The sequence below is a fragment of the Pseudomonas sp. TH34 genome, from assembly GCF_016650865.1.
In the GTDB taxonomy this organism is placed as follows: domain Bacteria; phylum Pseudomonadota; class Gammaproteobacteria; order Pseudomonadales; family Pseudomonadaceae; genus Aquipseudomonas; species Aquipseudomonas yamanorum.
Genome location: NZ_JAEKFB010000010.1, coordinates 115057 through 169676, shown reverse-complemented (window position 1 = coordinate 169676; position 54620 = coordinate 115057). Strand labels below are relative to the sequence as shown.

At 60.2% G+C, this 54620-nt stretch carries 58 protein-coding genes and 2 tRNA genes (2 of these 60 only partly in view); 38 read left to right on the top strand and 22 right to left on the bottom strand.

Going from position 1 to position 54620, the window contains the following annotated elements; all coding sequences use genetic code 11:
• The 23 genes from JFU58_RS05660 to recX all read left to right on the top strand — a co-directional run.
• On the top strand, window positions 1-80 hold the 3' end of the coding sequence (locus JFU58_RS05660) for a phage tail protein (RefSeq protein ID WP_093205545.1). The gene continues 304 nt to the left of window position 1, outside the view; only the last 80 of its 384 coding nucleotides appear in the window; its start codon lies beyond the left edge, outside the window; the stop codon is at window positions 78-80.
• The gene (locus tag JFU58_RS05655) at window positions 73-285 is read left to right on the top strand and encodes a tail protein X (RefSeq protein WP_093205547.1); all 213 of its coding nucleotides are present in this window, start codon (window positions 73-75) and stop codon (window positions 283-285) included. The genes JFU58_RS05660 and JFU58_RS05655 overlap by 8 nt, the downstream gene beginning before the upstream one ends.
• Window positions 286-294: 9 nt before the next feature.
• Window positions 295-1305, top strand: coding sequence for a contractile injection system protein, VgrG/Pvc8 family (locus tag JFU58_RS05650; protein ID WP_201140036.1), 1011 nt, complete (start codon window positions 295-297; stop codon window positions 1303-1305).
• Window positions 1306-1364: 59 nt separating this feature from the next.
• Window positions 1365-1949, top strand: coding sequence for a phage tail terminator protein (locus JFU58_RS05645; protein WP_201140035.1), 585 nt, complete (start codon window positions 1365-1367; stop codon window positions 1947-1949).
• Window positions 1946-2128 (top strand): DUF2635 domain-containing protein, encoded by a 183-nt coding sequence (locus JFU58_RS05640; protein WP_010170093.1) that lies wholly within the window; start codon window positions 1946-1948, stop codon window positions 2126-2128. The genes JFU58_RS05645 and JFU58_RS05640 overlap by 4 nt, the downstream gene beginning before the upstream one ends.
• Window positions 2128-3624, top strand: a complete 1497-nt coding sequence (locus JFU58_RS05635; RefSeq protein ID WP_201140034.1) for a phage tail sheath subtilisin-like domain-containing protein — start codon at window positions 2128-2130, stop codon at window positions 3622-3624. The genes JFU58_RS05640 and JFU58_RS05635 overlap by 1 nt, the downstream gene beginning before the upstream one ends.
• 64 nt (window positions 3625-3688) lie before the next feature.
• Window positions 3689-4036: a phage tail tube protein gene (locus JFU58_RS05630; RefSeq protein WP_010170089.1), complete on the top strand. Its 348-nt coding sequence runs from the start codon at window positions 3689-3691 to the stop codon at window positions 4034-4036.
• Window positions 4033-4329, top strand: coding sequence for a phage tail assembly protein (locus tag JFU58_RS05625; protein WP_201140033.1), 297 nt, complete (start codon window positions 4033-4035; stop codon window positions 4327-4329). Before JFU58_RS05630 ends, JFU58_RS05625 begins: the two co-directional genes overlap by 4 nt.
• Window positions 4330-4334: 5 nt before the next feature.
• Window positions 4335-4460, top strand: a complete 126-nt coding sequence (locus tag JFU58_RS32400) for a hypothetical protein (protein ID WP_010170085.1) — start codon at window positions 4335-4337, stop codon at window positions 4458-4460.
• Entirely contained in the window at window positions 4460-6076 is a 1617-nt protein-coding gene (locus JFU58_RS05620; RefSeq protein ID WP_201140031.1) for a hypothetical protein, read from the top strand. The genes JFU58_RS32400 and JFU58_RS05620 overlap by 1 nt, the downstream gene beginning before the upstream one ends.
• Window positions 6063-7301 carry a DNA circularization protein gene (locus tag JFU58_RS05615; RefSeq protein ID WP_201140029.1) on the top strand — a complete coding sequence of 413 codons (1239 nt, stop codon included), beginning with the start codon at window positions 6063-6065 and terminating at the stop codon, window positions 7299-7301. The genes JFU58_RS05620 and JFU58_RS05615 overlap by 14 nt, the downstream gene beginning before the upstream one ends.
• 3 nt (window positions 7302-7304) lie before the next feature.
• The gene (locus JFU58_RS05610) at window positions 7305-8342 is read left to right on the top strand and encodes a phage baseplate assembly protein (protein ID WP_201140027.1); all 1038 of its coding nucleotides are present in this window, start codon (window positions 7305-7307) and stop codon (window positions 8340-8342) included.
• A gap of 16 nt (window positions 8343-8358) precedes the next feature.
• Window positions 8359-8868, top strand: a complete 510-nt coding sequence (locus JFU58_RS05605; RefSeq protein ID WP_201140025.1) for a phage baseplate assembly protein V — start codon at window positions 8359-8361, stop codon at window positions 8866-8868.
• Window positions 8868-9266: a phage GP46 family protein gene (locus JFU58_RS05600; protein ID WP_010170074.1), complete on the top strand. Its 399-nt coding sequence runs from the start codon at window positions 8868-8870 to the stop codon at window positions 9264-9266. Before JFU58_RS05605 ends, JFU58_RS05600 begins: the two co-directional genes overlap by 1 nt.
• Window positions 9256-10296, top strand: coding sequence for a baseplate J/gp47 family protein (locus JFU58_RS05595; RefSeq protein WP_201140023.1), 1041 nt, complete (start codon window positions 9256-9258; stop codon window positions 10294-10296). Before JFU58_RS05600 ends, JFU58_RS05595 begins: the two co-directional genes overlap by 11 nt.
• Entirely contained in the window at window positions 10284-10883 is a 600-nt protein-coding gene (locus JFU58_RS05590; RefSeq protein ID WP_201140021.1) for a YmfQ family protein, read from the top strand. The genes JFU58_RS05595 and JFU58_RS05590 overlap by 13 nt, the downstream gene beginning before the upstream one ends.
• 11 nt (window positions 10884-10894) lie before the next feature.
• Window positions 10895-11992 (top strand): hypothetical protein, encoded by a 1098-nt coding sequence (locus JFU58_RS32190; protein WP_231988829.1) that lies wholly within the window; start codon window positions 10895-10897, stop codon window positions 11990-11992.
• Complete coding sequence (locus JFU58_RS05580; RefSeq protein WP_157721310.1) at window positions 11992-12429, top strand: phage tail assembly chaperone; 438 nt, start codon at window positions 11992-11994, stop codon at window positions 12427-12429. The genes JFU58_RS32190 and JFU58_RS05580 overlap by 1 nt, the downstream gene beginning before the upstream one ends.
• A 28-nt stretch (window positions 12430-12457) precedes the next feature.
• The gene (locus tag JFU58_RS05575; protein ID WP_201140019.1) at window positions 12458-13015 is read left to right on the top strand and encodes a glycoside hydrolase family 19 protein; all 558 of its coding nucleotides are present in this window, start codon (window positions 12458-12460) and stop codon (window positions 13013-13015) included.
• Entirely contained in the window at window positions 13003-13515 is a 513-nt protein-coding gene (locus tag JFU58_RS05570) for a lysis system i-spanin subunit Rz (protein ID WP_177070520.1), read from the top strand. Before JFU58_RS05575 ends, JFU58_RS05570 begins: the two co-directional genes overlap by 13 nt.
• Window positions 13516-13586: 71 nt before the next feature.
• Window positions 13587-14087, top strand: a complete 501-nt coding sequence (locus JFU58_RS05565; RefSeq protein ID WP_063033904.1) for a CinA family protein — start codon at window positions 13587-13589, stop codon at window positions 14085-14087.
• Between the two features lie 83 nt (window positions 14088-14170).
• The gene (recA, locus tag JFU58_RS05560) at window positions 14171-15229 is read left to right on the top strand and encodes a recombinase RecA (RefSeq protein ID WP_003208645.1); all 1059 of its coding nucleotides are present in this window, start codon (window positions 14171-14173) and stop codon (window positions 15227-15229) included.
• 8 nt (window positions 15230-15237) lie between these two features.
• On the top strand, window positions 15238-15705 hold the full coding sequence (recX, locus tag JFU58_RS05555; RefSeq protein WP_201140017.1) for a recombination regulator RecX: 468 nt from the start codon (window positions 15238-15240) through the stop codon (window positions 15703-15705).
• A 167-nt stretch (window positions 15706-15872) separates the two neighbouring features.
• On the opposite strand, the gene JFU58_RS05550 is transcribed toward recX, so the two are convergent.
• Together JFU58_RS05550 and JFU58_RS05545 are read right to left on the bottom strand one after the other, a co-directional pair.
• Complete coding sequence (locus tag JFU58_RS05550; protein WP_201140015.1) at window positions 15873-16982, bottom strand: LOG family protein; 1110 nt, start codon at window positions 16980-16982, stop codon at window positions 15873-15875.
• Between the two features lie 375 nt (window positions 16983-17357).
• Window positions 17358-17798, bottom strand: coding sequence for a PA3611 family quorum-sensing-regulated virulence factor (locus JFU58_RS05545; protein ID WP_017480169.1), 441 nt, complete (start codon window positions 17796-17798; stop codon window positions 17358-17360).
• Window positions 17799-18007: 209 nt separating this feature from the next.
• Between JFU58_RS05545 and JFU58_RS05540 the strand changes: the two genes are divergently transcribed.
• From JFU58_RS05540 to JFU58_RS05530, 3 genes are all read left to right on the top strand, one after another.
• Window positions 18008-18718, top strand: a complete 711-nt coding sequence (locus JFU58_RS05540; protein ID WP_177027011.1) for a tRNA-uridine aminocarboxypropyltransferase — start codon at window positions 18008-18010, stop codon at window positions 18716-18718.
• Window positions 18719-18972: 254 nt separating this feature from the next.
• On the top strand, window positions 18973-19623 hold the full coding sequence (erdR, locus tag JFU58_RS05535; RefSeq protein WP_003208636.1) for a response regulator transcription factor ErdR: 651 nt from the start codon (window positions 18973-18975) through the stop codon (window positions 19621-19623).
• Between the two features lie 75 nt (window positions 19624-19698).
• Complete coding sequence (locus JFU58_RS05530; RefSeq protein WP_063027508.1) at window positions 19699-20061, top strand: diacylglycerol kinase; 363 nt, start codon at window positions 19699-19701, stop codon at window positions 20059-20061.
• Here the strand turns inward: JFU58_RS05530 and JFU58_RS05525 are convergent.
• Window positions 20058-20984 carry a LysR family transcriptional regulator gene (locus JFU58_RS05525; protein WP_003208633.1) on the bottom strand — a complete coding sequence of 309 codons (927 nt, stop codon included), beginning with the start codon at window positions 20982-20984 and terminating at the stop codon, window positions 20058-20060. The two genes, JFU58_RS05530 and JFU58_RS05525, sit on opposite strands and share 4 nt — an antisense overlap.
• A 124-nt stretch (window positions 20985-21108) precedes the next feature.
• Here JFU58_RS05525 and fpr point away from each other — a divergent pair, with 124 nt between their 5' ends.
• Complete coding sequence (gene fpr, locus JFU58_RS05520) at window positions 21109-21888, top strand: ferredoxin-NADP reductase (protein ID WP_003189055.1); 780 nt, start codon at window positions 21109-21111, stop codon at window positions 21886-21888.
• Window positions 21889-22005: 117 nt separating this feature from the next.
• Here fpr and tsaA read toward each other — a convergent pair whose 3' ends face one another.
• The 5 genes from tsaA to rimO all read right to left on the bottom strand — a co-directional run bounded on the left by tsaA (window position 22006) and on the right by rimO (window position 25944).
• Entirely contained in the window at window positions 22006-22701 is a 696-nt protein-coding gene (gene tsaA / locus JFU58_RS05515; RefSeq protein WP_063027510.1) for a tRNA (N6-threonylcarbamoyladenosine(37)-N6)-methyltransferase TrmO, read from the bottom strand.
• A gap of 4 nt (window positions 22702-22705) precedes the next feature.
• The gene (locus JFU58_RS05510) at window positions 22706-23167 is read right to left on the bottom strand and encodes a DUF1456 family protein (RefSeq protein ID WP_063027512.1); all 462 of its coding nucleotides are present in this window, start codon (window positions 23165-23167) and stop codon (window positions 22706-22708) included.
• 77 nt (window positions 23168-23244) lie between these two features.
• Window positions 23245-23955 (bottom strand): rRNA pseudouridine synthase, encoded by a 711-nt coding sequence (locus tag JFU58_RS05505; protein ID WP_003208627.1) that lies wholly within the window; start codon window positions 23953-23955, stop codon window positions 23245-23247.
• Window positions 23956-24026: 71 nt separating this feature from the next.
• Window positions 24027-24500, bottom strand: a complete 474-nt coding sequence (locus JFU58_RS05500) for a GNAT family N-acetyltransferase (protein WP_201140013.1) — start codon at window positions 24498-24500, stop codon at window positions 24027-24029.
• A gap of 103 nt (window positions 24501-24603) precedes the next feature.
• On the bottom strand, window positions 24604-25944 hold the full coding sequence (rimO, locus tag JFU58_RS05495) for a 30S ribosomal protein S12 methylthiotransferase RimO (RefSeq protein WP_003208624.1): 1341 nt from the start codon (window positions 25942-25944) through the stop codon (window positions 24604-24606).
• Between the two features lie 301 nt (window positions 25945-26245).
• Here rimO and JFU58_RS05490 point away from each other — a divergent pair, with 301 nt between their 5' ends.
• Window positions 26246-28147 (top strand): potassium transporter Kup, encoded by a 1902-nt coding sequence (locus tag JFU58_RS05490; protein ID WP_063027516.1) that lies wholly within the window; start codon window positions 26246-26248, stop codon window positions 28145-28147.
• 54 nt (window positions 28148-28201) lie between these two features.
• Here JFU58_RS05490 and JFU58_RS05485 read toward each other — a convergent pair whose 3' ends face one another.
• The 4 genes from JFU58_RS05485 to JFU58_RS05470 all read right to left on the bottom strand — a co-directional run bounded on the left by JFU58_RS05485 (window position 28202) and on the right by JFU58_RS05470 (window position 32771).
• Entirely contained in the window at window positions 28202-29488 is a 1287-nt protein-coding gene (locus JFU58_RS05485) for a virulence factor family protein (protein ID WP_017480176.1), read from the bottom strand.
• Window positions 29488-32130, bottom strand: coding sequence for a bifunctional lysylphosphatidylglycerol flippase/synthetase MprF (gene mprF / locus JFU58_RS05480; RefSeq protein ID WP_063027519.1), 2643 nt, complete (start codon window positions 32128-32130; stop codon window positions 29488-29490). Before mprF ends, JFU58_RS05485 begins: the two co-directional genes overlap by 1 nt.
• A gap of 280 nt (window positions 32131-32410) precedes the next feature.
• Window positions 32411-32487 (bottom strand) — tRNA-Met (locus JFU58_RS05475).
• A 207-nt stretch (window positions 32488-32694) separates the two neighbouring features.
• Window positions 32695-32771 (bottom strand) — tRNA-Met (locus tag JFU58_RS05470).
• A gap of 291 nt (window positions 32772-33062) precedes the next feature.
• Here JFU58_RS05470 and dinB point away from each other — a divergent pair.
• Window positions 33063-34121: a DNA polymerase IV gene (gene dinB, locus JFU58_RS05465; RefSeq protein ID WP_076015374.1), complete on the top strand. Its 1059-nt coding sequence runs from the start codon at window positions 33063-33065 to the stop codon at window positions 34119-34121.
• Between the two features lie 113 nt (window positions 34122-34234).
• Here dinB and JFU58_RS05460 read toward each other — a convergent pair whose 3' ends face one another.
• The 4 genes from JFU58_RS05460 to JFU58_RS05445 form a co-directional block, all read right to left on the bottom strand.
• A complete protein-coding gene (locus tag JFU58_RS05460; RefSeq protein WP_201140011.1) occupies window positions 34235-35188 on the bottom strand; it encodes a hypothetical protein in 954 nt (317 codons plus the stop codon).
• A gap of 20 nt (window positions 35189-35208) precedes the next feature.
• On the bottom strand, window positions 35209-36924 hold the full coding sequence (locus JFU58_RS05455) for a proline--tRNA ligase (protein ID WP_201125214.1): 1716 nt from the start codon (window positions 36922-36924) through the stop codon (window positions 35209-35211).
• 198 nt (window positions 36925-37122) lie between these two features.
• Window positions 37123-38655 (bottom strand): AmpG family muropeptide MFS transporter, encoded by a 1533-nt coding sequence (locus JFU58_RS05450; protein ID WP_063027527.1) that lies wholly within the window; start codon window positions 38653-38655, stop codon window positions 37123-37125.
• A gap of 43 nt (window positions 38656-38698) precedes the next feature.
• On the bottom strand, window positions 38699-39061 hold the full coding sequence (locus JFU58_RS05445) for an MGMT family protein (protein WP_063027529.1): 363 nt from the start codon (window positions 39059-39061) through the stop codon (window positions 38699-38701).
• A 154-nt stretch (window positions 39062-39215) separates the two neighbouring features.
• Here JFU58_RS05445 and JFU58_RS05440 point away from each other — a divergent pair, with 154 nt between their 5' ends.
• Window positions 39216-40223 (top strand): DUF481 domain-containing protein, encoded by a 1008-nt coding sequence (locus JFU58_RS05440; protein WP_063027531.1) that lies wholly within the window; start codon window positions 39216-39218, stop codon window positions 40221-40223.
• A gap of 30 nt (window positions 40224-40253) precedes the next feature.
• On the opposite strand, the gene JFU58_RS05435 is transcribed toward JFU58_RS05440, so the two are convergent.
• The gene (locus tag JFU58_RS05435) at window positions 40254-41018 is read right to left on the bottom strand and encodes an SDR family oxidoreductase (protein ID WP_201140009.1); all 765 of its coding nucleotides are present in this window, start codon (window positions 41016-41018) and stop codon (window positions 40254-40256) included.
• 69 nt (window positions 41019-41087) lie between these two features.
• Between JFU58_RS05435 and JFU58_RS05430 the strand changes: the two genes are divergently transcribed.
• From JFU58_RS05430 to groL, 4 genes are all read left to right on the top strand, one after another.
• Window positions 41088-41819, top strand: coding sequence for a HugZ family pyridoxamine 5'-phosphate oxidase (locus JFU58_RS05430; RefSeq protein ID WP_063027535.1), 732 nt, complete (start codon window positions 41088-41090; stop codon window positions 41817-41819).
• 66 nt (window positions 41820-41885) lie between these two features.
• The gene (locus JFU58_RS05425) at window positions 41886-42362 is read left to right on the top strand and encodes an FxsA family protein (RefSeq protein ID WP_008433587.1); all 477 of its coding nucleotides are present in this window, start codon (window positions 41886-41888) and stop codon (window positions 42360-42362) included.
• Between the two features lie 248 nt (window positions 42363-42610).
• Window positions 42611-42907 carry a co-chaperone GroES gene (locus tag JFU58_RS05420; protein WP_003208599.1) on the top strand — a complete coding sequence of 99 codons (297 nt, stop codon included), beginning with the start codon at window positions 42611-42613 and terminating at the stop codon, window positions 42905-42907.
• A gap of 50 nt (window positions 42908-42957) precedes the next feature.
• On the top strand, window positions 42958-44601 hold the full coding sequence (gene groL / locus JFU58_RS05415) for a chaperonin GroEL (protein WP_003208597.1): 1644 nt from the start codon (window positions 42958-42960) through the stop codon (window positions 44599-44601).
• A 141-nt stretch (window positions 44602-44742) separates the two neighbouring features.
• Here groL and JFU58_RS05410 read toward each other — a convergent pair whose 3' ends face one another.
• From JFU58_RS05410 to JFU58_RS05390, 5 genes are all read right to left on the bottom strand, one after another.
• Entirely contained in the window at window positions 44743-46170 is a 1428-nt protein-coding gene (locus JFU58_RS05410; RefSeq protein ID WP_201140007.1) for a glycosyl hydrolase family 8, read from the bottom strand.
• Window positions 46171-46255: 85 nt separating this feature from the next.
• A complete protein-coding gene (locus JFU58_RS05405) occupies window positions 46256-47551 on the bottom strand; it encodes a sensor histidine kinase (RefSeq protein ID WP_201140005.1) in 1296 nt (431 codons plus the stop codon).
• Window positions 47541-48239, bottom strand: coding sequence for a response regulator transcription factor (locus tag JFU58_RS05400; RefSeq protein ID WP_063027542.1), 699 nt, complete (start codon window positions 48237-48239; stop codon window positions 47541-47543). Before JFU58_RS05400 ends, JFU58_RS05405 begins: the two co-directional genes overlap by 11 nt.
• 74 nt (window positions 48240-48313) lie before the next feature.
• Entirely contained in the window at window positions 48314-49057 is a 744-nt protein-coding gene (locus tag JFU58_RS05395; protein ID WP_201140003.1) for a phosphatase PAP2 family protein, read from the bottom strand.
• Between the two features lie 54 nt (window positions 49058-49111).
• On the bottom strand, window positions 49112-51061 hold the full coding sequence (locus JFU58_RS05390) for an LTA synthase family protein (protein WP_201140001.1): 1950 nt from the start codon (window positions 51059-51061) through the stop codon (window positions 49112-49114).
• A 201-nt stretch (window positions 51062-51262) separates the two neighbouring features.
• Here JFU58_RS05390 and colR point away from each other — a divergent pair, with 201 nt between their 5' ends.
• The 4 genes from colR to JFU58_RS05370 form a co-directional block, all read left to right on the top strand.
• The gene (gene colR / locus JFU58_RS05385; protein WP_017480190.1) at window positions 51263-51946 is read left to right on the top strand and encodes a two-component system response regulator ColR; all 684 of its coding nucleotides are present in this window, start codon (window positions 51263-51265) and stop codon (window positions 51944-51946) included.
• Window positions 51936-53216 (top strand): sensor histidine kinase, encoded by a 1281-nt coding sequence (locus tag JFU58_RS05380; protein WP_063027547.1) that lies wholly within the window; start codon window positions 51936-51938, stop codon window positions 53214-53216. The genes colR and JFU58_RS05380 overlap by 11 nt, the downstream gene beginning before the upstream one ends.
• 188 nt (window positions 53217-53404) lie before the next feature.
• Window positions 53405-54085, top strand: coding sequence for a class I SAM-dependent methyltransferase (locus tag JFU58_RS05375; RefSeq protein WP_017480192.1), 681 nt, complete (start codon window positions 53405-53407; stop codon window positions 54083-54085).
• A 4-nt stretch (window positions 54086-54089) separates the two neighbouring features.
• A protein-coding gene (locus tag JFU58_RS05370; protein WP_023659223.1) for a lipopolysaccharide kinase InaA family protein crosses the window boundary here: on the top strand, window positions 54090-54620 show its 5' portion. Its footprint extends 186 nt past the window's final position; only the first 531 of its 717 coding nucleotides appear in the window; its start codon is at window positions 54090-54092; its stop codon lies off the right edge, out of view.

Sequence of the window (54620 nt, the reverse complement as noted above, 5' to 3'; positions counted from 1 at the left end):
AACAGTCCTGTGTAATCGATGACGGCACCGCTCTGGTGATCGGCTGGACACTGGTGCTGGAGGAGTTCGTCAATGCGTAGAGTGCGAAGTATTGCCGGTGACTCGGTCAACCTGCTGCTCTACCGCGAGCTTGGCCGCTGCGATGACATGGCTGAAGAAAACCTCTGGCGCTTGAATCCCGACCTTGCCGAGCAGGGCCCGGTCTTGCCGGCGGGTGTTTGGGTAATCGTGCCCGAAGTGGAGTCGCGCCCGGTTGCGGTGCGCCCGGTGTCGGCCTGGGATTAAGGAGGTTTCATGGCAATGGGATTTACCCCGATCGTCGAGTTCTACGGCGCCAACGCGGCCCTGCTCAACGAGCGAATCATGCAGTGGAGCCATACGGATACCACCGGTATTGAATCTGACCAGTTGGAACTCACCCTCAACATCGAAGGCCTGGAAGGCTTGCCGAGCCTGAGCGGGAAGATCGGTTTTCGGGCGGGCTACCTGGAGACGGGGCTGATGGAAAAGGGCGAGTTTGTGGTTACCCATCTAACGCCGTTCCTGTTTCCCATGCGCCTGGTGGTGGGAGCCACCGCAGCTCCGTTCAGTGTGCAGGATCAAACCGGCTATCGGCAGCGTCGTTCCGCCAGTTACGGGCCGACGACCCTGGGGGCGCTGTTCCGCCAACTGGTGACCCGCCACGGCTTTTCACCCCGTGTTGCGCCGAGCCTGGAGGGTATTTTCATTCCCCATATCGATCAGTCCAATGAAAGCGACATGGCCTTTATCACCCGTCTTGCCGGGAAGTACGGTGGGGTCAGCAAGCCCTTCAACGAGCTGTATGTACTGGCTGACAGCGGGCAGGTCAAAACGCTTTCTGGGCAGATGCTGCCGGAGGTAAAACTCTCCGTGACCCTGAACAACCGCCCCGGCGACCAGGCATTTATCAGCGCCAAGTTTGAGGAGAAAGCCCGCGCTAAATACGCCGGCTGCCAAACCAGTTGGTGGGATGCGGCGGCAGGCAAGCTGCGAGTAGTCCAGGTCGGAGTTGCCCCGTTCACGGTCCTGCGCCAGCGCTATCAGAGCGAAAATGAAGCCCGGGTGGTGGCGGAGCGCGAGTTGGGCCGGGCCAGCCTTAAAGGACGAACGCTGACCATTGATTGCCCAGGTAACCCATTGCTGGCGGCCGAAGGTCTTTTGCTGCTGGACGAGACTTGGCCGACGTACATGCAAGGACGGTGGTCGATCAAAACGGTGACGCATACCGGGGTGCCGAAGACGGGCTATCGCAGTTCGATTGTCGCCAGTGGTTTGACGGTCTAGCCGCTCCCCCTTTAACCAAGCCCGCTCCCGAGCGGGTTTTTTATTGCCCGGTGACCCCCATGAAGATCACCCCGTTACTGACTCACCTGCGTGATCACTGCCCCGGTTTCAACCAACAGGTGCACGCTGGCCTCGATCTCGATGCCCTGCAAACCCTGCCCGGTGCACCCACTGCGGTCGTTACGCCGATCACTGACGCAGCCACCGCGAACAGTTCGCAAAACACCACCCGGCAAACTATCCGCGAGCATTTTGGCGTGGTGCTGGTACTCGACCTGGTGGACGGCCAACAAGCCCTGGCCATGGACCAACTCCACGCCCTGCGCGCCGAAGTCTGGCGCGCCCTGGTGGGATTCAAGCCCGAGCGCTTCTACGAGCCCATTCAGTACGAAGGCGGCGACTGGCTGCTGCTGACGAAGACCCGTGGGCTCTACCGGCTGTGCTTTTTCGCCGAGTTCCAACTGGGACGCAACCTCAGCACACAGCCAGCCGAAACCTGGCTCGAGCTTGAGCTGGACGCTCTGCCGTCCTTCAACGGGGTGACGGTGCGGGTCGATGCCATCGACCCGGCCGACCCCAATCTGCAACGCCCAGGCCCCGACGGGCGCCTGGAAATGACGTTTTCTGCCGAGGTAAAACCATGAGCAAACGCATCACCGTACTGCCGGTTTCCGGCCGTGCCGTACCTGATCCGGAGGCGGGCGATCTGTTGCCCGCCGAAGGCCGCGAAGTCCCGGACAACGCCTGGTGGCGTCGACGTCTGGCCGATGGCGACATCACAACCAAAGCCGTCAAGGCGGCAAAACCACAGGGAGCCAAATAATGGCGATTGGATTCAGTCATATTCCGGCGGACATTCGTGTGCCGCTGTTCTACGCCGAGATGGACAATTCGGCGGCCAATAGTGCGTCGTCCGCCTTGCGCCGGCTGATCGTGGCCCAGGTCAACGACAACGTCACCAGCCTGGAAATCGGCAGCCTGGTGCTGGTGTCTAGCGTGGCCATGGCCAAGCGTATCGGTGGCCAGGGTTCGATGCTGGCGTCGATGTACGAGACGTTCCGCAAGAGTGACCCGGTGGGCGAGATCTGGTGCCTGCCGCTGCACAGTACCGAAGGCAGCGCGGCCAAGGCCGATCTCAAACTGACCGGCGCCGCGACCCAAGGTGGCATCCTCAGCCTGTACGTCGGTGGCACCCGTGTTCAAGCCACCGTGATCAATGGCGCGACTGCTGCCGTTGCCGCCACCGCCCTGGCGCTGAAAATCAACGCCAGTGCCGACCTGCCGGTCAGTGCGGTAGCCGTCGATGGCACCGTCACCCTGACCGCCAAATGGACCGGTGACAGTGGCAACGACATCAGCCTGCAACTCAACCGCCTGGGCCAGAGCAACGGTGAACAACTCCCTGACGGCCTGACCGCTGTCCTCGGCAAAATGGCGGCGGGCGCCGGTGTACCGGACCAACTCGCGGCGCTGGCTGCGCTGGGTGACGAGCCGTTTGAATTCATCTGCATGCCGTGGGCCGACACCACCAGCCTTAACGCCTGGCAAGCGGTGATGGATGACAACAGCGGTCGCTGGTCCTGGGCCAAGCAACTGTTCGGTCACGTGTACACCGCCAAGCGCGGCACCATCGGCACCCTGGTGGCGGCCGGGCAAGGGCGTAACGACCAGCACGTGACCATCCAGGCCATGGAGCCGGGCGTACCACAACCGTTCTGGGTCCAGGCAGCCGCCTTGGCCGCACGCACGGCGGTATTTATCTCCGCCGATGCCAGCCGTCCGACCCAAAGCGGCAGCCTGCCAGGCCTCGACCCGGCGGACGCCAGCGAGCGCTTCACCCTGACCGAGCGCCAATCGCTGCTCAACTACGGCATCGCCACCGCCTACTACGAAGGCGGTTACGTGCGCATCCAGCGGGCGATCACCACCTACCAGAAGAACGCTTTCGGCCAGGCGGACAACTCCTACCTGGACAGCGAAACCCTGCACCAGTCGGCCTTTATCGTGCGCCGTCTGCAAAGCGTGATCACCAGCAAGTATGGGCGCCACAAACTCGCCGTAGACGGCACGCGTTTTGGCGCCGGCCAGCCGATCGTCACCCCGAGCACTATCCGCGGTGAGCTGATCGCCCAGTACGCCAAGCTGGAACTGGAAGGCCATGTGGAAAACGCCGAGCTGTTCGCCGAGCACCTGATCGTCGAGCGCGACAGCCAGGACCCGAGCCGGATCAACGTGCTGTTCCCGCCGGATTACGTCAACGGGCTGCGGGTGTTTGCGCTGCTCAACCAGTTCCGTTTGCAGTACGACGCGGCGGTGTAAGCCCCGCGCTTTTCGCAACTGATTCCAGCCCGCCGAGTGCGGGCTTATTTTTGGGAGAAACATCATGGGTCAACTGATTGCGGGCACCTGCTACGTCAAAGTGGACGGCGCTCAACTGACCATCAACGGCGGCTGCGAAGCACCGTTGATGGCCGTCAAGCGGGAAACCGTGGTGCCGGGTTTCTACAAGGAAACCGACATCACCCCGTCCTTCAAAGTCACCGCGCTGCACACGCCGGACTTTCCATTGAAGCAACTGATCGCCGGCACGGACATGACCGTCACCTGCGAATTCAACAACGGCAAGGTCTATGTGCTGGCCGGTGCCTACCTGGTGGAAGAGCCGGTGGCCAAGGGCGACGACGCCGTGATCGAGCTGAAATTCGAAGGCATCAAGGGGACCTGGCAATGACCGACACGGTGAAGCTGCAAGTGGCCATCGAGGCCCACGGCGAGCCACTGACCGAACTCATCCTGCGCCGCCCGACGGTGCAGGAGGTACGGGCGATCAAGGCGCTGCCGTACAAGATCGACAAGGGTGAAGACGTGAGTCTGGACCTCGACGTCGCCGCCAAGTACATCGCGGTGTGCGCGGGTATTCCGCCGTCGTCGGTCAACCAACTCGACCTGGTGGACTTCAACGCGCTGAGCTGGGCCGTCGCCGGTTTTTTCATGAGTGCGGCGCAGGCTCCGTCGCGGAGCTGATTGCGGTGGCCTACGACCTGGCCTGGTTCTGGAAGGTTGACCCCGAACAGATGCTGGCCAGGCCTTTGGATACGCTCCGGGAGTCCCTGGAGCATGCGCAACGGATCAATGCGATGCAGCAGGTGCAGTGATGGCAGAAGCTCAGAAAGTAGAAAGTACCGCCGTGCGCCTGACCGGGATCGACCAGCTGTCGCCCAAGCTCGCTGCGCTGCAGGCCACGGTCGGGCGCTTCAGGCAGAACCTGGAACAGACCGGTCTCGGCAAGCTGGATATCGCCGGTTTGGTGAAGGGCGGCGGGCTGGCGGCACCGTTTGTCAGCGGCATCAAATCGGCGTTGGCGTTCAAGGCTGAGGTCGGCGAAGTGAATACCGCCGTGGGGCAGGGCGTTACCGAAACGGCGGCGCAGGGCCTGAAGGATTTCAACGCCTCGCTGGACAAGGTATCAGTGGCTTTCGGTACCGCGCTGTTGCCAGCCGTCACGGCGGTGGTGGTCGGGCTGGAGCCGTTGCTGACCTCGGTGGCCCAAGTGCTTACCGAGAATCCGCAACTGGTGCAGGGCCTCGCAGCGGGTGCGGTGGCGTTTACCGCCATTCAAACGGCTGTCACCGGCGTGTCCCAGGCGCTGGGGCTGATGCAACTGGTGCTCAGCGCCAACCCGATAGTGTTGGTGGCTGTGGGCATTGCCGTGGCGGCGGGATTGATCGTTGCCAACTGGAAGCCGATTTCGGCGTTTTTTGTCGGGCTCGGCGAACGGGTGATGTCGGCGATTGGAACGATGGGCGAGTTTTTTCAGACGGTCTTTGCGTTTCGTCCGCTGGAACAGGTGATGCGCTTGTGGGGGCCGATCACAGGCTTTTTTGCAGGGTTGTGGACGTCGCTGAAGGTGATGGCGCAGCCCCTGGTCGGCTTTTTCACCACACTGTTTTCCTGGTCGCCAATGGGTTTGATCGTCAACAACTGGACGCCGTTGAGCGGCTTTTTTGCGGCCCTCTGGGACTTGCTCAAAGCACTGAGCGTGCCAGTAGTCGAGTTCATGAAAAGCCTGTTCAGTTGGTCACCCGAAGGGCAAATCATTGCCAACTGGGGTGTGATCAGTGAGATGTTTGCGGCGATCTGGAGTGACTTCAAACTCACCGCGCTCGCGGCTTTTACCATCGTCAGCAGTTACTTCGATTGGTCGCCTCTGGACAAGATCTCTGCCGTCTGGGGTAGCGTCAGCGGCGCATTTGCCTCGATCTGGAGCGATCTCAAGTTGCAGGCCCAGGACGCCTTTGTGGTGCTGAGTGGTCTGTTCGACGATTGGCATCCGATGGAGCAACTTGAAGTCATGTGGGCCCCGGTGCTGAGTTGGTTCACCGCGCTGTCGGAGAAGCTTGCGGTGATCACCGCGCCGATTCGCAAGTTGTTCAACGGTGGGCTGGGTGAAGTGATCAACCAGGCGACCGGCAGTGTGGTGGAGTTGACCACCGAGCAACAGGAACGCAATGCCGAAAGCGCGCGTAATCCATCCTGGTTCCGCAAGGGGCCTGGCTTGGTATCACCCCTGGCGTCCAGCTCCAGTTCGCTGCTGCAACAAACCGCTGCCAACAACCGCACGCAGCTCAATGGCGACTTGCGGGTGAGCTTCGACAATGCACCAGCCGGCCTGCGGGTCGACCAGCCCAGAACCAACCAGCCCGGCCTGAGCGTCACCCCACGTGTCGGCTACCGTTCCCTGTCCCTTGGAGGCTCCAATGAGCTGGCGTGATCGTTTGTTGCCGGCGTCGTTTCGTGGCGTCGGGTTTTGGGTCGACCAGGCAAAAGTCCCGGTCGGCAAGAAGGGCCAGTTGCACGAATACCCTCAGCGCGACCTGCCGTTTTTTGAAGGGCTGGGCCAACAGTCCAGGGTGCATGAGCTGACGGCATTTGTAGTGGGCGAGGACTGCCTTGAGCAACGTGACAAGTTGCTCAAGGCCCTGGAGGAGGGCGCCGGCGAGCTGGTGCACCCGTGGCTTGGACGGTTGCAGGTCAAAGTCGGCGAATGCGAGATGACCCAAACCCGCCAGGACGGCGGGCTGGTGACCTTTGCCCTGAAGTTCTATCCCGACGAACCTTTGAAGTTTCCCACTACGGCGGTCAATACCCGCCAGCTGTTGCTGGTGTCAGCCGAAAGTTTGCTGGGGTCGGCGGTGCTGCGTTTTGAGCAGGCCGTCGCACTGGTGAAGCAGGCGCGGGTGGGCATCCAGGCGTTGCGCAATGGACTGGCAGAGGTTTACCAGGTGATTGAGCAGCAGTTTGCTCCACTGATTCAGTTGTATGGCGACCTGAATGCCTTGGTCAAAGCCATCAAGGAAGTGCCCAAGGAGCTGAGCGCCGAGTTCAAGGGCTTGCTCGGTGATGTGAAGGAGTTGAAGGCATTTGCCCGCAGCGGTTATCGCGGCATGCTGGCCAACCTCTCGCAGCAGGTGGAAGCGGCTCGGAATATCGACGTGCCAAAGCTGACCACCGGCAAGGACAGCGTGGCCGCCGTGCAGGCCACTGCCAACCTGGTACAGGACGCGTTGTGGGTGAAGATCGCCCATTGGCTGGCGGACGTACCGGTGGCGACCAAGGCGGTGACCCTAAGCACCACGCCGTCCCTGGCGCAACAGGCGGCACAGCCGGTGCAGCGCCGCGAAGTGCCGGTGGCTGACGATGTGCTGGTGCTGCGTGACCTTCTGAACGAAGCCATGTGGCAAGCCGCATTGAAGGCTGACGCCGGGCACTATGTTGCGTTGAATGACCTGCGCCAACAGATGTTCACGCATCTGACGGCGGTGGCATCGTCTGGTGTACGGCTGGTCAACCTGACGCCAATGCGCAGCATGCCCGCCTTGCTGTTGGCGTATCAGCGTTTCGGTGACGCGACGCGAGTGGGCGAGGTGGTGCAGCGCAATCGGGTGGCCCATCCGGGCTTCCTGCCGCCGGCGGACCTGCAAGTGGTCAGGGAGTAACCCATGAACGAGCTGGACAATGCCGTCACCCTGACCGTGGACGGCCTGGATTATGGCGGATGGAAAAGCGTGGAAATCAGCGCCGACCTGGAGCGTCAATTTCGCACCTTCACCCTCAACATCACCTGGCAATGGCCCGGGCAAACCCTGACAGCGCCGATCAAGCCCGGCGCCCGTTGCCAGGTGCGCATCGGTTGCGATCTGGTGCTCACCGGCTTTGTGTTCAAGGCGCCCATCAGTTACGACGGCCAGCAGATCAGCCTGAGTATTCAGGGCGGTTCAGTGACGCAGGACCTGGTGGACTGCGCAGCGATAAACCAGCCCGGCCAGTGGCGCGGGCAAAGTGTGCTGAGCATCGTCCGTGCGCTGACGGCCGCCTATGGCGTCGAGGTGCACAGCGAGATTGCCGAGACCACACGTTTGCAGACCCACAGCATCGTGCCCGGGGAGACGGTATTCCAGTCGATCGACCGCTTGCTGACGCTGTATCGGGTGTTCTCCACCGACGATGCGGACGGACGCCTGGTGCTGGCATTGCCCGGTAGTGCAGGGCGTGCGAATGACAGCCTGGAGCTGGGCAAGAACATCCTTTCGGCTAACGCACCGATGGACTTTGGCTCGGTGTTTTCCGAGTACCGCGTCCTCGGCCAGCACAAGGGCGATGATCAGAAAAGTGCAGCGGCGGTCAGTGAGGTTTCAGGGATTTCCCGGGATGAAAAAGCCGCGCGAAAACGCGTCACGGTGATCAGCGAACCGACGCAGTTGACCCCCGAGCTGGCCCAGCAACGCGCCGACTGGGAACGCGCCACCCGTACCGGAAAAGCCCTGACCACCACCTACACCGTGCAAGGCTGGCGGCAGTCCAACGGCGATTTGTGGCGCCACAACCTGTTGGTGCGGGTGATCGATCCGGTGCTGGGATTTGACCAGGACATGCTGATCTCCAAGGTCACCTGGTCGCTCTCTGACCAAGGTTCGATCACCACCCTGCAGGTGGCGCCGCCGTCCACCTTTGATGCCAATCCGTTGCCATCCGCTTAACCATCAAGGAATTTCCATGAGCCTACTGACTCGCCTGCTGGCGCGCGGCACTGTCGTGCTCGCCCACTCGGCCACCAAGCTGCAAACGCTGCAAATGCGCCTGACCGCAGGCGAAGTGAACGACGACATGGAGCACTTCGAACCCTACGGTTTTACCAGCAACCCGCTGGCCGGTGCTGAAGGCATCGCCACGTTCTTGGGCGGGGACCGCTCTCATGCCATCGTGCTGGTGGTGGCTGACCGTCGCTATCGGTTGCAGTCCCTGGCGCCGGGCGAAGTAGCGATCTACACCGACGAAGGCGACAAGGTTCACTTCAAGCGCGGGCGGGTGATCGACATTGAAACCGGCACCCTGAATATCCGCGCCAGCCAGGCGGTGAACATTGATACGCCGACCCTGACCCAGAGCGGCAAGATCATCTCCCAGGGCGATCAGATTGCCGGCGGCATCAGCCAGATCCGGCACGTGCATGTGGGCGTACAGCCCGGCAGCGGCCAGACCGGCGTGCCGGCGGGAGGCCAGTGATGTTTGTCTCCGACAACCTGAAAAATGCCCTGACCCGCTCGGTGCTGATCAGCCTGTTCACCTGGCGCCGTGCCGCGCCGGACGACGCAGTAGACGATGACGAGCGCTTTGGCTGGTGGGGCGACAGTTTCCCCAGCGTGGCCGACGACCGTATCGGCTCACGGCTGTGGCTGCTGCGCCGGGTCAAGCTGACCCGCCAGACGCAACTGGATGCCGAATTCTATGCCCGCGAGGCCCTGCAATGGCTGATCGACGACGGGCATTGCAGCGCCATCGAAGTCCTCAGTGAACGCCTCGACGCCCAGCGGCTCAACCTGCGCACGCAGCTGACTCTGGCCGATGGCGAGCGCCTGGACATCAACCCTGATAACAGTTGGCAGGTGATCTATGCCGTTTGAAACCCCTTCGCTGCCGGTGCTGATCAAACGCACCCAAAGCGACCTGGCCAGCGATTCGCTGCGCCAGTCCGATGCCCAGGTCCTGGCGCGCACACTCAGTGGTGCGGCGTTCGGCCTGTACGGTTACCTCGATTGGATCGCTGAGCAGATCCTGCCGGATACCGCGGATGAGTCCACCCTGGAGCGCATCGCCGCGCTGCGGTTGAATCAGGCGCGCAAGGCGGCGGTGGCCGCCAGTGGCAGCGTGAGTTTTACCGCGGCGGCGGGCGCGGTACTGGATGTGGATACGGTGCTGCAAAGCAGTGATGGGCGGAGCTTCAAAGTCACCGCTGCCGCCACGACCCATGCGGGCCTCAACACTGCCACCGTGCAAGCGATTGATGCCGGCACCCTGGGCAACGCTGACGCCGGGCTGAGCCTGATTGCGGTACAGCCGCTGCAAGGTATTGTTTCGACCTTTACCGTGCTGGCGCCGGGGCTGACCGGCGGCGTGGCGCGAGAAACCCTGGAGTCGCTGCGGGCGCGGGTGATTCGCTCCTATCGCGTTATCCCCCAGGGCGGTTCGGCACAGGATTACGAGACCTGGTCCCTCGAAGTGCCCGGCATTACCCGCGCATGGTGTCGCGGCAATTACCTGGGGCCGGGGACGGTGGGGGTGTTCGTGATGCGTGACGACGACCCGCAGCCGATCCCCAATGCCGCGCAGCTGGCGCAGGTTCAAGCCCATATCGAGCCGCTGCGGCCCGTCACCGCTGATGTGTATGTGTTAGCGCCAGTGATGAAACCGGTGGCTTACCAACTGCGCCTGACCCCTGACACCAGCGCCGTGCGCGCGGCTGTCGAGGCCCAACTGCGTGACCTGCACAACCGCGAGGCCGGCTTGGGCGACACCTTGTTGCTGACCCATATCGCCGAAGCCATCAGCACGGCGACCGGCGAGACCGATCACACCCTCGCAAACCCGTTGGCGGACGTTACAGCGGCGACGAATCAGTTGCTGGTGTTCGGAGGTATCACATGGCTGGAGTAAGAACTGCCGGCCAGTATCAAGAACAACTGACCGCCTTGTTGCCCAGCGGTCCGGCCTGGGATCTGGAAACCGTGCCGCAGTTGGAGACGGTGCTCAAAGGCATCGCCGAAGAACTCACACGCATCGACGCCCGGGCCTGCGACCTGCAAAACGAAATGGACCCCGCGACCGTCAGCGAATTGGTGCCGGAGTGGGAAAGGGTGATGCAACTGCCCGATCCCTGCCTGGGCTTGAGCCCGCTGTACGACGACCGTCGCCTGGCGGTGCGTAGACGCCTGTTGGCGGTGGGCAGCCAGCGCGCCGCGTACTACATCGAAATCGCCCGCAGCCAGGGCTACCCCGACGCCAGTGTCACAGAGCTCCGCGCCCCGCGCATGGGCCGCTCACGGTTCGGCGCTGCGCATTTTGGCACCTGGCAGGCGCACTTCATGTGGACGCTCAACACCGGCGGCCGCCAGCACCTGGGGCGGCGGTTTGGGGCGAGTTATTGGGGAGAGCGGTTTGGCGTCAATCCGGGGAACGCCCTGGAGTGCCTGATTCATCGCAGCGCACCTGCTCATACGCAGGTGCACATCAATTATGACTAGAGGGTAGAAGCGTGGATTATCCAAAGAGTGTGCCCAGCGTTGGGCTGGTGAATGGCAAGTTTGTGGATGAAAACCCGGTGACTGGGACGCCGGGGAGTTTGATTCCGGCGGCTTGGGGGAATGGGGTTACGCAGGAGATTTTGAATGTGCTGGCGGCGGCGGGGATCGCGCCGGACGAGACGAAGACCGATCAGTTGGCGCAGGCGTTGAGCGTTTTGAGTGATTGGTTGAGGTTGAGGAATAAACCGACGACGTTGGCGGGGTATGGGATTACCGATGCACTGCTGGTTGGACGTACAACAGACCAACGGCCTAGCTTGTCCGCCAGTGATTTGACTGATACCGGTAATGGTCTTGGTGGTGCGCTGGAAATTCGTGAGGCTCAACAGGTAGAAAGCAAAAAGCTGACGTTCGAGTACGCCCCGAAAATCATGTTTCATTGGAAGGACCGCTGGGCGAAAGCGTTGGCGATGGATGCTAACGGAGAGATGGTATGGGGGGGGCAGAAAGTTTGGACTGCTTCCAATTTGGATCTGACAAACAAGGCGGATAAGGCAACCACGCTGGCGGGATATGGGATTACCGATGGCCTTGTAGTGGGCCGCACCAGCCGTCAGCGGGTTAGTTTATCTGCAGAAACACCGGGGGATTGGAGTAATGGGCTGGGTGGCGCCATTGAAATTCGAGAAGCCCAAGAAGTTACTAATACCCAAAGCGGATTTGAATATGCACCCAGAGTGCTCTTTCACTGGGGGGGGATAATTGCCAGGTCTTTGGCGATGAACTCTGCAGGCGAACTCATGTGGGGATCACAGACAGCTTGGACTTCCGGGAATTTTGACCCCGCGCGTAAAGCGAACGTGGCTACTACGCTGGCGGGTTACGGGATTACCGATGCGCTCTCAGCTTCCAGCTTTCTCAAACCTGTAGCTGGGCAATGGATCTTGATAGGGGGGAGCGGTGTGCTTCCAGCAGGCGGAACGTGGGCCTTTTTCTGTGCCAATTACAACGGTAACGGGGCTGCGCTTGGTGGCAACGCCGGAGTGGCAGCTGGTGGCACTGCGGTAGGTAATGGAAACTGTGTCGGTTTTGCATGGAGGATTCAGTAATGGATAACGAACAACGTCCTGAGCAGTACAACATAGAGGACATTTATCTTAAAAAGGACGGTAGCTACTTAGTCACCTTGGATGGCTATCCCTACCATGTGACTGAAGCAGAAACTCCGGACGTTTATCGTGCAGTGCGTTTACTGATTGATTCGGGTGAGCAGTGCCAGGAGTACATCGATCCCGTCATTTCCGATGCTGAAGCCCAGGCAAATGAGCGCATGTGGCGTGATTCAGAAATACAGCGCATCAGTTGGGTAAGTGATCGTCATCGTGATCAGTTGGACATGGGATTGAAAACGACGCTTTCCACTGAGCAGTTCAAAGAGTTGCTCAAATACACTCAAGCATTGCGTGACTGGCCCCAGGCTGAGAGCTTCCCCTTGATTGCCAAACGGCCCGTTGTATTGCCTTGGTTGGATGCTGTTACTCAGTAAACGTGTCGGCGTGAGAGAGTAGAAATCAATGGAGATAACCCTTCCCCAACTTATCCAAGTAATGCCTGGAGCCCGCCTTAGAGCGGGCCTTTTTTTAGCTTCTTTAAATGCGGCTACCGCAGCTCACCAAATCACCACCCCCAAACGCATCGCCGCCTTCCTCGCCCATATCGGCCACGAATCCGGCGAACTGCGCTACGTACGTGAACTGGGCAGTGATCAATACCTGAGCAAATACGACACCGGCACCCTGGCCGCCCGCCTCGGCAACACCCCCGAAGCCGATGGCGATGGCCAGAAATACCGTGGCCGTGGCCTGATCCAGATCACCGGCCGGCGCAACTACCTGGCATGCAGCCAGGCGTTGTTCGGCGATGAGCGTTTGTTGCAGCAACCGGAGTTGCTGGAGCAACCGCAATGGGCCTGCGAATCCGCCGCGTGGTTCTGGCAGAGCAATGGCTTGAACGAACTGGCTGACAAGGACCAGTTCACCACCATCACCCGGCGTATCAATGGCGGCCTCAATGGCTTGGAAAACCGTATGCAGTTGTGGGCTCGGGCGAAGGCGGTTCTATGGGCTTCCTGACGTCATATCGCCTGCTTGGCTTTTTCCTGTTGGCGGCGGTCTCGGCGGGTATTGCCTGGCAGGTACAGGCTTGGCGGTATGGCATCCAACTTGAGCGCCTGGAGGTGCTGCACGCCGAAGCGCTGAGCCAACAAAGCCTGTCGGCTCAGCGTCAACAACGGTTGGAACAGGACAAACGGCTGGCACTGGAGCAACAACTCAGCGCCCGCGACCAACAACACACCCGGGAGCTTTCCGATGCACAGCGTGATCAGGCTCACCTGCGGGATCGTCTGGCCACTGCTGATGTGCGGTTGTCAGTCCTTCTCGACGCCAGCGACTCAGCCAGCGGCTGCCCAATGCCAGCCACCGCCACCCCCGGCAGCGTGGTTCATGGCGCCCCGCGAGCCCGACTTGACCCGGCGCATGCTCAACGAATTATCGGCATCACCGACGACGGCGATAACGCAATGATTGCCTTGCGCGCCTGCCAGGCGTATGTCCGGGCCGTCGCGCGTTAGTCTCTTGTAACTTGCATGGCTCATGGGCTCCTGTAGGGTAGGCAAATGCCCGTCCACTCCAGGAGATGACCGTGAAGGAAATTACTCAACTCGCCGCTGAACTTGGTCGACGCTTGCAGGTTCTCAATGCCCACGTCACAACGGCCGAGTCGTGCACCGGCGGCGGTATCGCCGAGGCGATCACGCGGATTCCCGGGAGTTCGGCCTGGTTCGAGGCGGGCTACGTCACTTATTCCAATCGCCAGAAGACCCGACAGCTGAATGTGTCGGAAGCGCTGTTCCCCAAAGTCGGCGCTGTCAGTCGCGAAGTGGTGGAGGCGATGGTGCGAGGTGCCCAGGAGAAAAGCCTGGCGCGTTTTGCCGTAGCGGTCAGCGGTGTGGCCGGCCCCGATGGCGGTTCGCCGGACAAACCGGTGGGCACCGTATGGCTGGCCTGGGGCGTGGGCGATGAGGTCACCACCGAGCTTGAACACTTCCCTGGGAACCGTGACGAGGTCCGCCGACAAACGGTAAAGGCCGCGCTAGAGGGCTTGTTGCGACGAGCTGCAGCAGAAATAGAAAAACAGGGGTAGGCGATCACGGATCTTTGTGGAACAATACTGTCTACTTATACAGGTGTTGGCCGCCAGGCCTTATTGATTACGTGAGGACTTTAATGGACGACAACAAGAAGAAAGCCTTGGCTGCGGCCCTGGGTCAGATCGAACGTCAATTCGGCAAGGGTGCCGTAATGCGTATGGGCGATCACGACCGTCAGGCGATCCCGGCTATCTCTACTGGCTCTCTGGGTCTGGACATCGCGCTCGGCATTGGCGGCCTGCCAAAAGGCCGTATCGTTGAAATCTACGGTCCTGAATCTTCCGGTAAAACCACCCTGACCCTGTCGGTGATTGCCCAGGCACAAAAGATGGGCGCCACTTGTGCGTTCGTCGATGCCGAGCACGCCCTGGATCCTGAGTACGCTGGCAAGCTGGGCGTCAACGTTGACGACCTGCTGGTTTCGCAACCGGACACCGGTGAGCAAGCGCTGGAAATCACCGACATGCTGGTGCGCTCCAACGCCATCGACGTGATCGTGGTCGACTCCGTGGCAGCCCTGGTACCGAAGGCTGAAATCGAAGGCGAAATGGGCGACATGCACGTGGGCCTGCAAGCCCGCCTGATGTCCCAGGCCCTGCGTAAAATCACCGGTAATATCAAGAACGCCAACTGCCTGGTGATCTTCATCAACCAGATCCGGATGAAGATCGGCGTGATGTTCGGCAGCCCGGAAACCACCACCGGTGGTAACGCGCTGAAGTTCTACGCTTCGGTCCGTCTGGACATCCGCCGTACTGGCGCGGTGAAGGAAGGTGACGAGGTTGTCGGTAGCGAAACCCGCGTTAAAGTCGTGAAGAACAAGGTGGCCCCGCCGTTCCGTCAGGCCGAGTTCCAGATTCTCTACGGTAAGGGTATCTACCTGAACGGCGAGATGATCGACCTGGGCGTGCTGCACGGTTTCGTCGAGAAGTCCGGTGCCTGGTATGCCTACAACGGCAGCAAGATCGGCCAGGGCAAGGCCAACTCGGCCAAGTTCCTTGCGGATAACCCGGATGTTGCCGCTACGCTCGAGAAGCAGATCCGCGACAAGCTGTTGACCCCGGCACCTGACGTCAAGGCCGCCGCCAACCGCGAGCCGGTTGAAGAAGTAGAAGAAGTCGACACTGACATCTGAAGCAAACGATGAGCGTTGTCCTCGATACACCCGTCGCCGTAAGGCGCACTGCAATGGACCTGCTCGCACGACGCGAGCATGGTCGAGTCGAGCTGACGCGTAAACTGCGTCAGCGCGGCGCAGATCCTGAGATGATCGACGCAGCCCTTGACCGTTTGACGGAAGAAGGGCTGCTGTCGGAATCCCGTTACCTCGAAAGTTTTGTCTCCTACCGAGCCCGATCCGGCTATGGCCCTGCGCGAATTCGTGAAGAGCTAAGCCAGCGTGGCCTGCAACGTGCTGATATCGAACTCGCCTTACGTGAGTCCGGCATCAACTGGCAGGCACAATTGGAAGATACCTGGCGTCGCAAGTTTGCCGGTCATCTGCCTATTGATGCGCGGGAGCGGGCGAAGCAAGGTCGCTTTTTGAGCTATCGCGGGTTTTCGATGGAGATGATCAGCCGCTTGTTGAACGGTCGGGATATGGATGACTGAAGGCTGCGTCTGGTAAATGGTTGCTCTGATTATTGCGGGGCTTGGTGTGGCGAGGGAGCTTGCTCCCGCTGGGCTGCGCAGCTGCCCCAACCTGCGCATCGTTCTACCTGACACAACCCAAAAGGCCCGCTATGAAAATAGCGGGCTTTTTGCGTTTCAGGGGCAAATCACGCCGTCTCCGTCACCCGCTGCTGCGTTTTTCCCTGAGCCTGAGCCCAGTTTTCCGGCAAGTTGATGTAGTCCACCAACTCCCGCAACCGTCCCAGGTCACGCCCGTTGAAGTTGAATACCAGGCGTGTCAGATGGCTGAAGCTTGGTTCGTCATGCTCCTCGCCGGTGTACGCAATTTGTTGGAAGTCGCCACTGAGGCGAAGACTGGCAAATGCCTCCTGCAGGTGGGCCAGTGCACGGTCACTCAATGGATGATTCATGCGAATCACAAATTGGCGCTTCAGCCAGCGGGTGGAGTGGAAGTTGGCGTAGAACTGATTGATCTCTTCCACCGCCTCCTCAGCGCTGTACACCAGGCGCACCAGCTTGAGGTCAGTGGGCAAGATGTAGCGATTGGCTTCAAGCTGGCTGCGGATAAAGTCCAGGGCACCCTGCCAGAAGCTGCCACCCGGTGCATCCAGCAGTACCACTGGAACCAGCGGGCTTTTGCCGGTCTGGATCAGGGTCAGCACTTCCAACGCTTCATCCAGGGTGCCGAAACCGCCTGGGCACAGGATCAAGGCGTCGGCCTCCTTGACGAAGAACAGCTTGCGGGTAAAGAAGAAGTGGAAGGACAGCAGGTTCTCGGTGCCATCGATGGTCGGGTTGGCATGCTGTTCAAACGGCAGGGTGATGTTGAACCCCAGGCTGTGTTGCAACCCCGCCCCTTCGTGGGCCGCCGCCATGATGCCGCCGCCACCGCCGGTAATCACCATAAGGTCCGAGCGGGCCAGGACCGCGCCCACTTCCCGGGCCAAGGCATACAGCGGGCTTTCCACTGGCGTGCGCGCCGAACCGAACACCGTGACTTTGCGTCGGCCTTTGAACTGTTCGAGCACCCGGAAGGCGTGGTCCAGTTCGTGGATTGCCTGCAGGGTGATCTTGGCGTTCCAGCGGCTGCGGTCGTCCTGGGCCATGCGCAACACGGTGAAGATCATGTCGCGATAAAGGGGGATGTTCGGGCTGCTGGGCGCAATCAGGTGGAGTTGTGCGTCGACCTGCTGCGTGAGGTCGGTGCCGTTTTCTTGAAATTGACGGATCAGGAGTTCATTCGGTTCGTAAGGCATTCAACTTCTCCTTCTTCACAGAACCCTGGGTGCCGGCGAGAAATTCGTCGGGACCACGACACTGCATGTGTCGTTGCCTCTGATTAACGAGGTGGGCGAAACCGGTTCTGTATATTCCTTATGTTTAAAAACCTTTGCACTGCACGCTCAGGAGGGCAACCCTCTTTTGCCCTGAAAATGTTACAGAACTGTGTGAAAACCCGATGCTCCAGGCTTTCAGGATGAATTGATCATGAGCCTATAAAGTCTTGGCTGGCAATCGCTTATTGATCACTTGTGAGGGAGTTTAGACGGTGCCGCGGGCGGGCAATGGCGCAGAGTGCAGAGGGGCGTATTGCGCGCCGCTGATCAGCGGCGCGCGACAGGGGGCATCGCTTACTTTTTCTTCTTCGCCGCCGCAGGCGCCGGGCAGTCTGCTTCCTGGAACTTCACCGACGCCACCGGGCGGTTGGTTTTGTTCTCGGTGATTTCGTAACGCATGATCGCGCCCTTGGCCATCAGCTCGCGATAACCCGTGTTCAGGCACACGCTTTGACCCAGCTGGAAGTACACCGCCTTGGGATTGGCACGCATTTGCTCGGCGCGGTCTGGCAGTACGCTGAGATGATCAATCAGTTGCAGGCCTTCAACGGTGTAGGCCACTTCCAGGGTTTTATCGTCAATTTCCCGAGGCAAGTTCTTGTTGCTTTCCTCTGCGACGCTTTGCAGCTTCCTGTTCAGTTGAGCCTCCAGCAGCGAGGCCGCTTGGGCACCCAGGGGCAACACCAACGCAAGGGCGACGGACGGAACTACAAGGCGTGGCATAAGACGCAGCATGAAACTCTCCTGATTCGGTTACTGGTGCATAGACCAGCCACTGCGCTGTGCGTTCAGTGGCGCGGGATTATAGGTGACCGCCTGCCACTACGGCCAGCCTATTGCCGGGAAGTGCAGGTAGGCGAGGGCGCCTCTGGTAAACTGCGGTAACTTTTGCCTTCCCGAGTTCTATCCGTGTCGATTTCCACGTTCATGCAGCGGCGCACCCGATGAGCCATGCCGTCTCCCGTTTGCGCACCCAGCGCCTGGCCCGCGCCGTTAAACCGTTTGTTGCGCGAGGCTCCCGTGCCGAGCGCTGCCCCGACTGCCGGGTGATTCCTGAGTATTGCCTGTGTGCCTGGCGGCCCAAGGTCCAGGCCAAATCCGGTATGTGCTTGCTGATGCATGACGTAGAGCCGATGAAGCCCAGCAACACCGGCTGGCTGATTGCCGATGTGATCAACGACACCACCGCATTCCCCTGGTCACGGACTGAAGTCGAGCCTGAGTTGCTCGCCTTGTTGGCCGACCCGCAGTGGCAGCCTTATATCGTCTTTCCCGGCGAATTCGTGGCGCCGGAGCGGGTGGTCAACCAGGTCAGTCTGGAAGAGGGCAAGCGCCCGCTGTTCATTCTGCTGGACGGTACCTGGAGTGAGGCGCGCAAGATGTTCCGCAAGAGCCCATACCTGGAGCACTTGCCGGTGCTGAGCCTGGCCCCCGAGCAACTCTCGCGCTACAAACTGCGCCGCTCCAAGCGTGATGATCATTTCTGCACCGCCGAAGTGGCGGCCCTGTGCCTGGAGCTCGCTGAGGATCAGGCGGCCAGCGAAGTGCTCGACGCCTATCTGGACGTGTTCAGCACCCACTACCTGGCCGCCAAGTTTCAGTTGGCGCTGGACCCGGCCGATGTCGTCCATACTCGCCTTGCACCTCATCTATAGGTGTCATGGCCAGCCGACCTTTGCATGATGGCCGCGCAAATGCGCGGCCCGCTAGAATGGCCACGGGCGTAGCGCTTGACCACCCAGGCTACGCTGGGCATGCTTGGCGCCGATTGGGGCGTTGTCACAGATTGGATACGTCGTCTTTTGACGTTGAGCGCGCCCTTTGGTGACTGCTGGCCTGGCAGCCACCTTGCGTGTTGGCGAGCACTGAACCCATCAGTGCCCCCATAAAAAACAGGATCATTTAATCAATGGCCACATACGAAATCCTGATTGCCGATGACCACCCGCTGTTTCGCAGCGCGCTGCACCAGGCGGTCACGCTGGGCCTGGGGCCGGATGTACGCCTCGTCGAAGTCGCCAGCATTGCCGAGTTGGAAACCCGCCTCACCGAAAAATCCGACTGGGACCTGGTCCTGCTGGACCTGAACATGCCGGGTGCCTACGGTTTTTCCGGGCTGGTGCTGCTGCGCGGGCAATACCCGCAAATTCCGGTGGTGATGGTCTCGGCGCAGGAAGAGGCTTCGGTGGTGGTGCGCTCCAAGGAGTTCGGTGCCAGCGGTTTCATTCCCAAGTCCAGCTCCATGGAAGATATCCAGAAAGCCGTGCGCACGGTGTTGGATGGCGATGTCTCCTGGCCGCCCCAAGCCTTTGAAGAGATCAATGTCTCCGACGAAGCCAAGGCCGCCCGTGATGGCCTGGCCAGCCTGACGCCCCAGCAGTTCCGCGTGCTGACAATGGTCTGCGAAGGCCTGTTGAACAAGCAGATTGCCTACGAGTTGAGCGTGTCGGAAGCGACCATCAAAGCCCACGTCACGGCGATTTTCCGCAAACTGGGCGTGCGAACGCGAACCCAGGCTGCATTGCTCCTGCAACAACTTGAGTCAATTTCGCAGCATTAAGACGCTGTTCATTCACGTTTTTTTGACTTTGCTTGCTCTAGTTTCCCCACACCTTTTTGCTCAGTTGCCTACTCTATGTCGCCTTTCAAAGGTCAAACCGGTATCAAACGTATCTTCAACGCGGGGGGCTATTCCCTGGATGGCCTGCGTGCGGCTTTCACCGGCGAGGCGGCTTTTCGTCAGTTGGTGTTGCTCAATGCAATCCTGATCCCGCTGAGTTTCTTCCTGAACGTCAGCCGGGTAGAGCGGGCGCTGCTGATTGCCGTGTGCCTGCTGGCGTTGATCGTCGAATTGCTCAACTCCGCCGTCGAAGCGGCGATTGACCGGATTTCCCTGGACCTGCATCCGTTGTCAAAAAACGCCAAGGACATGGGCAGCGCCGCGCAGTTTGTCGCACTGACCATGATTACCCTGGTCTGGGCCGTGATCCTGATCTAGGCAATGGTCGGCAGCACAATCTCGTCGCTGCGCTGTACCCCGGCGGTGAAGGAACGGCACAGCTCGAGGAATTCGCGCATGGCCGAGGTTTGGTACTTTTGCTTGTGCCAGATGAAGTAGAACTGCCGGGCCAGGTCTAGGTCCGGGGTTTCCACCGGTACCAGGCTGCCGCGCCGGAAGGCGTCGCGCAGCGCCAGCCGGGAAATGCAGCCAATCCCCAATCCTGATTCCACCGCGCGTTTGATCGCCTCGGTGTGTTCCAGCTCCAGGCGAATGTTCAGCGCGCTGCGGTGATGCCGCATGGCCTGGTCAAAGGTCAGGCGCGTACCGGAGCCTTGTTCCCGCAGGATCCACGCTTCATGGGTCAACTCTTCCATGGTGGCCTGGCCGCGCTTGGCCAGATGATGCTGGGGCGCACAAAACACCACCAACTCGTCTTCCACCCAGGTTTGCACCTCGATGTCCGGGTGGCTGCAGTCGCCTTCAATTAGACCCAGATCAATTTCGTAGTGCGCCACCTGATGCACGATATGCGCAGTGTTCTGAACATGCAGCTTCACCTGGCTCTCGGGATGTTGTTGCATGAAGCTGCCGATCAGCAGCGTGGCCAGGTAATTGCCAATGGTCAGGGTGGCGCCGACGGCCAGGGAGCCGAAGCCCGACTTGCCGTTGAGCAGGTCCTCGATCTCCTTGGCCTGGTCCAGCAGTGCCACCGCCTGGGGCAATAGCTGGTGGCCCAGGGCGTTGAGGCTCAGGCGTTTACCCGCGCGGTCGAACAATTGGCAGCTGGATTGACGCTCCAGCTCGGTAATCGAGGTGCTGGCGGCGGACTGAGATAAGGCCAGAAGGCCAGCAGCGCGCGAGACGCTTTCCTGCTGGGCGACGGCGACGAAGACTTGCAGTTGACGTAGAGTAAATCGCATATCGATATAACCGATAACCCTTATCTTAATAATCCAGTTAACAGATATTGTCGCCGCCATTAGAATGCTGTGCAATTGCGCATCCATCATTTGGCGCAGACCCATTTCCAGGAGTCCCCCGTACATGAGCAACATGAACCACGAGCGTGTCCTCAGTGTTCATCACTGGAACGACACTCTGTTCAGCTTCAAGTGCACCCGTGATCCGGGCCTGCGCTTCGAGAACGGTCAGTTCGTGATGATCGGCCTGCAACAGCCTAATGGCCGCCCGCTCATGCGCGCTTACTCCATTGCCAGCCCGAACTGGGAAGAGCATCTGGAGTTCTTCAGCATCAAGGTGCCTGATGGCCCGCTGACTTCCCAATTGCAGCACTTGAAGGAAGGCGACGAGATCATCATCAGCAAAAAACCGACGGGCACCCTGGTGCTCGACGATTTGAAGCCGGGCAAGCACCTCTATTTGCTCAGCACCGGTACCGGCCTGGCGCCGTTCATGAGCGTGATCCAGGACCCGGAAACCTACGAGCGTTTCGAAAAAGTGATCCTGTGCCACGGCGTGCGTTACGTCAACGAAGTCGCCTACCGCGAATTCATCACCGAGCACCTGCCGCAGAACGAGTTCTTCGGCGAGGCCCTGCGTGACAAGTTGATCTACTACCCGACCGTGACCCGCGAGCCGTTCGAAAACGAAGGCCGCCTGACCGACCTGATGCGCAGCGGCAAGCTGTTCAGTGACATCGGCCTGCCTCCGATCAATCCTGAAGACGACCGCGCCATGCTGTGCGGCAGCCCGAGCATGCTGGATGAAACCAGCGAAGTGCTGAACAGCTTCGGTTTGAAGGTCTCCCCGCGTATGCGTGAGCCGGGTGACTACTTGATCGAGCGTGCGTTCGTCGAGAAATAAGCGAACCGCAAAAAATTTGGGAACGGGCTTGCTCGCGAAGGCGGTGTAACAGTCACCAGATGTATTGACTGATCTACCGCCTTCGCGAGCAAGCCCGCTCCCACATTTGTTTCCGGTTTATCCAGCCGACACCACTTCCAGCACACAAATCATCCCGGCTTCGGGATAGTGCCACCGCACATCCACGTCCCAGAACTGCGCCCCGTATTCCCGCTCTGGCCCCGGCGTCTGGTACGCCGGCCGTGGATCTTGCGCCAGACACTGCTCGATCAACGCCACCAATGGCTCGTCAAGGCGCTGAGCGTGGCCCTGCGCCTGTTGCAGCGCAGTCTTCAGCCACTGCACGGGAATCAGCTGTGGCGCAGCGCTGGCGATGCTGTTGGTCGCGGTGTCAACGATGTCTGCGTACGGCACGTACGGCTTGATGTCGAGAATCGGCGTGCCATCCAGCAGGTCGATGCCGGATATCCACAGGCGGCCGTCTTCCACCTTGTCCAGCTTGACTACCGATTGGCCAATGCCATTCGGCCTGTGGGTCGCGCGGGTGGCGAACACGCCCATGGACTTGTTACCACCGAGGCGAGGCGGGCGCACTTTCAGTCGGGGTTTGTCTTCCAGCGCCTGATGGAACAGGAACAGCAACCACACATGGCTGACCTGCTCCAGCCCCTGCACCGCCTCACCCTGGTCGAACGGCGCCACCAGCTCCAGCACGCCCCGGGCGGCAGGCGCCAGTTGTGGCTGGCGCGGGATGGCGAACTTCTCCTTGAAGCAGGAGCGGACAAAGCCGATGGGCGAGACGCTGTAGCTCACGGGCTTAGGCGCGAACGCGCAGGGTCAGGCCCTTGAGGAAGTTGCGCAGCAACTGGTCACCGCAGGTGCGGTAGTTGGTGTGGCCGAACTTGCGGAACAGCGCGCTCAGCTCTGGCTTGGACACCGGGAACTCGGAAGCCTTGAGGATTGCGTGCATGTCGTCTTCTTTCAGTTCGAAGGCCACTCGCAGCTTCTTGAGGACGATGTTGTTGGTCACCGGCAGTTCGATCGGCTGCGGTGGACGGCTTTCGTCCTTGCCGCGCTTGAAGATCACCAGGCCATCGAGGAAATGCGCCATGACTTCGTCCGGGCAGAACACGAAGCCTTCTTCCTCGTCTTTCTTGAGGTAGGTCAGCAAATCTTCCTTGGTGACTTCCATGCCGCCGAGCTTGATGATCTCGACCATCTTGTTGTCGCTGATGTCGAGCATGTAGCGCACGCTGCGCAGTACGTCATTGTGAATCATGGTGGGCAATCCTGGTCATTCAACTGTGGACACCGCCCAGGCAGGCGGTGTCGAGAGATTCGGCGGCGAAAAAAGTCTTAGAACTTTTCTTTGCCGGACAGATAGCGCCATTGGCCTACCGGCACTTTGCCGATGGAGACTCCGCCAATGCGGATGCGTCGAATGGCGACGACTTTCAGGCCAACGGCTTCGCAGAACAAGGCAATCACACCCGGTTGCGGGTTTTTCAACGCAAAGCGCAGGCGGTTCTCGTTCTGCCAGCTGGCTTTCACCGCCGGCAATTCCTTACCTTTGTAGGTCAGGCCGTGGTTGAGGCGGTTCAGGCCGTGGGCGACCATGTCGCCGGACACTTCCACCACGTATTCCTGTTCGATCTTGTTCGCGTCAGCGGTCAGCTTGCGCAGGATCTTCCAGTCCTGGGTGAACACCAGCAGGCCGCTGGCCTTGGCTTGCAGGTCGCTGCTGGCGGTCAGGCGCAGGAAGTGGCCTTTGAGCGGGCGTTTGCTGAAGCGGTGTTCTTCCGACAGGGTCTCGGCGTTGATCGACGCCATGGCCGTCTCGGCATCCACACCGGCGGGGGCGTGGAACAGGATGGTCACCGGCTCCGGCGCAGTGGCCTTGGCCTCAGGGTCAAGCTCGACCTTCTGGGTGGTGACCTTGAACTGCGGCTCGTCGATCACTTCGCCGTCCACCGTGACCCAGCCGCCTTCGATGAACAGCTCAGCCTCCCGACGGGAGCAACCGACCAGTTCGATGAGGCGTTTGGAGAGGCGTAGGGGTTCAGTCATGACAAGGGCCGAAACAAAAGGGGGCGGCTATTGTACCTGTGTGGCGCCGGTTAATCCCGGCTCCATTTCATTTAGCCGCGGCGGGCCTGTTGCTGGGCCTGGCGCAAACGCATGTGCAGCAACGGATAAGGCTGGCCCATGCCGTCGTGGTCCGTGCGTCCGATCACCTCGAAGCCCTGCTTGAAGTAAAAGCCCAGTGCCTGCGGGTTCTGTTCGTTGACGTCCAGTTGGTCGGCGTTCATGGACTCGATGGCATAGCGCAGCAATTGTCGGCCCAGGCCCTGGCCACGGTGTTCGGGGTCGATAAACAGCATCTCGACCTTGCCCGCTGCTACTCCGGCAAACCCGGTAATGCGCTGGCGCGAGTCCTTGGTGCAGATCAACATCACAGCGTCGAGGTAGCGGGTCAGCACCAGGTTTTTCAGCAACTCGATGTAACTGTCCGGCAGGAAGTCGTGGGTGGCCCGCACCGAAGCCTCCCAGATGCGGGTCAGGTCCTGATAATCGCTGGATTTGGGTGTATGGATAACCGAATGCTGGCGCATGCCCGCTGCCCCTTGCTGATGTTTGGCACTGATGGGCAAAACGATAGACCTAAAAAAGCCCCGCATCTTGTCCAGAAGCAGGGCTTTTTCAATTCTTTACACCTTATGCGCGCTTTTCAGCCCACAGGTCGTACTCGTCGGCGTCGGTCACGGTGCACCAGACCTTGTCGCCAGGCTTCAAGCCGCTGGCGTCGTCGATGAACACGTTGCCGTCGATTTCCGGTGCATCGAAGAAGCAGCGGCCAACCGCACCTTGTTCGTCGACTTCGTCGATCAGGACTTCGATCTCACGGCCGATGCGCAGTTGCAGGCGCGCCGAGCTGATGGCCTGCTGGTGCGCCATGAAGCGCTCCCAACGGTCCTGCTTGACGTCGTCCGGTACGATGGCAGCGTCCAGCAGGTTGGCTGGAGCACCTTCCACCGGCGAGTACTGGAAGCAGCCGACGCGGTCCAATTGGGCCTCGGTCAGCCAGTCCAGCAGATACTGGAAGTCTTCTTCGGTTTCGCCGGGGAAGCCGACGATGAAGGTGGAACGGATGATCAGGTCCGGGCAGATCTCGCGCCAGTTCTTGATCCGCGCCAGGGTCTTGTCTTCGAAGGCCGGGCGTTTCATGGCCTTGAGGATTTTCGGGCTGGCGTGCTGGAACGGGATGTCCAGGTACGGCAGGATCTTGCCGGCGGCCATCAGCGGGATCAGCTCGTCAACGTGCGGGTACGGGTAAACGTAGTGCAGGCGTACCCATACGCCGAGGCTGCTCAGGGCTTCGCAGAGTTCGGTCATGCGGGTTTTCACCGGCGCGCCGTTCCAGAAACCGGTGCGGTACTTGACGTCGACGCCATAGGCGCTGGTGTCCTGGGAGATCACCAGCAGCTCTTTCACGCCGGATTTCACCAGGCGCTGGGCCTCGTCCAGTACGTCGCCCACCGGGCGGCTCACCAGCTTGCCGCGCATCGACGGGATGATGCAGAAGCTGCAGCTGTGGTTACAGCCTTCGGAAATCTTCAGGTAGGCGTAGTGGCGCGGAGTCAGCTTGATGCCTTGCGGCGGCACCAGGTCGATCAACGGGTTGTGGTCCTGGCGCGGCGGCACTACGTCGTGCACGGCGTTGACCACTTGCTCGTACTGCTGCGGGCCGGTCACGGCCAGCACGCTCGGGTGAACGTTGCGGATGGCGCCTTCTTCCACGCCCATGCAGCCGGTGACGATCACCTTGCCGTTTTCCTTGATGGCTTCGCCGATCACTTCCAGGGACTCGGCCTTGGCTGAGTCGATGAAGCCGCAGGTGTTGACCACCACCACGTCCGCGTCCTGGTAGGTGGACACGACGTCATAGCCTTCCATGCGCAGTTGCGTAAGGATGCGTTCGGAGTCGACCAGAGCCTTTGGGCAACCCAGGGATACAAAGCCGACCTTGGGGTTGGCTTTTGCGATGGTGGTGGACATGTCTAACCTCGGTATTGAATGACGCCACCAGTCGTGCACGAAAGGCGGCGGACGGGCGCTTAGCGCGCCTCTGATCAAAAAGTGCGCAATTCTAGCGACGGGAATCGCTCTTGACCAGCTTTATGCAGGGAAATACGACGAGTGCTGCGCTATGCTTCGCGCCGTTGCACCTGAGTGAATTTCCTCGGTCAATAAATCGTCTGTAACGAGAAGTAAAACAGCGCATGCTGTGGACAGCATAGGCGCCCGCAGCAGGCGCGCTGTTTATAAAAGACCGCAGGTCAAAGGGCAGGAGTGGTTGATGGGTCAGGCAAGTAGTCAGGCAGCAGGTGCCGAGCAGTCCAACGCAAAGCCGATCGGCATGCTCGTGGCGGCAGTGGGTGTGGTTTACGGCGATATCGGCACCAGCCCGCTCTACACCCTTAAAGAGGTGTTTGCTGGCGGTTATGGGGTTCAGGTCAATCATGACGGGGTCTTCGGGATCCTGGCACTGATTTTCTGGTCGCTGGTCTGGGTCGTTTCGATCAAGTATGTGCTGTTTATCCTGCGCGCGGATAACCAGGGCGAGGGCGGCATCATGGCCCTGACGGCACTGGCTCGGCGGGCGGCGGCACCTTATCCCAAGTTGCGTTCGGTGCTGGTGATTCTCGGCCTGATCGGTGCGGCGCTGTTTTACGGCGACAGCATGATCACCCCGGCGATCTCGGTATTGTCGGCGGTGGAGGGCCTGGAGTTGGCCTTTGATGGCCTTGAGCGCTGGGTAGTGCCGCTTTCGCTGGTGGTGCTGGTCGGGCTGTTTCTGATCCAGAAACACGGCACTGACCGCATCGGCAAGTTGTTCGGGCCGGTGATGGTGGTGTGGTTCCTGGTGCTGGCCGGCTTGGGTGTGCACGGCATCAGTCAGCACCCTGAAGTGCTCAATGCGCTGAATCCGGTGTGGGGCGTGCGCTTCTTTACCGCTCATCCTGGCATGGGCGTGGCGATTCTCGGCGCGGTGGTGCTGGCACTGACCGGTGCTGAAGCGCTCTACGCCGACATGGGCCACTTCGGGCGCAAGCCGATTGCCCGTGCCTGGTTCGCCCTGGTGCTGCCGGCGCTGGTGCTCAACTACTTTGGCCAGGGTGCGCTGCTGCTGGAAAATCCAGAGGCGGCCCGTAACCCGTTCTACCTGCTGGCACCGGAGTGGGCTCTGGTCCCGCTGGTGGCGCTGTCGACGTTGGCCACCGTGATCGCCTCGCAGGCGGTGATCTCCGGGGCGTTCTCCCTGACCCGCCAGGCGATACAGCTCGGTTACATCCCGCGCATGCACATCCAGCACACCTCCAGCGCCGAACAAGGCCAGATCTACATCGGCGCAGTGAACTGGTCGCTGATGGTGGGTGTGATCCTGCTGGTGCTGGGCTTCGAATCTTCCAACGCCCTGGCCTCGGCCTACGGTGTGGCGGTGACCGGCACCATGTTGATCACCAGCATCCTGGTGTCGGCGGTGATGCTGTTGCTGTGGAAATGGCCGCCGGTATTGGCGATCCCGGTGTTGATCGGTTTCCTGCTGGTGGATGGGCTGTTCTTCGCTGCCAACGTGCCCAAGATCGTGCAGGGCGGTGCCTTTCCGGTATTGGCGGGGATTGTGTTGTTTATCCTCATGACCACCTGGAAGCGCGGCAAGGAGCTGCTGGTGGACCGGCTGGACGAAGGTGGGCTGCCGCTGCCGATCTTTATCAGCAGTATCCGTGTGCAGCCGCCTCATCGCGTCCAAGGCACCGCAGTGTTCCTGACCGCGCGCCCGGATGCCGTGCCTCACGCCTTGTTGCATAACCTGCTGCATAACCAGGTGTTGCATGAACAGGTGGTGTTGTTGACGGTGGTCTACGAAGACATCCCGCGTGTACCCGCCCAGCGTCGGTTCGAAGTTGATTCCTATGGTGAGGGTTTCTTCCGGGTGATCCTGCACTTCGGTTTTGTCGATGAGCCGGACGTGCCCGAGGCGCTGAAGCTGTGCCATCTGGATGACCTGGACTTCAGCCCGATGCGCACCACCTACTTCCTCAGCCGCGAAACCGTGATCGCCTCCCGCATCAAGGGCATGGCGCGCTGGCGTGAAGGGTTGTTCGCCTTCATGCTCAAGAACGCCAATGGCAACCTGCGCTTCTTCAAGCTGCCGGTTAACCGGGTGATCGAGCTCGGCACTCAAGTAGAAATGTAAGCCCAACAAAAAGCCCCCGGTGCCTTGCGGCAGCGGGGGCTTTTTTGTGGGCGCTTATTCGGCGGGGGTCTTGCCCTGGCGCTTCTCGATGATATCGACCAAACGCTTGGCCAGCGCCGGGTAGTTCTCGTCGAAGTGATGGCCGCCAGGCAGCTTCACGGCTTCGCCGACTGCGGTCTTATCGGTGCAGCCGCTCTCGTCGACTTCCTCGGCACCGTAGATGCACACAACCTTGGCAGGCGGCAGCTTGGCCATTTCCGGGCCGGTAGCGGCTTCTTTGCCAGCGTTGCCCAACCAGCCTTCCACTTCGATCTCGAAGCTGCCGGTGCGGGCGAAGGCCAGCAGGATGATCGCGTCTACACGCTGCTGCTCGTTTTCCGGCAGGCGGTTGTAGATGGCCGGCAACACGTCGGCGCCGAACGAGTAACCGGTCAGCACAAAGCGCTTGGTGCCCCATTTCTGCCGGTAGTGCTGCATCAGCTCGGTGAGGTCTTTGGCGCTTTGTTCCGGGGTCTTGTGCTGCCAGTAGTAGCGCAGGGTGTCGATGCCGACCACCGGGTAGCCGATCTTGGCCATTTCACCGGCCACGTCGCGGTCCAGGTCACGCCAGCCGCCGTCACCGGAGAGGAACAGGGTGACGGTGTCCTTGGCTTGGCCAGCCGGCACTTCGACCACCGGGATCGCCAGGCCGCCGTTGTCCGAACCCACGAGTTGCTTGCGCAGCTCGTTGTTCAGCACTTGCGGGTAGTGAACGTCGTAGTCGCTGATGCTGGTGGTGGCGCGCGGCGTGTCGCGTACGAAACTGGCGGCATCATCGTCAGGGTTATCGTTCCAGGCCACCAGCCAGCTGCCGTGGGCCGAGGTTTTCGGCAGCGGGTCGTTGCAGCCCGGCTGCGCCAGCGCGAAGCCGACGGAGATGGCATTGGCCTTGTCGTCGTTCTGTGCGGCCAGCCAGCGCCAGGCCAGCGATGCGCCAGGGCCGATGCCGCTGACCAGGGTCGCCGGGCCGGCAAGCTGGCCCAGGGCGGTTTGCAGGGCTTGTTCCTGCAGCTTGCAGTCGTCCTTGGGCAAGATCACCTGGACGATCTGCGCCGCGCCGCCCTGGCTGAGGGCGATCAGCTGGCTGTCGGTCAGGGTTTCGTCGGCCAGCACGGCCACGGCCACCCGGGCTTTAGGTGCGGTGCCTGGAGTTACGCGGGTCAGGACCGTGCCATCGGCCTGGGGCAGTTGTTCCAGAGTCGGTTGCGGTGCAGGGCGGTTCCAGTACCAGTAACCACCACCGAGGATCAGTGCCAGTACCACCAAGATTGCCAATACATACCGCCAGGAGCGTCGAATCATCAGCGTTTCACCAATCCAGTCAAGCCACCCGCAATCAGGGCGGCGGTGTCGGCCAGTGCCACCAGCGGATCAAGTCCTGCGGGCACGGCCATATAACGGGGTTCCCAGTCAGGCTGGAACTTGTCTTTGAAGCGGCGCAAGCCTTGGAAGTTATACAGTTGCTCGCCACGACGGAACACCATCGAGCCCAGGCGTTGGGTCAGCGGGGCGCCGCGTCGTGGTTGCAGGCCCGACAACGGCACCATGCCGAGGCTGAAGCGGGCGTAGCCGTGGTTCTTATAATGTTGAATCAGGCCGACCATCATGAATTCCATGGTCAGTTTCGGCGCGTCCGGGTGCGCACGCATCAGGTCGAGACTGGCCAGGTCGTGGCTGTAGGTCTCAAGCAGGTTCGCAAACGCTACCGGATGCCCTTCGAAGCGAATGATCGCAATACGAAAGTGCTTGAGGTAGTCGTCGCTGAATCGTCCGAGGGAAAAGCCTTTTTCCCGCACGTTCTTGCCGGTCAGCCACGCGTCGGAGATGACTCTCAGCTCCTCCATCGGGGCCTGGCCGGGTTCGTGGATCTCCAGGGACAAGCCATCACGGGTCCCGCGGTTCCAGGTGTAGCGCAGGTCCTTCATCTCTTTGCCCTTGGCTTCCAGGTCAAAGCGTTTCAGGTCGACCCGGGCTTCTTCACCCAGCTTGATCGCGGTCAAGCCGATGTCCATGTAATACGGCAGGTTCTCGGCGCGCACCTGGTAGAACACCGGACGGGCGTGGTGAATGTCGCACAGGTCGCGGAACTGCCAGATCATCTCGGCCCGTTGCAGGGTCGGGCCGATCGGATCGTACAAGGCCACCAGGCTGCGACCGCGACGAGCGTACATCAGGAACGCTTCGTCGTTGGGGTGAAACAGCAGGGCTTTGTCGCCGGTCAGTGCCAGGCCGCCATCGGGTTGCGCCGAGTTCATCAGGATCTTGGTGGCGCGCTCCAGTTCCTCAGGCGTTGGCAGGTGGATGATCGGGCGCGCGGTACGCAGCAGCCAGGTCAGCGACACCACCACCAACACCACGGCGGCGCCCAGCAACGAGCGCAGGCCGCGCGGGGCGTTGGCGTCGAGGGTGAACTGCCACCACAGCTGATGGCTGTAGGGCACGTCCTGGTAGGCGAACAGCAGCAGCCAGATCGACGCACCGAGTACGCACACGCTGGCAACAAGATACAGCGGCGAGAAGGGCAGTTCGGTCAGGCGGCTGGCGCGATAGAACGAGCGTCGGAAGATCGCCAGCAGCACCGCGGTCATGGTCATCAGGCTGGCTTCTTCCCAGTCGAAACCCTTGAGCAGGGAGAGCAGGGCGCCCGTCAGCAGCAGCACCATGGTCAGCATCCACGCGGCGGACAACCGGCGACGCAGGCCCTGGGCCAAGAGCAGGCAGAGCACGCCGATCAAGCTGGCACCAAAGTGCGAAGCGTCAATCAGGCGATGAGGAATCAGGAAGCCGATGTTTTCCAGGCGTGAGTCGATTTCCGGGGTTGCGCCGGAAAACAGCAAGACCACGCCTGACAAAAAAACCAGTACGGCCAGGATGGGTGCAGCAAGGCCCGAGGCCGCCCGCAGGCTCTGTTGCGTATGGAACAGGCGCTGGGCTTCATTGACCAGCAGGAACACACAGGCGATCAACAGCGGCAGTACCACATAGATCATCCGGTACAGCAGCAATGCGGCGGCCAGTGGTGCGGCGCCAAGCTTGTCGGCGAAGGCGGCCAGCAGGATTGCTTCGAACACCCCGACGCCGCCCGGTACATGGCTGAGCACGCCGGCGGCCAGGGCCAGCAGGTACACCAGCAGGAATGGGCCAAAGGGTGGCGCTTCCGGCAGCAGCATATACAGCACGGTGGCGGCCGCGGCGACGTCGAGGGCGGTGATGATCAGTTGCAGGAAGGTCAGGCGACGGCCCGGCAGGCGCAGGGTGCGGCGCCCGGCCTTGACCAGTAGGTTGTCCGGGTACGGTTGTTCCGGCAGGCGGCGGCGGTAGATGCCGATGCACAGTGCGGCTGTTAACAACAACACAGCGCCGGCGATGCCGCCGAGCAAGCTCGCGGGCAAATGCAGCGCGTTGGACGCAGCGGGCAGGTTGCTCAGGGTGGCCAGTGCAGCCAGTGGCGGCAGTGCGCAACCCAGGGCCAGGCTGGCAAACACGGTCATACGGGCCACTTCGGAGGCGCCGATGCCGTACCGTGCATATAAACGGTAGCGTACCGAACCACCCGAGAGCATCGACAGGCCAATCGCATTGCCGATGGCGAAAGCGGTAAAGCCGCCGTAGGCCAGGGTCTTGGCAGGCAGTTTCACGCCGGCATAACGGGCGCCGGAAAATTCATAGCCCAACAGAATGATGAAACCGGCAACAGCGGCACCGAATGCGCCGAGCAGGGCAGGCTTCGGCACTTCCAGGATCGAATCGTGGAGCGCGTACAGGTCCAGCTCAAGCAGCAGGTGGCGACAGGCGATAAGGGCGATTGCGAACAGCAACAAGGTGACGGCCAATCCGATGGGTTGGCGGTACTTGCTCAACAGATCCAGCCAGCGCAAACGGGTGGGAGTGATCGGTTGTGTCGCTGTGACAGAGTCTTGTGGTTCAGACGAGTTGGCGCGCATCAATCACCTCGTGGATTGTGCGCGACAGGATGGAGGTATCCAGCCAAGTTACCAATCCCTATGTACAAAATAATTACAAATATTAACGCGTATCGCGCGGTGCGGCGACAGCGCCCAATGGTCGTAGAAGGACAGTGCTTGAAGACTTAGCATAGCTTGCAATGAGATGGACTCTACAAACCGTGTACGGTTTCATGAAAGATGCCATGCCATTGTTTCAAAAGGACTTTTTCGTCAGATACAAAAAAGGCCGCTCTTTCGAGCAGCCTTTTTTGATGTTTGGTTGCGGGAGCCGGATTTGAACCGACGACCTTCGGGTTATGAGCCCGACGAGCTACCAGACTGCTCCATCCCGCGTCTGTGTGGCGGCATTCTACAGAGCAACGGCGGGGTGTCAACCGTTAATCGAACGATGGGTCAAATAAGTGCAAATTAGCGTCGGATTGTCACGCACCAGTGGTAAGTGCGCGATAGAGAAAGGATTTTTGTCTGACAATTGAAAAGACGGGTAAAAACAGACAGGCACAAAAAAGGCCACTCTTTCGAGTAGCCTTTTTCGATGTTTGGTTGCGGGAGCCGGATTTGAACCGACGACCTTCGGGTTATGAGCCCGACGAGCTACCAGACTGCTCCATCCCGCGTCTGTGTGTCGGCATTCTACAGAGGAACGGGAGTGTGTCAACCGCTGATTCAAAGAAAAGCGCTTGTGGTTCAATCGGTTAGCTCTCCAAGGTGGCCCCTTGATCGGGCTCGGGGCCAGTCTGGCCGAGGCTTTCAGCTCTATTGGGGGGTGTGTTTCGATTGAGAAAATGAATTCATCTACGAATTTTCCTACCGCTTAGGCGGAAGATTCAAACTACTGGTGCTATATACAGGTGTGAGTGAGATACTGCCCGCCTGTTCGTTTTCTGCCCAGAACCACTGCCTTATATATGACGCAGCGCAAAATCATCCACGTTGACTGTGATTGCTTCTACGCCGCCATCGAGATGCGGGACGACCCGACCCTGGCGCAAAAGCCCCTGGCGGTTGGCGGCTCGGCAGACCGTCGCGGCGTGATCGCTACCTGCAACTATGAAGCACGGGCCTACGGTGTGCGTTCGGCCATGTCGTCCCGGCACGCCTTGAAGCTGTGTCCGGACCTGACCATCGTCAAGCCGCGCATGGATGCCTATAAAGAAGCCTCCAAGGAAATCCAGACGATCTTTCGTGACTACACCGACCTGATCGAGCCGTTGTCCCTGGACGAAGCCTACCTGGATGTTTCTGACAGCCCGCATTTCGGCGGCAGTGCCACGCGCATTGCCCAGGACATTCGCCGGCGGGTCTCCAATCAATTGCACATCACCGTTTCCGCGGGCGTGGCGCCGAACAAGTTCCTCGCCAAGATCGCCAGCGACTGGAAAAAGCCCAACGGGCTGTTTGTGATCACCCCTGATCAGGTGGAAGACTTTGTCTCGGCGCTGCCGGTGAAAAAGCTCCATGGCGTGGGCAAGGTGACCGCCGACAAGCTGACGCGGCTGGGGATCGAAGACTGCCTGCAACTGCGAGAGTGGAACAAGCTGGCCCTGGTGCGTGAATTTGGCAGCTTCGGCGAGCGGCTTTGGAGCCTGGCCCGTGGCATTGATGACCGTGTGGTGCAGAACGACAGCCGCCGGCAATCCATCAGCGTTGAAAACACCTACGATGTCGACCTGCCGGACTTGCCCAGTTGCCTGGAAAAACTGCCTGAGCTGATGGACACCCTGGCCGGGCGGATGGCACGCATCGACAGCAGTTATCGGGCGGGTAAGCCGTTCGTCAAAGTGAAGTTTCACGACTTTACCCAGACCACCCTGGAGCAGGCCGGTGCAGGGCGGGACCTGGAGAGTTACCGGCAGTTGCTGACCCAGGCGTTCAATCGCGGCGGCAAGCCGGTGCGATTGCTGGGGATCGGTGTGCGCTTGCTGGATTTGAGCAGCGGCAACGAGCAGCTCCAATTTCCCTGGTAGAAACCGGATAAAAATGTGGGAGCGGGCTTGCCTGCGAAAGCGGAGTAACAGTCAACCTCAATGTTGAATGCCAGACCGTCATCGCAGGCAAGCCAGCTCCCACATTAAGTGCTTCAGCGTTCCCCGGGATCCGCCACCAGGCGACCCGCATCCTTGGTCAATGCCTGCAAGAATTCCTGCTGCAATTCCGGATCATTGCGGGTCAGTTCGATCAGGCTTTGTTCCAGCTCGCTGGCTTCTTCTTCCAGGCCCAGCTCCGACAGACGCTTGACCCGGTGTACCCACTCGTTGACTTCGTCGTCTTCCAGGTCGTCGTAGATCAAGGCGTGGGCTTCGAGCAATTTGCTGCGCAGTGTGCCGCTGACGGCCAGGGACGAGTCCGAGTGCACATCGTCCTGGGCGTCTTCCACACTGATCTTCAGGGTGTTGATGCGGTTCAGGTCCTGCTCGGCAAACGGGCTGTCCAACAGGTTCAGGCGCAGCACGCCGTTACGGTCGGTAGTCAGCTCATGGGTTTGCTTGCCGGCGGTCACCTGCACCGGGCGTTCGCTCCAGGGCAGGCTCGAATACTCCACGCGCTTGTCGCGCTGGACTTCATCGATACCCGCCAGGTTCTGTTGCGCCCGACCGTTGGATTGCACGTTCATGAACGGGTTGATCCCGTCCACGCCGTAGCTGAGCCAGTCACGGGTTACGCTGGTAGGCAAGTTGCCCAGGGCAAAGATATTCGCCACGTTAGCGCCGACGCCCGCCACAAGCGCGACCGCGCCAAAGGGCATCTCGTAGAGTTTGCGCCAAGGCTGGTAGGGCGTGTAGCGGTCGTAACGACGGGTGACTTCGAATTCGGTGACCTCAAAGGTCTTTTGTTCGTGAATGCGAACCCTGCGTTGCGGCAGCTCCAGCACCTTGGGTTCGCCCACGTCGATCTGCAGGCTGTGATCGAGCAATTTTCGCTCGATACGTTCCTCGTGTTCGCTGCGTTGCGACATTTGGTTGGCGCAGCCGCTGACCAGCAGGGCGCCACATAACGTGGCGCCCCCCAGGGCTATGGTGTTTCGCTTGAACATGACGACTCTTGATCTGGTTTTCAGCGACGAATACGCGCCTGAAGGAAAGACAGCACGTCAGCCACCGGCAACGGTTGGGCTTCGGCTTCGGTCCGGCTCTTGTATTCCAGGTTGCCATCGGCCAGGCCGCGGTCACTGACCACGATCCGGTGCGGGATGCCAATCAGTTCCATGTCGGCGAACTTGATGCCCGGGCTGGTTTTCTTGTCCCGATCATCCAGCAGCACTTCAAAACCGGCCGCCGTGAGTTCGGCATACAGTTTGTCGGTGGCTTCGCGTACTTGCTCGGTTTCGTAGCGCAGCGGTACCAGGGCAACCTGGAATGGCGCCAGGGCGTCGCTCCAGATGATGCCTTTCTCATCGTTGTTCTGCTCGATGGCAGCCGCAACCACGCGGGAAACACCAATGCCGTAGCAGCCCATTTCCAGGGTGATCGGCTTGCCGTTCTCGCCCAGCACTTCGCACTTCATCGCCTTGCTGTACTTGTTGCCCAGCTGGAAGATGTGCCCGACTTCGATGCCGCGCTTGATTTCCAGGGTACCCTTGCCGTCCGGGCTCGGGTCGCCGGCCACCACGTTGCGCAGGTCGGCCACGGTCGGAACCGGCAGGTCACGTTCCCAGTTCACGCCGAAGTAGTGCTTGTCATCGATGTTCGCGCCAATGCCGAAGTCGCTCATCAGCGCAACCGAACGGTCGATGATGATTGGCAACGGCAGGTTCAGCGGGCCGAGGGAACCCGCACCGGCGCCAATGGCGTCGCGCAGTTCTGAGTCGGTGGCCATGACCAGCGGGCTGGCAACACCAGGCTGCTGGGCGGCTTTGATTTCGTTAAGCTCGTGGTCGCCGCGGATCACCAGGGCGATCAGCTTGCCTTCTTCCTCGGCGCGCACGATCAGGGTCTTGATGGTCTTTTCAATCGGCAGATTGAATTTTTCCACCAGGGCCGCGATGGTCTTGGTCTCAGGCGTGTCCACCAGGCGCAGCTCTTCGCTTGGCGCAGGGCGGGAGGTTTCCCGTGGCACGGCTTCGGCTTTCTCGATGTTCGCCGCGTAGTCGGAACCGTTGCTGAACACGATGTCGTCTTCACCGGATTCGGCCAGCACGTGGAATTCGTGGGAGCCGGCACCGCCGATGGAACCGTTGTCCGCTTCAACCGGGCGGAATTTCAGGCCCAGGCGGGTGAACACGTTGCAGTAGGCGGTGTGCATGCGGTCGTAGGTGACCTGCAGGGACGCCTGGTCAGCGTGGAACGAATAGGCGTCCTTCATGATGAATTCGCGGCCACGCATCAAACCGAAACGTGGGCGGATTTCGTCACGGAATTTGGTCTGGATCTGATACAGGTTGAGGGGCAGCTGCTTGTAGCTGCTCAACTCGTTGCGCATCAGGTCGGTGATCACTTCTTCGTGGGTCGGGCCGGCGCAGAAGTCGCGGCCATGACGATCCTTGAAGCGCAGCAATTCAGGGCCGTACTCTTCCCAGCGCCCGGATTCCTGCCACAGTTCAGCCGGTTGGGTGCTCGGCATCAACACTTCCAGAGAGCCGGCAGCGTTCATTTCTTCACGAACGATGGCTTCGACCTTGCGCATCACCTTCAAACCCATGGGCAGCCAGGTGTACAGGCCCGAGGCCAGTTTGCGGATCATGCCGGCGCGCAGCATCAGTTGGTGACTGATCACGACCGCGTCGGAAGGCGTTTCTTTCTGTGTGGCGAGCAAATATTGACTGGTGCGCATGGTAGGCCGTTGTCGGTTGCTTGGACTTGAAATGACTTGGGATTGTACGGGCGCTTGCCGCCGACGTACAGGCATCTGGTTGCTGGAGCAGGGCTTCTGTGGGAGCTGGCTTGCCTGCGATGCAGGCAACACGGTGTGTCAGTTACACCGCGGTGATGCAATCGCAGGCAAGCCAGCTCCGACATTCACCGCGTGTTTTCAGTCTTCTTTGGTTGGATTCAACCGAATCCGCCGGCTTTCCTGAAACCAGTGCAAGGCGATCAGGATCAGCGTCGGCACACCCAGCAGGCAGGTGATCATGAAGAAGTTGTGGTAACCGAACTTCTCGACCATCACCCCCGAATACCCGCCGATCAAGCGCGGCAGCAGCAACATGATCGAACTGAGCAACGCATATTGGGTGGCAGAGAACTTCAGGTTGGTCAGGCTCGACAAGTACGCGACAAACGCCGAGGTCGCCATGCCTGAACTGAAGTTGTCCAGGGAGATGGTGAAAATCAGCATCTGCAGGTCCGGGCCCATGTCGGCGAGCATCACGAACAGCAGGTTGGTGCCGGCCGATGCAATGCCGCCGATAAACAGGATCGGCAGGATCCCGAAACGCACGATCAGTAGGCCGCCCATACCGGCACCCAGCAGGGTCATGATCAGGCCGAAGACCTTGCTGACGCCGGCGATCTGGTCCTTGGTGAAACCCTGGTCAATATAGAACACGTTGGCCATGACGCCCATCACCGTGTCCGACATGCGATAGGTGGCAATCAGCCCCAACAGCAGGAAGGCCTGCCAGCGGTAGCGCAGGATAAAGTCGTTGACCGGCGTGAGTACCGGCGCCAGGCCCCGGCGGCCCATGGTCGACAGGCACAGGGTGGTCAGGATGATATAGAGGATGGCCCGCAGGAACGCGCGGTCTTCCAGCAACAAGTCGAGCAGGCTGACACCATGGAACAGCACGCTGGCGAAGTCAGTGTTGTACAGCTGGGTGAACATCGCCGGCACCGACACCAACAGCACGATCAACACGAACACCGAGACTAACTGGTGAGCAAAGCTGTAGCGTCCGGCCTGCAATTGGGTACGCAGTGGCACATTGGGTTCGCGCATGAACAGGGTGGTCAGCAGTGCAGGCACCATCAGTACACCAAACAGCACGTAGGTGCCGGTCCATGCCGAGTGCTTGTAATTGAACCCGGTGGAACCGAAGCCTTCAGCAAAAAACAGTGCGCCTGCGGTGGCCAGCAGGGCGGCCACGCGATAACCGGACATATAGCTGGCGGCGAGCGCGGCCTGCTGGCTGTCGTCGGCGATTTCCAGGCGGTAGGCGTCTACCGCAATATCCTGGGTGGCGGAAGCGAAGGCGACGATGACCGCGATAGCGATCAGCCAGGACAGGTGTTTTTGCGGATCGCAGAACCCCATGCCGATCAATCCGAGGATAACCAGCGTCTGGGACAAGACTAACCAGGATCGACGACGTCCGAGCTTGCCGAGCAGTGGCAGGCGCCATTGGTCGAGCAAGGGCGACCAGACCCACTTGAAGGCATAGGCCAGGCCGATCAGGCTCGCGTACCCGATGGTTTCGCGGGCCACACCGGCCTCACGCAACCACACCGAGAGCGTCGAGAACACCAACATGTAAGGCAAGCCGGCAGCAAAGCCGAGCAACAGCAGCACTAACGTCGAGGGGCTGGCATAGGCGGCGAGCGCGGCGCGCCAGGTTTTACGGGGCATGGGCTGGAGTCTGCCTCAGAATTACGCAAATAAAGCGCGCACTCTAACCGCTGTGCTCTACCGGGCGCCAGCCATGACGCTGAATATCAACACGATTGTTCAGGATGCTGACGCCTTCAGCGCGTAAACGCGCGCGTTGCTCGTCCCCTGAGGCACTGCCCACCGGCAGACTTATCCGACCACCGGCACCCAACACGCGGTGCCAGGGCAATTTGGTGTCCTCGGGCAGCTGGCTCAGGGTACGGCCCACCCAGCGTGCGGCACGACCCAAACCGGCGAGGTGCGCCAGCTCCCCATAGCTGATGACGCAACCCTCGGGCACTTGGGCAAGGGTCAGGTACAGCACGGTGCGGCGCATTTCGGCCGGGCTTTGCGGGGCGTCGGTCGTTTTGTTCACGGTGGGCATATCCGATGAAAATATCCGTCTATTCGTGGGAAATGTCTGCAAATGTAACGCTGGGAACGGAACTCGATTCAAATACCCGAGTCAGTCCTTGCTAAGAAGTTATCCAACCCGATAATGCCCGTTTTTTCCGCCAAACTTGAGCCTGTATTCGCTTATGTTGTCCAGAACCCTGCTATGCCTTGCTGTTTTCAGCGCCTCCACCCCGCTGCTCGCCGATACCGTCTGGTTGAAAAATGGTGACCGCCTGACCGGCAAGATCAAGGTTTTCGACGGTGGCAAACTGCTGATCCAGACCGATTATGCCGGCGCCATCCCGGTGGACTGGAAACAGGTCAAGACCCTGGAAAGCGATCAGGAATTGCTGGTCAAGCAGGATGCCTACACCGGCGAGAAAGCCAAATCCCTGAAGGCGGCTGATGACGGCAAGGTCATTCTGGCCAATGGTGAGGCGCCCAAGACTGTCGAACTGGCGAGCATCCAGCAGATCATCAAGCCCAAGCCCGTGATCGAAGACTTGGTGTGGAAGGGCAATGTCGACATGGCGCTGGACTACAAGCGCGCGGAAAAAGACACCAACGACTACGACATCGACTTCAAGACCACCGCCCGCCATGGCCAGTGGCGCCATACCGCCCAGGGCGAATACAACCGCGAATTCCAGGACGACGTGACCACCACCGACAACTGGGCGCTGGAGTACGACCTGGACCGCTTTCTCACCGAACACTGGTTCTGGCAGGGGCGCTTGACCTACAAGCGCGACAAAGTCGAAGACCTGTCTCGCCAGCGCACCGTGGGTACCGGCCCGGGCTACCAATTCTGGGATGACGAACTGGGCGCGTTCTCCCTCGGTTCGTTGGTCAACCGCACTGACTATGAATACCAGGATGGCGGCAAGGACAACTTCTACTCGCTGGCGATGAAGTGGAACTACAACCGCTACCTGGTGGGCAAGTCCGTCGAGTTCTTCACCAATGGCGAGCTGGGCAAGCCGCTGGCAGGGCCATCCGACTATTCCCTGGATGCGGAAATGGGCTTGCGCTACAAAGTCACCGAGTGGGCTTCCCTCAACCTCAAGGCCGAGCGCGACATTATTAGTGGCGACTCGGAAAGCGCGCTGAGCAAGACCCGCTACACCGCAGGGTTCGGCGTCACCTGGTAAAGGGCCACTGGGTAAGGAGTCACCTGGTAATTAAAGGCGCAACCCGCCGTCCATTTCCAGGATCCGCCCGGTGTAGTAGTCATTCTCGAAGATATACGCCGCTGAATGGGCAATCTCCTCAGGCCGCCCCATGCGCTTGAGGGGAATGCCCGACGTCATCTTCTCCAGGGCCTCAGGCTTCATGCCCAGGGTCATCTCCGTCTCGATAAACCCCGGTGCAATGCCCGCCACGCGAATGCCGTAGCGCGCCAGCTCCTTGGCCCAGGTCACGGTGGCGGCTGCTACACCGGCCTTGGCGGCGGAGTAATTGGTCTGGCCGACGTTACCGGTCCGGGAGATCGACGAGATATTGATAATGGTGCCTTGGTTCTTCAGTTCCACCATTTTCGCCGCCACTTCGCGGGTACACAGGAACACCCCGGTGAGGTTCACGTCGATCACCGCCTGCCACTGGGCCAGGCTCATCTTGGTCATCTCGCCATCCTTGACCTTCAGCAGCAGCCCGTCGCGCAAAATCCCTGCGTTGTTGATCAAACCGTTGATCGCGCCGAAGTCTTCTGCGATCTGGGCCACGGTCTGGGTTACCTGTTCTTCATTCGCCACGTTGCACAGATAGGCTCTAGCCTTCACGCCATGGGCCTGGCAGGCGATCACGGCCTGGTCGAGTTTTTCCTGATTGAGGTCCACCAGCGCCAGGTGCGCGCCCTTGGCTGCAAAATACTCGGCCATGGAACGGCCCAAACCCTGGCAACCGCCGGTGATAATGATTACTTTGTCGTTGAGATCCGTTCGCAAGTCCTGTGAGCAGAATTAAGCGGCTACCCAAGTTTGTTTTTTGACGGAATTTATCAAAGGAGTCATAAGTTGAGCGCGCACGTTGCCAAGAATGCCCGAGAACTACTGCTCAAGGAATACCGTGGGGCACTTGCCACCTTGTCCAAGGCCATGCCCGGCTTTCCGTTCGGCTCAGTGGTGCCGTACTGCCTGGACGCCGAGGGCCGGCCGCTGATCCTGATCAGCCGTATCGCCCAGCACACCCATAATTTGCAGAAAGACCCCAAGTGCTCACTGCTGGTGGGGGAGCGTGAGGCGGACGACGTTCAAGCGGTAGGGCGCCTGACCTACCTGGCCGAGGCCGAAAAGCTGGAAGACAGCGCTGAGATTGAAGCCGCAGCCGAGCGTTATTACCGCTATTTCCCGGATTCGGCCAACTACCACAAGGCCCATGATTTTGACTTCTGGGTGCTCAAGCCGGTGCGCCATCGTTATATCGGCGGGTTTGGCGCGATCCACTGGGTCGACCAACTGACCCTGGCCAATCCGTTCGCCGGCAAGGCCGAGCTGAGCATGATCGAACACATGAACAGCGACCATACCAAGGCCATTGCCCACTACGTCGAACTGGCCGGCTTGCCGACCACCGAGCCTGCGCAACTGGCGGGCATCGACAGTGAAGGCATGCACCTGCGCATTGGCCAGGCACTCTACTGGCTGCCCTTTGCCGAGCCTTGCAACACGCCGACACAAGTACGCGAAGCCTTGGTTTTCCTGGCTCACGCCGAGGTGTGGCCGAAAAAAGCGGCCGCTGAAGCTTGAATTCACGAAACGGCGACGTCATCTAAGGTGAAGTAGCAAGGCATTCTTGCGTTGAGGAACCATTTGATGCGCCCTTTTTTGTTGCTTTTTTTGTTATTTCCGGTGCTGGAGCTGTTCGTATTCGTACAAGTCAGCGGGGCCATTGGGTTTTTCCCGGCGCTGCTGCTGATCATTCTCGGCTCGATGCTCGGCGTTCTGGTGCTGCGCGTCGCCGGCCTGGCCACGGCGCTACGTGCCCGTGAAAGCCTGAATCGCGGCGAACTGCCGGCCCAGACCATGCTCGAAGGCTTGATGATGGCATTGGCCGGTGGCCTGTTGATCCTGCCAGGCTTCATCAGCGATGTGGTCGGCCTGGTGATGCTGCTGCCGTTCACTCGTAAGCTGCTGGCGGGCAAGATGCGCCAGCGGGCCGAAGAAGCTGCCATTCGCCAGCGCGCCTTTGCCGACGACCTGCAACCCCGTGGCGGCCCGGCTCCGCGCCAGCCCCTGGGGCGTGAAGGTGACGTGATCGAAGGCGAGTTCGAACACCGCGACCCCAAGTAATCCCCTCACTGGCACGGCACCTGCGGGTGCCGTGCGGCTTTTGAAGCCTCCCCCGACACAAAAAATTTCATCTTGGCACCCTTGTAATAAGCTTATGCGCCCTTATGTAACGGTCACCGCAAGGTTTCTGGTGGCGACACCAGACAGACTTCCGCGTTTCGCGCCGCGAACCGCGACCGGCACCGCCGGAATTTAACCTGCCGGAATTGACACCGGCTGATGAAAAACACAATTAGGAGAGATCGACAATGAGCAAGCTTCGTCCTCTGCATGACCGCGTCGTCATCCGTCGCAGTGAAGAAGAAAAGAAAACCGCTGGCGGTATCGTGCTGCCAGGTTCGGCTGCTGAAAAAGCCAACCACGGTGTGATTCTCGCTGCTGGCCCAGGCAAGACCCTGGAAAACGGTGAAGTACGTGCGCTGGCTGTGAAAGTGGGTGACAAGGTTGTTTTCGGCCCTTACTCCGGCAGCAACACTGTGAAAATCGACGGCGAAGACCTGCTGGTAATGGCTGAGAACGAGATTCTCGCTGTTCTGGAAGGCTGATTTCCCCGCTCATCTTCCCGTTACTACAAAGTATTTAAGGAATATCGATCATGGCTGCTAAAGAAGTTAAATTCGGCGATTCCGCCCGTAAGAAAATGCTCGCCGGTGTCAACGTCCTGGCTGACGCAGTAAAAGCGACCCTGGGCCCTAAAGGCCGTAACGTGATCATCGAGAAGAGCTTCGGCGCTCCGACCATCACCAAGGACGGCGTGTCCGTCGCCAAAGAAATCGAGCTGAAAGATCGCTTCGAAAACATGGGCGCGCAGCTGGTCAAAGACGTTGCCTCCCGTGCCAACGATGACGCAGGCGATGGCACCACCACCGCTACCGTTCTGGCTCAGTCGATCGTCAACGAAGGCCTGAAAGCCGTCGCTGCCGGCATGAACCCGATGGACCTGAAACGCGGCATCGACAAGGCGACCATCGCCATTGTCAAAGAGCTGAAGTCCCTGTCCAAGCCATGCGCTGACACCAAGGCAATCGCTCAGGTCGGCACCATCTCGGCCAACTCCGACAGCTCCATCGGCGACATCATTGCCGAAGCCATGGAAAAAGTCGGTAAAGAAGGCGTGATCACCGTTGAAGAAGGCTCGGGCCTGGAAAACGAACTGTCGGTTGTTGAAGGCATGCAGTTCGACCGTGGCTACCTGTCCCCGTACTTCGTCAACAAGCCAGACACCATGACCGCCGAGCTCGACGGCCCGCTGATCCTGCTGGTTGACAAAAAGATCTCCAACATCCGTGAACTGCTGCCAGTTCTGGAAGCTGTTGCCAAGGCCGGTCGCCCACTGCTGATCGTTTCCGAAGACGTTGAAGGCGAAGCCCTGGCGACTCTGGTTGTGAACAACATGCGCGGTATCGTGAAAGTGGTTGCTGTCAAAGCACCTGGTTTCGGCGATCGTCGCAAGGCCATGCTGCAGGACATCGCTGTTCTGACTGGCGGTACCGTTATCTCCGAAGAGATCGGCCTGAGCCTGGAAAGCGCTACCCTGGAACACCTGGGTAATGCCAAGCGCGTCACCGTGACCAAGGAAAACACCACCGTGATCGACGGTGCTGGTGTTGAAGCTGACATCCAGGCACGTGTTACCCAGATCCGCGCTCAAGTGGCTGATACCACTTCCGACTACGACCGTGAAAAACTGCAAGAGCGTCTGGCCAAGCTGTCCGGCGGCGTTGCAGTGATCAAGGTTGGCGCTGGTTCCGAAGTTGAAATGAAAGAGAAGAAAGCCCGCGTTGAAGACGCCCTGCACGCTACCCGTGCAGCCGTTGAAGAAGGCGTGGTACCTGGCGGTGGCGTGGCACTGGTTCGCGCTCTGCAGGCTATCTCCGAGCTGAAAGGCGACAACGCTGACCAAGACGTCGGTATCGCTCTGCTGCGTCGTGCGGTTGAAGCACCTCTGCGCCAGATCGTTGCCAACTCCGGCGACGAGCCAAGCGTAGTGGTCGACAAGGTCAAGCAGGGTTCGGGTAACTTCGGTTACAACGCTGCTACCGGCGAATACGGCGACATGATCGAAATGGGCATCCTGGACCCAGCTAAAGTGACTCGTTCGGCTCTGCAAGCGGCTTCGTCGATTGCCAGCCTGATGATCACCACTGAAGCAATGATCGCCGAGATCAAAGAAGATGCTCCAGCTGGCGGCGGCATGCCAGACATGGGCGGTATGGGCGGCATGGGCGGCATGATGTAAGCCAGCCTTACCCCGATACTGAAAAAACCCGCCTGCAGCGATGCAGGCGGGTTTTTTTTTGATCGTTGATCTTTGATCGTTCCCACGCTCTGCGTGGGAATGCCGCCAGGGACGCTCCGCGTCCCGCTTTATGCGCACGCTTCAACTGACGCCGCGACGCCCCAGTAGCTTCTTGAACATAAAGCCACGAGTCAGCATCAGCTGCGAGGCAGCCGGCAAAGATGCCACGGGTCTCGGTGCCGCAGGGCCGGATGACGGATGGACAGGCACGTTTGCGGTTTTTTTGAGGGGCGCCGGTTGGGGCCGCTCCCAGTGGCCGGACATGACGACCATGCCCAGCAGTTTGAGGGTGTTGCCGTAGTAATCATGGTCCCGGATGGACCGGCGTTGCAGGTTGTCCCAGATGTTATTGAGCCACAGCTGATTGTCGGGGCTGATCATTGCGCTGACCCCGAGTGCCGCCACAAAGGCCGGCTCATTGTGCGCTTCCTCAATGGCACTGCCGTCGATTCGGTAGCCACTGTTGAAGTTGCCCGGTTCATCGTGGGTCGTGGCGCGTGCCCAGCGGTTGAAGGTGGTCAAGGTGTACAGCGCGCGAGGGTCACCGTACATCAGGTAATCCAGGCCGATGCGCCAGGGGTAACGGGCCGCGTTCCACGAGTAGCCGCCGTCGTATTGACCTTCCACCAGTTCGGGCCGTGCAGGGGTGAGCGAAGTGTCCAAGTGGCTGATGAAGTCCGGCACCAAAGCACTTTTGGCACTGTAGCGCTGGGTAAAGTCGCTGATGATCGAATAGGTCTTGTCGCGCACCGCCTGCCAGCGTTTATCCCCGGTCATGGCGAAAAAGCTGTAGAGGTGCGACTGCATGAAGTCCGAGCTGCGGGTGGTGTACTCAAGCTCCGCGTCGCCATCGGTGCCGGCCCAGTCGCCGAGCATCAGATGCTGAGTCCTGGGGTGCACTTCGTGCTTCATGATCGCCGCCATCACCGTGTTGGCCTCGCTGCGGTAGTCAATGGTGCCTTGGCTGCCCCATTTCTGGTCGGCCAGCAGCAGGGCGTAGGCGATGTCCAGGTCGCCGTCGGTGGCACTGACGTCGCCGCGGAAAGGGTCGGTGGAGTCGCCGCAGCCCTCTATCTGGTTCCAGGCCATCAGGCCGGGATCGGAGGCTGCCGGGTGATCCTGGAAGTAGCGCACCATGCCGTCGAAGATTTTTTGGGCCTCGTCATCGTAGTCGGCCATCATCACCGTAAGCAGCATGCCGTAGCCATGAGCCTCGGACACCGTGATGGTGTTGGGCGCGGCGCCACCGCCCACCGGTTTGTGGTCGGCGTTGACCTTGACGAAATACCGGCCGCTGCCGCAATCCCCTGAGAGATACACCGCCTTCCAGTCCTTGTAGAACGTGACCAATTGTTTATCCATGATCGCCTGGGTCTGGCGATTGGGCAGGATGGTGCCGGGGTAGTAGGGCGCGTGAGCACTCTGGGCCGCGCTGCTGCCTGACCATGAACCGGCGGCCATGCACAGTGATAACAGCAGCGTGGGCAGATGCCGTCTAGGGTGACGCATGAACTGACTCTCCAACCTGATCCAAAGGACAAGGTCGCGAGGTTAGCGGCAGCGCGGACGTTCCACTGTCACAGGCTGTAACAGCCTAACCTGGGCGCAGCGCCAGGGTCAGGGTCAGGCGTGCGCCGCCCAACGGGCTGCGGGTGATCGACAGTTCTCCACGGTGCCAATGGGTGGCGCGCTTGGCCAGCGCCAGGCCCAGGCCAAACCCGCTGGGCTCGTCGCCGCCCATGGCCAGGCGCACGAAGGGTTCGAAGATCTTTTCGCGGTTTTCCGGCAGCACGCCCGGGCCGTCATCATCTACATGCAGCACCAGGTGCTGGTCCTGGCACGCAGCGCTGACGTTCACCCGTTCGCGGGCGTAAGTGATGGCGTTGCTCAGCAGGTTGCGCACGATCAGATGCAGCAGGGCGCGGTCGCCGATCAGTTCGAGGTCGGCCGGCTGGGTGTCCAGGGTCAGCAAACGATGGTGCCCGTCCAGCAGGGCGAACTCCTGCTGCAGCCAGTCGTGGATATTGATCGGCTCATGCTGCAGGTCACTGGGTGCATCGGCCAGCCGGGCAAAGGCGAGGCTGGCGCGAACCAGCGACTCCAGCTCTTCGATGTCGGTTTGCAGGCGCTCTTGCAGGCGGGTGCGGGTGTCGGGGTCGGCACTTTTACTCAGCAGTGCGAGAGCAAACCGCATCCGGGCCAGGGGCGTGCGCAGTTCGTGGGACACCGCCTGGGAAACTTCCCGGTGGCGTTCACCCATCGAGGTGATGTCCTGGGCATGCTTGCGCAAGGTCTGCAGCAGCGGCGCCCATTCCTGGCTCATCGCCGGCAGCAGCGTGTTGGGCGTGCGGGCGAGGGCACTGATACTCGCGTTGAGGGTGTTGAGGTCGTGGGTGTATTGGCGTCGGGCACGCAGGGCGATCCAGAGCAACAGCAACACCGGCAGGCCGGCAACACAGGCGGTCACCCAATACACCGGATATTGCAGCAGGTCCTTCACTTCGGCGGTTCCCCACATGGGGCCGAATTGAATCACCGTGTCATCGTCCAGCGGGAAGTAGGTGACGTCCTCATCACTGTTCTGCGCCGGTTGATGATGGTCGAGCATCACAATGGCTTCGGGGGGCAGCTCGATATCGTCCTTTTTCACCACGCTCACCGGGTACTGAAAGCGTGCTTGCAGCGACTCGACACGCGCCTCCCATTGTTCGGGGGGCAGGGTCTTGAGTTGCTCGGCAACCAGATAACCCGGCCCGGCCATCAGGCGCAGAAAGCTGTAGTCGCCGATAAACACCGCAGCGTTGGTGCACAACCACAACAGGTAAAGGGTGAGGGCGGCCCAACTGGTGCCGGCCGCGATTGCCATCCAGGGGCGCACTTTAGACAGCATGTTGACTCCCGCTCGGGATTTCGACGAACAGGTATCCCTGCGCCGTGATGGTCTGGATGGTCACGGGGCACTCAAGGCTCATCAGTTTCTTGCGCAAGCGCGACACCCGCATATCAATCGAACGGTTCAGGCCGTCGTACTCCAGGCCCCGCAGGCGCTGGAGCAGTTTTTCCCGGGTCAGCAACACGCCGCAGTGACGGGCGAAGATGGCGAGCAACTCGAACTCGGCCACCGAAAACTGCAAGGGCGCCTCGCCAAGCCAGGCGAAGTGGTTGTTCAGGTCCAAGCGAAAAGCGCCCCACTGATAGAAATTGCGGGGCGCCTGGGGATGGCGACGCAGCAGTGAGCGGATCCTCGCGAGCAACAGTTGCGGATCGATCGGCTTGACCACGTAGTCGTCGGCCCCGGCGGCAAACCCCACCAATTGTTCGGCGTTCTCGTCCAGGGCCGTCATCATCAGGATCAGCCCGGGGTAGTGGTCGCGAATCTGTCGGCACAGGGTAAAGCCGTCCATGCCCGGCAGCATCACATCAAGGATCAGCAGCGCCGGCTGTTCCTCGTGAATACGTTGGGCCGCGCGGTCGCCACGGTGTTCTACCGCCACGGTAAACCCTTCGGCGCGCAGGAACTCGGCCGTCAGTGCTGCCAGGGGCAGGTCGTCTTCGATCAGCAGCAGGGTATCGGACATGGCTCAGCGGGATCGTTGCCAAAAAAGTGCGCAGAGTGTTGCGCCCTTGCCCCCGGCGAGGCAAGGGCTGTTCATCAAGGCGTTGCGGGCTGCTTCTGGAAGGCGGGCTGCGGTGCTTTCACCGGCTGGTACAGCAAGAAGTAATAGGCGCCCAAACAAATCAGCCAGCTGAAAATCGCCGTCCACACGTTATGGGAAAGAAAGTGCGCCCCTTGCATCGTCCGGCTCACCGAAAGCACCGTGCCCAGCCCCAGTGCAAACATGAACGCCGAGCGCGCCATCCGCGGCCGACGATCCCTCAGGGCAAAAAACAACGCGAACAAGGCAAACCCCGTCGCCGCATGCCCGCCCGGCCAGCACCGGCCCGGCTTGTCGGTCGGCGGCCGCGGGCTCAGCAGCTCGCTGTAAGTCTCCTGGCCGCCGAACTCCTTGACGCTCCACGGGCATTGCACCCCGGTCACGGTCTTCAACGGCGAAACAAACGAGGTAGCCAGGGCCAGCGAGAGCACCAGGCAGCCCAATTCCCGGCGGTAGGGCTTAAGCCGCTCAACAATAAAGGCCCCGGCAAACCCGGCGATCGCCAGCACCGAAAACACGATCACCATCTGCTTGGCGCGATCGTGAAGAATGTCCTCTAGAAAAAAACTGTGCCGGCCCACAAAGCCGCCTTCGGAGGCGTTGTAAAACAGCTTGGCAACGTCCATGTCCAGCGACGTCAGCTCCAGCAACAGCATGACCACCGCCAGCATGGCTGGCACACCGAGGCACAGCCAAAAATTGAGGGGTTGGGATCCCGGACGAACAGCGATTGCGTGCATGGTGAACTCAGACTCTAAAAAAAGCCCCGGTCAGACCTGGCCGGGGCATTTTGGTTAGCGCGTACTCACTTTGGGAACCTCGTCCTTGGGTACCCTCCAGCTCAACAACTGTTGTTTGTAGCCATAACTGGCGCCCTGGTAGTAAGTAATGGCTCGCTGAATCAACGGGTCATCGCTGCCCACACGGGACTCGTGGCTGTCGCCCAGTGCCTGGTCATGGCGGCGCAGGCCTTGGCGTGGGCTGAGAATCGCCAGGTCATTGCCGTCGAACAACCCCAGGTACTGGTAATTGCCCACCACTACCCGTGGCGGCAACGGGTTGTCTTGCAGCAGGTTGCGGCCGAAAAACGTCGACTCGTAGCTCAGGTTCAGCAAGCCCAGCAGCGTCGGGGCCAGGTCGATCTGGCTGGCCAGCTTCGCGTTCTCGCTGGCGTCCACCAGCTTGGGGGCGTAGATGAACAGTGGGATCTGGTAGTTCACCATCGGCAGGTCTTCCTTGCCCGCGCTGCCGGCTGTGTGGTCGGCGACGAAGATAAAGATTGTGTTGTCGAACCATGGCTTCTGGCGGGCAGCCTCCAGGAACTGGCCGATGGCATGGTCTGTGTACTTCACCGCACCGTCGCGACCGTCGCCGGATTTGATATCAATGCGGCCTGCCGGGTAGGTATACGGGCGGTGGTTGGAGGTGGTCATCAGTTGCAGCAGGAACGGTTGCTGCTTGGCGTAGTCGGCATCTGCCAGTTTCAGCGTCTGTTTATAGAGGTCTTCGTCGGCCATGCCCCAGGCGTTTTTGAAGCTGATTTCCGCTTCAGGCACGCTGCTCTGGTCCACTACGCGGTAGCCGTTGCCACTGAAGAACGCGTTCATGTTGTCAAAGTAGCCACGGCCGCCGTATACAAACACGCTGTCATAGCCGATGGCATTGAGCTGTTGGCCCAGGCTGCCGAAACCGCTTTCGCGGCCGATGCGCTTGACGATCGAACGTCCCGGCGTCGGTGGAATGGCCAGGGTGATGGCTTCCAGGCCACGGTCGGTGCGGGTGCCAGTGGCGTAGAAGTTATTGAAGTACAGGCTCTGTTTGCGCAGCGCGTCGAGGTTGGGTGTCAGGTTATTCGGGTCGCCGTTGCTGCCCATGTACTTGGCACTGAAGCTTTCGATGGTCACCAGTACGATATTGGGTTTGCGCAGCGTGCCCGGGTTGGTAATGGCGCGACGGATATCCAGCGGATCCGTGCCGATAAACCGTGCGTTGGGTTCGCTGAGTTCGGCGCGCAACTGCTTGGCGACGACATCGGTTGGCAGGCTCTTGTAGAACTGGTTGTAGTCCAGCTCGTTATTACGGAAGGCGGCGAAGAACTGATAGGGGCCGTTGCTGGCCAGTTCGTTGTTGTAGGCGTTACCGCCTTGGCTGCGCGGGCTGTCCTGATTGATCAGTTGCAGGCTCAGGCCGGCCACCACCAACAAGCCAAGGGCGCTGAGCAGCCGTTTGCGCATTGCAGGCAACGGCGAATTCATCGCCGCGTTGAACGGTTTACGCAACGCCAGGCTCAAGACTATCGCCAAGACTGCCAGCAGGCTCAGCAGCTTGCCGATCGGATAAGACTCCAGCAGGTTGTTCAGCACCTCTTTGGAGTAAACCAGGTAATCCACGGCAATAAAGTTGAAGCGCACGCCGAACTCGTCCCAGAACAACCACTCGGCCACGCTGGTAAAGAGCATGGCGAACAGGCTGACGGTCAGTACCGCTTGCAGGAACCAGCGATGGCCACGGCGACGCCACATCCCTGGTGGGCACAGCAGCAAATACAGGCCCAGGGGCAGGGCGGCGTAGGCGAGGAAACCGAGGTCATAGAGCAGGCCCACGCCGAATACCGGCAGCAGGTTACCGCTTACTTCATCCAGATGGGTTACCAGCAGCAGAATGCGGGTTAGTAGAAAAACAACCAGCCATGCACCGGTCACCAACAGCAAATAGCGCATTGGCGCCGTTTTTGGGAAACCCATGTCAATGTTCCTTATTTTCGATGGGCGCGATCTTCGCGCTGACACTGTAGTCAGGTTGTGAACCTATAGTGAAAAACTCGTTAAGTCTCGCAATCGGTTGAAAAGAGTAATGGACACGGCCTTCAGCCCTAGCCCTGAGTCATACTTGGCCTTAAGCTGCGCGAGCCAACACGGCCGTTACCGCGTACGGAGACACTGCCCATGCGAATTTTATTGGTTGAAGACAACCGCGATATTCTGGCCAACCTGGCCGATTACCTGGGGCTGAAGGGCTACACCGTGGATTGCGCGCAGGACGGCTTGTCAGGCCTGCACTTGGCTGCCACCGAGCATTACGACCTGATCGTGCTCGACATCATGCTGCCTGGCATCGATGGCTACACCCTGTGCAAACGCCTGCGCGAAGACGCACGGCGCGACACGCCGGTGATCATGCTCACCGCTCGCGACCAACTGGATGACCGGCTGCAGGGCTTCAAGTCCGGCGCCGATGACTACCTGCTCAAGCCGTTTGCGCTGTCGGAATTGGCCGCGCGTATCGAAGCGGTACTGCGCCGTGCCCAGGGCGGCGGTCGCCGGACCTTGCAGGTCGGTGATCTGAATTATGACCTCGACACCCTGGAAGTCACCCGCGAAGGGCGCCTGCTCAAGCTCAACCCGGTTGGCCTGAAGCTGCTGGCGGTGCTGATGCAAAAGAGCCCTCACGTATTGCGCCGTGAAATTCTCGAAGAAGCCCTGTGGGGCGATGACTGCCCGGACAGCGACAGCTTGCGCAGCCATGTCCATCAACTGCGTCAGGTAATTGATAAACCCTTCGCCAAACCGTTGCTGCAAACGGTTCACGGTGTGGGTTATCGCCTGGCCGAGGGTCGTGATGGAGTTTAAGCAAAGCCTTGCCCAGCGGATCATCATCGCCTTCGCCTTGATGAGCGCGTTGGTGGCGGGGGCCTTCGCCATGGGCATCGTCGCCACGGTGCACCTGGTGGAAGAAAAGCTCATTTCGGCGGGCCTGGGCGGTGACTTGCAACGCCTGCTGCTGATGGACAGCGTCGAGGACTGGAGCCACCGTCCCGAGCCCGACCAATTGTTCTACTTCAGCGGCGGCCCTGGCGATTTTGAGTTGCCCAAGGACTTGCGCCATCTCGACGCCGGTTTCCATGAGGTATTCCGCGAACAGCTTTCCTACCACGCGATGGTCGAAATCGTCGACGGTCGCCGCTATGTGCTGCTGCAAGACCAGAGCGACTTCGAAGAGCGCGAGCGCGTGCTGTTCGCCGTGGTGCTGGTGGGGTTTGTGCTCAGCCTGGCGTTGGCGGTATTCCTCGGCTGGGTACTGGCGCGCAAGGTCATGGCCCCGGTGGTCCGCCTAGCCCGCCAAGTGCGTCATCGCGACCAGTTACTCGGCCTGGCGCCGCCCCTGGCCCCGGATTACGCGGCGGATGAGGTCGGTGAACTGGCCGTGGCCTTCGACGCGACCCTGGGCCGCTTGCGCCAGGCGTTGTCCCGGGAGCAGCTGTTTACCAGTGATGTCAGCCACGAGTTGCGCACCCCGCTGATGGTGCTCGCCAGTTCCTGCGAACTGTTGCTGGAGAACCCGGCAATTGACCAGCGCGGCCGTAACCAGGTCGAACGGATTGCACGGGCCTGTGAAGAAATGCGCGAACTGGTACAGACCTTCCTGATGCTGGCCCGTGCCCAGCGTGAGGAGGCTGGCATGTCGCCCCAAGCCAACCTGGCCCAGGTGGCCGATGATCTGCTGGGGATCTGGCGTGAGCCGATTGAGCGCAAAGGCCTTGAGCTGATTTATCAGCCCGGCGCGCCCTTGGATACCCGTTACAACGCGACCTTCCTGCACGCGGTGATGGGTAATCTGCTGCGCAATGCACTGCATTACACCGAACATGGCTTTATTCGCCTCACCCTGGAGCCGAGCGGCTTTGTGGTGGAGGACTCCGGTGTCGGGATACCTGAAGACAAGCGCGAAGCGATGTTCGAGCCGTTTGTACGCGGCAGCGAGAAGCGTGGCGAAGGACTGGGATTGGGGTTGTCCCTGGTTCAGCGGATCTGCGAGAACCAAGGCTGGAGCGTCAGCCTCAGTACCATGGAGCCCAATGGCTGCCGCTTTCATGTGGAGTTGAGTCAGGTCAAGGCCTAGTACCTGCTCTGCCGCTAACCTGCGGCAGACTTCCTCATTTTCGCCGAAGATGGCACCATGCTATGACTTGTATCTGCAAAGTTTTGTAATGTATACGATTCGACAGGACAAGTTTTTCACAATGTGTTGACCTGTTGATCACGGGACGCTTCTTAAGGTTGTAGGCATCAGTAACTGGAGACCCGGTGATGCCTACCCCGATCAAGCTTGAATTTTCCGAAAAGTACGACGATCAACACGCGCAGAATTATTTGCTCAAACATCAGGACAATCTGGCTCGCCGGTTGTCCCACAAACGCGACGAGCAACTGGCGCGTGGTGCGTTAGCCATGGCGGGTGAGCCTGGCCTGGTGCTGGACTTGCCATGTGGGGCTGGGCGTTTCTGGCCTTTGCTGGCAGAAAAGCCCAACCGCGTGATCATCGGTGCCGACAATTCAGAGTCGATGCTGAAGATCGCCACGGTCGCCCAACCGGCGGATGTGGTGAAACGGGTACGGCCCTTGCAAACGTCTGCGTTTGATATCGATTTGCCGGATAACGCGGTCGACAGCATTTTCTGCATGCGCTTGATGCACCACATCGGTGACCCTGAGCACAGGCTGGCAATACTGCGCGAATTTCAGCGTGTTACCCGAGACAGCGTGATTATCTCGTTGTGGGTGGACGGCAACTTCAAGGCCTGGAAACGCAAGCGTGCCGAAGTGCGGCGTCGCAACAAAGGTGAGCAACAAGGTTACCAAAATCGGTTCGTGTTACCGGCTGCTACTGTTGAGGCAGAGTTTGAACAAGCCGGTTTCCGTGTTCAGGAATCTCTGGACTTCATACCGCTCTACGCCATGTGGCGAGTGTATGTATTGCGCAAGAGGTAACAGGATGGCTGTCGAGTGTTTACCAGGTAGTGAAGTAGCTCCCGAGGAGCGATTTGATTATTTCTGGCGCCAGCAGGGCGAGTGGGTCGAAGAGCCCAATCGTCGTCGCGGCGGTGAAAGTGGTGTGCAACGGGTGACGGGCACCAATGGTCGTTTGCTCTATAGCAAGCGCCAGACGGGCCATATCTACCGCAGTTGGCTCCATCCTTTTGGACGCCCCACTGTGTTACGTGAACGCGATGCCCTGAAGGGCCTGCGTTTGCTGGATGTACGTGTGCCGGAACTGGTGTTCTGCGAAGCCCGTCGCGATCCTGAGCACCAATGGAAGGCGTTGTTGGTGACGGCGTCGCTGGACGGTTTCGACGAGATCGAAAACTGGTACGCCGCGGGTGGTCGTGAGCAGTATGGCGAGTTGGTGCATGAGCGTTTGCTCAAGGAACTCGCGGGTACGTTGGCTCGGATGCACAAGGGCCGTTGGCAGCATGGTTGCCTGTATATCAAGCACATCTTTGTGCGGGTGACGGGTGAGGGTGAC

What these genes read in the sequence shown, in the direction of transcription:
- JFU58_RS05655 (WP_093205547.1), top strand. Translation starts at nt 73, where the DNA reads ATGCGTAGAGTGCGAAGTATTGCCGGTGACTCGGTCAACCTGCTGCTC.
- JFU58_RS05650 (WP_201140036.1), top strand. Translation starts at nt 295, where the DNA reads ATGGCAATGGGATTTACCCCGATCGTCGAGTTCTACGGCGCCAACGCG.
- JFU58_RS05645 (WP_201140035.1), top strand. Translation starts at nt 1,365, where the DNA reads ATGAAGATCACCCCGTTACTGACTCACCTGCGTGATCACTGCCCCGGT.
- JFU58_RS05640 (WP_010170093.1), top strand. Translation starts at nt 1,946, where the DNA reads ATGAGCAAACGCATCACCGTACTGCCGGTTTCCGGCCGTGCCGTACCT.
- JFU58_RS05635 (WP_201140034.1), top strand. Translation starts at nt 2,128, where the DNA reads ATGGCGATTGGATTCAGTCATATTCCGGCGGACATTCGTGTGCCGCTG.
- JFU58_RS05630 (WP_010170089.1), top strand. Translation starts at nt 3,689, where the DNA reads ATGGGTCAACTGATTGCGGGCACCTGCTACGTCAAAGTGGACGGCGCT.
- JFU58_RS05625 (WP_201140033.1), top strand. Translation starts at nt 4,033, where the DNA reads ATGACCGACACGGTGAAGCTGCAAGTGGCCATCGAGGCCCACGGCGAG.
- JFU58_RS05620 (WP_201140031.1), top strand. Translation starts at nt 4,460, where the DNA reads ATGGCAGAAGCTCAGAAAGTAGAAAGTACCGCCGTGCGCCTGACCGGG.
- JFU58_RS05615 (WP_201140029.1), top strand. Translation starts at nt 6,063, where the DNA reads ATGAGCTGGCGTGATCGTTTGTTGCCGGCGTCGTTTCGTGGCGTCGGG.
- JFU58_RS05610 (WP_201140027.1), top strand. Translation starts at nt 7,305, where the DNA reads ATGAACGAGCTGGACAATGCCGTCACCCTGACCGTGGACGGCCTGGAT.
- JFU58_RS05605 (WP_201140025.1), top strand. Translation starts at nt 8,359, where the DNA reads ATGAGCCTACTGACTCGCCTGCTGGCGCGCGGCACTGTCGTGCTCGCC.
- JFU58_RS05600 (WP_010170074.1), top strand. Translation starts at nt 8,868, where the DNA reads ATGTTTGTCTCCGACAACCTGAAAAATGCCCTGACCCGCTCGGTGCTG.
- JFU58_RS05595 (WP_201140023.1), top strand. Translation starts at nt 9,256, where the DNA reads ATGCCGTTTGAAACCCCTTCGCTGCCGGTGCTGATCAAACGCACCCAA.
- JFU58_RS05590 (WP_201140021.1), top strand. Translation starts at nt 10,284, where the DNA reads ATGGCTGGAGTAAGAACTGCCGGCCAGTATCAAGAACAACTGACCGCC.
- JFU58_RS05580 (WP_157721310.1), top strand. Translation starts at nt 11,992, where the DNA reads ATGGATAACGAACAACGTCCTGAGCAGTACAACATAGAGGACATTTAT.
- JFU58_RS05575 (WP_201140019.1), top strand. Translation starts at nt 12,458, where the DNA reads ATGGAGATAACCCTTCCCCAACTTATCCAAGTAATGCCTGGAGCCCGC.
- JFU58_RS05570 (WP_177070520.1), top strand. Translation starts at nt 13,003, where the DNA reads ATGGGCTTCCTGACGTCATATCGCCTGCTTGGCTTTTTCCTGTTGGCG.
- recA (WP_003208645.1), top strand. Translation starts at nt 14,171, where the DNA reads ATGGACGACAACAAGAAGAAAGCCTTGGCTGCGGCCCTGGGTCAGATC.
- recX (WP_201140017.1), top strand. Translation starts at nt 15,238, where the DNA reads ATGAGCGTTGTCCTCGATACACCCGTCGCCGTAAGGCGCACTGCAATG.
- JFU58_RS05550 (WP_201140015.1), bottom strand. Translation starts at nt 16,982, where the DNA reads ATGCCTTACGAACCGAATGAACTCCTGATCCGTCAATTTCAAGAAAAC.
- JFU58_RS05545 (WP_017480169.1), bottom strand. Translation starts at nt 17,798, where the DNA reads ATGCTGCGTCTTATGCCACGCCTTGTAGTTCCGTCCGTCGCCCTTGCG.
- JFU58_RS05540 (WP_177027011.1), top strand. Translation starts at nt 18,008, where the DNA reads ATGAGCCATGCCGTCTCCCGTTTGCGCACCCAGCGCCTGGCCCGCGCC.
- erdR (WP_003208636.1), top strand. Translation starts at nt 18,973, where the DNA reads ATGGCCACATACGAAATCCTGATTGCCGATGACCACCCGCTGTTTCGC.
- JFU58_RS05530 (WP_063027508.1), top strand. Translation starts at nt 19,699, where the DNA reads ATGTCGCCTTTCAAAGGTCAAACCGGTATCAAACGTATCTTCAACGCG.
- JFU58_RS05525 (WP_003208633.1), bottom strand. Translation starts at nt 20,984, where the DNA reads ATGCGATTTACTCTACGTCAACTGCAAGTCTTCGTCGCCGTCGCCCAG.
- fpr (WP_003189055.1), top strand. Translation starts at nt 21,109, where the DNA reads ATGAGCAACATGAACCACGAGCGTGTCCTCAGTGTTCATCACTGGAAC.
- JFU58_RS05510 (WP_063027512.1), bottom strand. Translation starts at nt 23,167, where the DNA reads ATGATTCACAATGACGTACTGCGCAGCGTGCGCTACATGCTCGACATC.
- JFU58_RS05505 (WP_003208627.1), bottom strand. Translation starts at nt 23,955, where the DNA reads ATGACTGAACCCCTACGCCTCTCCAAACGCCTCATCGAACTGGTCGGT.
- JFU58_RS05500 (WP_201140013.1), bottom strand. Translation starts at nt 24,500, where the DNA reads ATGCGCCAGCATTCGGTTATCCATACACCCAAATCCAGCGATTATCAG.
- rimO (WP_003208624.1), bottom strand. Translation starts at nt 25,944, where the DNA reads ATGTCCACCACCATCGCAAAAGCCAACCCCAAGGTCGGCTTTGTATCC.
- JFU58_RS05490 (WP_063027516.1), top strand. Translation starts at nt 26,246, where the DNA reads ATGGGTCAGGCAAGTAGTCAGGCAGCAGGTGCCGAGCAGTCCAACGCA.
- JFU58_RS05485 (WP_017480176.1), bottom strand. Translation starts at nt 29,488, where the DNA reads ATGATTCGACGCTCCTGGCGGTATGTATTGGCAATCTTGGTGGTACTG.
- mprF (WP_063027519.1), bottom strand. Translation starts at nt 32,130, where the DNA reads ATGCGCGCCAACTCGTCTGAACCACAAGACTCTGTCACAGCGACACAA.
- dinB (WP_076015374.1), top strand. Translation starts at nt 33,063, where the DNA reads ATGACGCAGCGCAAAATCATCCACGTTGACTGTGATTGCTTCTACGCC.
- JFU58_RS05460 (WP_201140011.1), bottom strand. Translation starts at nt 35,188, where the DNA reads ATGTTCAAGCGAAACACCATAGCCCTGGGGGGCGCCACGTTATGTGGC.
- JFU58_RS05455 (WP_201125214.1), bottom strand. Translation starts at nt 36,924, where the DNA reads ATGCGCACCAGTCAATATTTGCTCGCCACACAGAAAGAAACGCCTTCC.
- JFU58_RS05450 (WP_063027527.1), bottom strand. Translation starts at nt 38,655, where the DNA reads ATGCCCCGTAAAACCTGGCGCGCCGCGCTCGCCGCCTATGCCAGCCCC.
- JFU58_RS05445 (WP_063027529.1), bottom strand. Translation starts at nt 39,061, where the DNA reads ATGCCCACCGTGAACAAAACGACCGACGCCCCGCAAAGCCCGGCCGAA.
- JFU58_RS05440 (WP_063027531.1), top strand. Translation starts at nt 39,216, where the DNA reads ATGTTGTCCAGAACCCTGCTATGCCTTGCTGTTTTCAGCGCCTCCACC.
- JFU58_RS05425 (WP_008433587.1), top strand. Translation starts at nt 41,886, where the DNA reads ATGCGCCCTTTTTTGTTGCTTTTTTTGTTATTTCCGGTGCTGGAGCTG.
- JFU58_RS05420 (WP_003208599.1), top strand. Translation starts at nt 42,611, where the DNA reads ATGAGCAAGCTTCGTCCTCTGCATGACCGCGTCGTCATCCGTCGCAGT.
- groL (WP_003208597.1), top strand. Translation starts at nt 42,958, where the DNA reads ATGGCTGCTAAAGAAGTTAAATTCGGCGATTCCGCCCGTAAGAAAATG.
- JFU58_RS05410 (WP_201140007.1), bottom strand. Translation starts at nt 46,170, where the DNA reads ATGCGTCACCCTAGACGGCATCTGCCCACGCTGCTGTTATCACTGTGC.
- JFU58_RS05405 (WP_201140005.1), bottom strand. Translation starts at nt 47,551, where the DNA reads ATGCTGTCTAAAGTGCGCCCCTGGATGGCAATCGCGGCCGGCACCAGT.
- JFU58_RS05400 (WP_063027542.1), bottom strand. Translation starts at nt 48,239, where the DNA reads ATGTCCGATACCCTGCTGCTGATCGAAGACGACCTGCCCCTGGCAGCA.
- JFU58_RS05395 (WP_201140003.1), bottom strand. Translation starts at nt 49,057, where the DNA reads ATGCACGCAATCGCTGTTCGTCCGGGATCCCAACCCCTCAATTTTTGG.
- JFU58_RS05390 (WP_201140001.1), bottom strand. Translation starts at nt 51,061, where the DNA reads ATGGGTTTCCCAAAAACGGCGCCAATGCGCTATTTGCTGTTGGTGACC.
- colR (WP_017480190.1), top strand. Translation starts at nt 51,263, where the DNA reads ATGCGAATTTTATTGGTTGAAGACAACCGCGATATTCTGGCCAACCTG.
- JFU58_RS05380 (WP_063027547.1), top strand. Translation starts at nt 51,936, where the DNA reads ATGGAGTTTAAGCAAAGCCTTGCCCAGCGGATCATCATCGCCTTCGCC.
- JFU58_RS05375 (WP_017480192.1), top strand. Translation starts at nt 53,405, where the DNA reads ATGCCTACCCCGATCAAGCTTGAATTTTCCGAAAAGTACGACGATCAA.